The following is a 57,671-nucleotide window of genomic DNA, read 5'->3' on the forward strand; positions in this document are numbered from 1 at the left end:
TAGAGGTTGATGTTGATCTTTTTAAATTGGTAAGCAGCGAACTCGAAATCAATTCGGTTTCTCTAGAAAATGTAAAAGCTAATATTTCACGAAATAAAGATGGTGTTTTTAACTTCGATTACATCATTAAAGCGTTTGAATCTAAAGAACCAAAAGTTGAAGATCCAGATGCAAAACCTTTCAAAATTTCTGTAGTAAAAGTAAATCTGGATCAGGTAAAATTCAATTTTAAAGACGATTTCTCTAAAAATGACATTCGCGTTAATCTGACACATTTCGATACCAAATTCAAGAAATTTGACCTTGATCAAATGGATTTTAATATTCCGAATATTAATTTAAATGGCTTAAAAGTAGTTTTAGATCAAGATGTTGTGGAAAGAATTGCCGAAGTTTCGGTTAAGACTGTCGATACCATTTCAAAACGCCCAGATTTCAAACTTGCGCTGAATAAAATCACTTTAGCTAAAATTGATATTTTATACGACAACAAAGATTCAAAATTAAATTCGGGCATTCGTTTAGGAAATTTGAATTTGGCTGTAAAGGAAATTAACCTCAATAAGCAGCTTTTAGATTTTGAAACTTTTGAAGTGAAAAACCTTAGCGGAAATTTACGATTAGGTGCAAAAGACAAACAAATTCAAGCGCCGGATTTAGACTCAACTTCTATCAAACAAGCAGGCTGGAAAGTTAAGCTGAATGATGCCAATCTAGAAAATATAGCTTTTAAATTTGATGATATGCAGTCAAAACCTAAAACAAAAGGTTTAGATTACAGTCATTTAGATTTGAGTAAATTCAATTTTAAAGCAGAGAAATTATATTATGCAAATGATACGATTTCTGGAAACATAAAAACACTTACAGTAAACGAAAAAAGCGGTTTAGAAATCCAGGCTCTAAAAACAGATTTCTTTTACGGACCAAAAAATGCGTATTTGAATAATTTGTATTTGAAAACGCCTCAAACACTTGTGCAGGATAAAATTAAAGCAGCATACAAATCGCTGGAATCTCTTCAAAAAGATTTAGGAAATTTGGCTGTTGATGCTAATTTGAAACAATCAAAAATTGGTTTCAAAGACATTTTATTGTTTGTGCCAGATTTACAAAAAACAAATCCGTTTAAGAGCAATCCAAATGCAATTTTGTATGTGGACAGCCGAGTAAATGGAAAAGTAAAAGATCTGAATATTTCGAAATTCGAAATGAGCGGAATAGGTTCTACAAGAGTTTCCCTTTCGGGGAAAATCGCCGGACTGCCGGATGCGCAAAAAGCCTATTACGACTTGAATATTAAAAACATTTCGAGCACTGCAAAAGACATTAATATGTTTGTGCCGGCTGGGACAATTCCAAAAAATATCCAACTGCCTTCTCAACTAAATCTACAGGGAAAATTTAAAGGATCGGTTCAAAACTTTAAAACCAATCTGGCCTTAAAAAGCAGTTTCGGAAATGCAAAAGTTGATGCTTTATTTGATCAGCGTATTAAAAAAAGAGAAAAATACGATGCAACGGTTTATTTACTGGATTTTAATGTAGGCCGATTAATTAAAAACGATTCGATCGGAAAAATTACGCTTAAAGCGAAAGTAAAAGGAAATGGTTTAGACCCTAAAACGGCAAATGCGGTAATTGATGGTCTGGTGCAAAAAGCTGTTTTTAATCGCTATACGTACAAAGATTTAGCTTTAAAAGGAAATATCGAAAATGGTTCTTTCGCTGTAAAATCTGGAATGAAAGATCCAAATCTGAATTTTGATTTAACAGCTTCAGGTGATACCAAAGACAAGTATCCAAGTATAAAATTAAAGTTAAATCTAGATATAGCCGATTTAGAAAAACTGAATCTGCATGCCGGACCAATGAAGCTTCGCGGAAATGTGGATGCAGATATAGCAAACAGCAATCCTGATTTCTTAAACGGAAAAGTTTTTCTTTCGAACATTCAGATTTTGCAGGATGCCGAACCAATTGTTTTAGATTCGATCCGCGTTCTTGCTTTTGCAGATAAAGACAGTAATTCGATTAAAATTTCGTCACAATTCTTAAAAGCTGAGGTAGTAGGAAAATATAAGCTGACTACTTTATCTAATTCAATTCAAAAATCATTGTCTAAATATATTGACCTTCAAAATCCGAAAGTCAATGCAGAATCTGACGAACAGCGATTGGCGTTCAAATTAAAAGTAGACAATGATCCTGTGCTTTTTAAATTATTGCCAAAATTAACTGGATTAGAGCCTTTTACCATAAATGGAAATTATAAAAACCAAACAGATTCGTTAGCCATAAAAGGAACTATTCCGAGAATCGTGTATGCCGATAATACTATTTCAGACGGAAGAATCAATATTGAAGCCAAAGAAAATGCTTTAGAATATTTGGTTTCTGTGGCTACAATCGAAAGCGGTTCTCTTAAAATTCCGTTTACTAGTTTGTCTGGAAAAGTAGAAAACAATGTTTTGACGTATGCGCTGGAAGTGAAAGATGTTAAAGACAAACAGCAATATTATATTGCTGGAAATCTGAACCATGAAAATTCTAAAAACATCTTTAAAATTGATGCAGAAAACTTCGTTTTAAATTATGATAAATGGAATGTTGATCCTGAAAATGCAATTGAATTTGGAGATAAAAGACTTTATATCAATAAGTTTTATCTAGAAAATTCTGGTAATCAATTAAAAATTCAATCGCAGGGAACTCAAAATAACGCACCGCTTCAGGTTGATTTTGTGAACTTCAAAATTGAGACCATTATGAATATGGTTAAAAAAGATGAATTGTTGATGCAGGGTCTGATAAACGGAAATGCTTTGGTTGAAAACGTTATGACCAATCCGACATTTACATCAGATTTAAAAATTGATGATTTTACTTTTAAAGCAGAAAAAGTAGGTGATTTAGAAATAAAAGTGGATAATAAAACCGCTAATACGCTTGCCGCAAATGTTGCTTTAAGCGACGAAGGAAATGATGTAAAATTAACTGGAGATTATAAACTGGATGCAGGGAATTTTGACTTTGATGTTGCAATTAATAAGTTGAATATCAAAAGTGTTCAAGGTTTTAGTATGGGAAATATAACAGAAGGAAAAGGTTTTCTATCTGGAAATTTTAAATTGACAGGAAATACTTCTGCTCCAAAAATTAATGGCGAATTGAATTTTAATGATGCCGCTTTTAGAGTCACACAATTGAATTCGTACTTTAAAATTGGACAAGAAAAAATCACGTTTAATAATGAAACAATCTCATTTGATAAGTTCTCACTTTTTGATGAAAATGATAACGAATTGTATGTAAACGGAACAATTCAATCGGCTGATTTTGTGAAGTATAATTTTAATCTTCTGGTAGAAGCAAATGATTTTAGAGCCATAAACTCTAAAGCAGCAGATAATGATTTATTCTATGGTGATTTGTTTTTGGATACCAAATTGAATATCAAAGGAAATTTGGATAGTCCAGTTGTCGACGGAACAATCAAAATAAATAAAGAAACAAAATTTACGGTTGTATTGCCGCAGTCAGATCCTTCAATTGCAGATCGAGAAGGAATTGTAGAGTTTGTTGATGAAGACAATATGTATCTGAAACAAACTGTTGACATGCAGAATAAACTCGATCAATCGGAATTGAAAGGAATGGATGTAAACGTTGCCATTACGATTGATAAAGAAGCAGAATTGACTTTGCTGATCGATAAAGGAAATGGTGATTATCTAAAATTAAAAGGTGAAGCAGAATTAGTCGGAGGAATCGATCAATCGGGTAAAACAACTTTGACTGGTAAATATGAGTTTTCGGATGGAGCGTACGAAATGAATTTCAATGGTATCAGAAGAAAATTTGATATTCAGAAAGGAAGTTACATCACATGGAATGGTGAGCCGACATTAGCCAACTTAAATATAACAGCCATTTATAAAGTAGATGCAGCGCCGATTGATTTATTGGGTAACCAGTTAAAAAGTGAACCTCAAACGGTGCAAAATACATATAAACAGAAACTTCCTTTTCAGACTTTATTGAAAATGAACGGCGAGCTGATGAAACCAGAAATTTCTTTTGGAATTACACTTCCTGAAGGAAATTATAATGTTGCCTCAGATGTGGTTGAACTTACGCAGACAAGGTTAAAACAACTGGAACAAGACCCGGCAGAATTAAATAAACAGGTTTTTGCACTTTTATTATTAAATAGATTTGTTGGAGAAAATCCGTTTTCGAGCGAAAGCGGCGGTGCAAGTGCTGAATCTTTTGCCAGACAAAGTGTGAGTAAAATACTTTCGCAGCAGTTAAACAATCTTGCAGGCGAACTGATTACTGGGGTTGAAGTGAATTTTGACTTAGAATCTACAGAAGATTACACAACTGGAACGATGCAGAATAGAACCGACCTAAATGTTGAAGTTTCTAAAAGACTGCTGGATGATAGATTGAAAGTAACAGTTGGAAGCAGTTTTGGTGTTGAAGGCCAAGAACGTGCAAACGAAGAAAGTACAAATATTGCAGGTGACGTTGCTCTAGACTATCAATTAACAAAAGACGGACGATATATGGTTCGTGCCTATAGAAAAAACCAATATCAAGTTGCTGTTGAAGGTCAGGTTGTTGAAACAGGAGTTGCGTTTGTGATTACAATGAGTTACAACAAATTTAGAGAATTGTTTCATCGCAGTGAGCAGGAAAAAGAAATGATCCGCGAAGAAAAAATTCGAAAAGAAAAGCAAAAACAGAAAGAAAAGGAAGCAAAAGAAAAACCAGAAATACAAAATCAGGAAGAAAAACAAATTGAAGGAAATGAGCAGAAAACATAAACATATAACACATTTTTATATCAAGTGTATGACACTGTTTTCCTTGTTTTTTATTGTAGGATGCAGTAATACGAAATATCTTCCAGAAGGCGATTTGCTTTATGTCGGCGGTTCGGTTACCGTAAAAGATTCTCTCATGAAAAAGAAAGACCGTAAGGCGCTGGAAACCGAATTGAAAGATTTATTGCGTCCAAAACCGAACAAACAGATTTTGGGTTTACGCCCTAAATTATGGATTTATAACTTGGCAGGCGAACCTAAAAAACAAAAAGGAACCAGATATTGGCTGCGTAATAAAATGGGTGAAGCACCAGTTTTATTCAGCAAAGTTGATTTAGATTATAATGCATCGGTTTTGCGAAACTTTACGGAAAACAGAGGTTATTTTAAAAGCCGTGTAAGCGCCGATTCGACTGTTCGAAATAAAAGAGTAACTGCAGAATATACCGTTACTCCGAAGCAGCAATACATCATAAAAAGTGTTATTTTTCCTGATGATTCTTTAAGAATATCAAAGATTATAGCTAAGAGCCATCGTAGAAGTCTTCTTAAAGTTGGAAAGCCTTACGATTTGGATGTCATTAAAGCTGAGAGAGAACGTATTGATGCGAGATTAAAAGAAAATGGATATTTTTATTTTAATCCAGATTACATTTTGGCAAAAGTAGACAGTACCAAAGGAAATCATGAAGTGAAAATTAGACTTGTCATTAAAGATGATACGCCGGTAAAAGCGTTGACTTCTTACAAGATTGATAAAATATTTGTTTATCCAAATTATTCACTTACAAATGATAGTGCCGTTTACCGAAAAAGAAATATCACACAATACAAAGATTTTACAATAATAGACACTGCGGAAACTTTTAAACCAAGAGTTTATGATCGAACGATTTACTTTAAAAAAGGAGATTTATACAATAGAAAAGATCACAATTTAACTTTAAACCGATTTGTAAATCTTGGAACATTCAGTTTTGTGAAAAACGAATTTAAACCATCTGATTCGATTCCGAATGCTTTAAATTCCTATTATTATTTAACCTTGCTTCCTAAAAAATTTATTCGTGTTGAAGTTATTGGTAAAACCAATTCAGCAAGTTATACGGGGACAGAATTAAACCTAAACTGGAACAATCGAAACTTTTTCAGAGGAGCGGAATTATTTACAGCTTCAATTTTTGGAGGTGCTGATTTCCAGCTTGGCGGAGTAAATAAAGGAAGAAATATTTATAAACTCGGGGGAGAAGTTAGTTTGACTTGGCCGCGATTTATTACACCATTTAATATACAAGGAAACAGCGAATTTGTACCAAGAACGAAAGCAACTTTGCGTTACGAATATCAAAAAAGAACACAGTTGTATGCTTTGAATTCTTTTAATACTTCATTTGGTTATTTATGGAAAGAAAATATTCGTAAAGAACATCAGTTAAATGTAATTGACATTACTTACGTGAGTCCAAATCATGTTACACCAGAATATTTGGCTGATATTGAGCAGGATGAGGCATTAAGAAGAGTAATTGAAAAGCAGTTGATTTTTGGCCCAACGTACAACTATACTTATACGAACACCATGCAGAAACGCCGAAAAAACACCATCTATTTTAATGGTGAATTGGATTTGGCAGGAAACCTAACAGGTTTGATAACAGGTGCAAATATTAAAAAGAACGACACTATAAAAATATTTGATGTTCCGTTTAGCCAATATGTAAAAATCAAAACAGATTTCAGGCATTATCTAAAACTTGGTAAAGAAAGCGAATTAGCCAGCCGATTGATTGTTGGTGCTGGATTTGCTTATGGAAACTCCAATACACTTCCAACTTCAAAACAATTTGTAGTAGGAGGAACCAATAGTATTAGGGCTTTTAGAGCCAGAACGTTGGGGCCGGGGAGTTATGTGATTCCGCCGACTACGAATAATAATTATACACCAGATCAATCAGCAGATTTGAAATTGGAATTTAATACAGAATATCGAGCTAAATTGTTTAGTATTGTTCGAGGAGCAGTGTTCTTAGATGCTGGAAATATTTGGCTTTTAAATGCCGATCCAAATAAACCAGGAGCTGAAATTTCAAAAGATTTTATGAAAGAACTTGCGGTGGGCGCCGGAGTAGGTTTGCGTTTTGATTTGTCGTTTTTGATTTTAAGAACAGATTTAGCAATTCCGCTTCGTAATCCTGCGCTTCCAGATGGACAGCGCTGGGTGATTGATAAGATTGATTTTGGAGATAGTTCTTGGAGAAAAGACAACCTGATTTTGAATATTGCGATCGGATATCCGTTCTAATTTTTGCCGCTAGTTTCATGAATTTTCACAAATCTTAAGTTTACGTTTTTTATCAATTTCACAAATTAAAATTAAGAATATCAAATTTGACATTTCAAAAAATTAGTTTAATTAGTGAAATTCGTGACAGAGAATAGTAAAAAAAGAAGTAAATTAGTTCTAAATATTTTATTAGAATGCAAAACTTAATCAAGAGAATTATAGGTGTCTGTATCATCGTTTTATTAATTGTTCTGGCTTTTAAATATTGCCAGTTTAAGAAAGAAGACGATTCTGATATTCAGTATAATACTAATTTAATTCAGCAGCAGATTCTTAATGTCGGGAAATTAGTTGTCACCGAAGGACATTTTTCGGAAGTGATCACTTATAAAAACCAGCAAAAGTATTTAATGGATATGGTTTCTTTTGAGAAAAAGGCGCTCGTAGTGGTAAATGCAAATGTTACAGTTGCTTATGATCTGCATAAAATGAAATACGACATCGATGAAAAAAATAAAACGATTACCATTTTAAATATTCCAAAAGAAGAAATTACTATAAATCCAGATATTCAGTTTTATGATGTTGAACAAAGTAAACTGAATCCGTTTACGGGAGATGACTACAATAAAATCAATAAATCGGTAAAAGCCAATCTGGCTAAAAAAATCGAGAAATCAACTCTAAAAACAAACGCTCAAAACCGATTGATAAGTGAATTGTCAAAAATCTTAATCATGACAAATTCAATGGGCTGGAAGTTACAATACAACGGAAAAGTTATTGAATCTGAGACTGAGTTAAATCAAGATTTGAAGTTGTAGAGGAAAGGTACAAAGGTTCAGAGTAGCAAAGGTTCAAAGGTTTTTTCGTAATTTTGTCATTTCGATCGAAGGGAGAAATTACACTAGAAACTCCGTATAGTATCTTCAATCTTTGTCGAATATCGAGTGTGATTTCTCCACCTTCGAAATGACAAATAAGCTTAAAAAACTCAAAAAATAAAAAACTTTCGCGCCTTAGTGTCTTAGTGGTAAATCAGGCAAAGAGCTGTCAAAAATCAAATCCAATCCGCCAGAAATTAAATGTGAAATTTCAGGACGTTTAACTTTCAATTGATCTAAATAAACCAAGACTTCTTGTAAAAGCTGTTTTTCATCTGAATCCTTTAAAAGTTCAGCAATTTCAATTGATAACAACCAATCATTAGAATGATTGTTCTTCAATTTCTCAAAAACAGATTTTAATTCGGTTTTAGAATCGTTATTATTTCGGATGTTACGAACTGTTGCGTATAGAATTTCTAATTCATCACGCTCTTCAGTATGTTTTGCTTTAATTGTTTTAGTGGTGGGAACAATATTGATTAAATCAAAAGAATTCACATCGGCTGGACCAGAAAATGCAGATATAACTTTTTTACCAATTGCCATATCATAATTCCCCCAATCAGGCTGAAACAAAATCGTTTCGCCATTCGTAACCGTACAATTTCTAAAACTGATCAGAATAATTTCTCCATGAAGGTTTCGAGAACCTGTAATGATTTCACCTTCAACAATAATGTTACCTTCAAATTCTAGTTTTACAGTCTCGTTTTCTACAATGCTGTAAGCCTGCAAATCTTTCGGACTCATATCTTCAATCGCCAGATTAAAACCTTTCAATTTTCCAATCGGGCTTCCAAATCCATGCGGATGTGTTAAAGTTCCGTGGCCCACTAATTCTTTTTCACGGTAAGCCAAAGCCGTTTTTCCCGTTGTTTGAATGTAAACAGGTTTTCCTTCCTCTTCAATTACATCGGTAAAAACTCCAGAAATTTGTAACCCAGTACTCAATTCAATTGTTCCCAAAGCATTAGACTGAATCAATTTCTGAATTCCAGAGAGACCTCCAGTTCGTAATGCCATTTTATTAGCAAATTCTTCTAAGATTAAACTCAAATGAGAAAAAGTAGGTGTTACATAAAGTTGAGGCTGTAACTGCGTAATGTCAAAATTCTGATTCGCCGCTGAAATATCATAAGGAATCTTCTTCACATTATCAGTCATGCACCAAGCACTTTCGCCAATAGAAGAAAGTAATCCTGCACCGTAAATTTTAGGGTCTTCAACAGTTCCAATTAAACCGTATTCAACGGTCCACCAATGCAGGTTTCTAATTTGCGCCATTTCAGAAAGTTCTCCCATATCATTTTGCAAATCGGCAACAGCTTTTTCGGCTTCGTCGATTTTTTCCTGCGGTGTATCTTCAGCTTCTTTTAAGATAGAAAGCAGACGAATGGCTTCGTACATTTGATAATCTTTGTGAGAAGAAATGGCTTTGCATCCAATTTCGCCAAAACGTCTTAAATATTCAGCATATTCAGGATTGGCAATAATAGGAGCGTGGCCGGCACCTTCGTGAATGATGTCTGGTGCGGGGGTATATTCAATATGTTCTAATTGCCTGATATCCGAAGCAATAACCAAAACATTATAAGCTTGAAATTCCATAAAAGCATTAGGCGGAATAAATCCGTCAACCGCAACTGCAGCCCAGCCAATTTCGCTCAAAATACGGTTCATGCCATACATACTAGGAATAGAATCGATCTCAATTCCAGTTTTGCGTAAACCTTCCAAATACGAATGATGCGCAACTTTAGAAAGATAATCTACATTTTTGCGCATAACATATCTCCAAACCGCTTGATTGATAGGAGTGTAGTCGCTATAATCTTGAGGCTTAATAAATTGCTGTAAATGTTTAGGCAATCGCTCTAATAACGGATTAGTTTCAATATTTGGGTTCATTTCTCAAACGTTGTAGATTAGAATGTAAAATTACGAATTTAGACCGCTAATTTTTGCTGTTCTCCACAATATTTTTATTCGAAAGTGATTTTTATTGCGTTTTTATAGATTTGGGATTAATTTATTCAAATATATTGATGTAAGGAATCTAGTTTTTATTTGCCAATTAGTTTTTAAGATTTTTTAATGGAATTTCTTAATTCATTTTCTGCATTTCTAAAATATTCAATTTTATGACTGAACATAAAAGCCATATTGGTGGCGCGCATTTTTGCTTCTTCGGTAATTGGCCCTGCGAACTGTGTATCTATAGTTGAATTAAAAATGGCAATCCAGCGGTCGAAATGAGTTTGATCGACAGGCAGTTGCTTGTGCGGCGGAAAAGGCGTTCCAGAATAAGCGCGGACATCAAATAAAATAGTCTGCCAAAAATTATACATTTTCTGCAGATGAGGTTCCCAGCGGTCTTGCAGTTTATCATTGAAAATGGGACCAATAAGTTCGTCTTTTCTTACGTTGCCATAAAAACTGTCGACCATTTGTTTAATGTCTTCTATAGTGGAAATGTCTTTTAGAGCTGCCATTTTTTAATATTTAAAGTAGAATGCAAAAATACGTGATAAGTTCTTTTCTATTTACTGACATTTATCATTTTAAAATTATCCAATCAATTGCGTAAACAAATCTTGGTTGTCATTTAAATATTGAAATTCAAAACCATTTTCAGTCATTTTCAATTTGATTGGCATAATATCATTTTTGTTTTTCAATTCTAAACCAACAACAACAGAACCCACTTCGCGGCTGTTTTTCTTGGCAAATTGGAAATAAGTAATGTCATCATCAGGACCTAAAATATTATTGACAAATTCTTTTAAAGCTCCCGGACGCTGTGGAAACTGAATCATAAAATAATGCATCAAACCTTCGTAAAGCAGTGAGCGTTCTTTGATTTCTGCAGTCCTTTCTATGTCGTTATTACTGCCGCTTACTATGCAGACCACATTTTTGTCCTTAATTTTATCTTTATAAAAATCCAAAGCGGCAATTGTTAAAGCACCCGCAGGTTCCACAACCATTGCTTCCTCATTATACAGTCGTAAAATTGTAGTGCACACTTTTCCTTCGGGAACGAGAATAATATCTTCCAAATTATATCGGCAGATTTCAAAGGTTTTATCACCAACTTGTTTTACCGCCGCACCATCTACAAATTTATCGATCGTTTTTAAAGCTGTATTTTTATTTTCTTCAATTGAAGTTTTCATGGAAGGTGCTCCTTTTGGCTCAACACCGATTATTTTGGTATTCGGACTTAAATGTCTAAAAACTTCAGATAAACCAGAAGCCAGTCCGCCTCCGCCAATTGGAACAAAAACATAATCAATTGGTTCTTTAAAACTTTCTAAGATTTCTAAACCTACAGTTCCTTGACCGGCAATTACTTTTTCGTCATCAAAAGGATGAATAAATGTTTTATGATTTTTGATTGCATCTGCAGTTGCAGAAGCGTAAGCGTCATCAAAAGTATCTCCAGTCAGCACAATTTCAACAAAAGATTTTCCAAACAACTGGACTTGCTTTACTTTTTGTTTCGGCGTAGTTTTTGGCATGTAAATTTTGCCATTTATTTGAAGAAGATTACAAGAATAGGCAACGCCTTGCGCATGATTTCCAGCACTGGCACAAACAATGCCGTTCGCTTTTTCTTTTTCGTTTAACGAAGAAATCTTATTATATGCACCTCTTATTTTATACGACCGAACAATTTGTAAATCTTCTCTTTTTAATAAAACGGTAGCTTCAAATTCATCGGAAAGATTCAAATTTTGTGTCAAAGGAGTTGCAGCAACTACATCTTCGAGCTGCTTTTTTGCATTAAGGACTTCGTTAAATAAACTCATAATCGTTGTTTTTAATTTTTTTTGCCACAGATTTCAGTGATTTTCACAAATTCAAAAATCATTATAATCCTCTTAATCTGTGGCAAAAAAAGTATCTTAATATTTACTGTATTCGTTGCGAATTTTAATTATTCTTAAAATAAAAAACCTCCCAATTGGGAGGTTTCTATAATTATATTATGCAGACTTATATAACACCTCGCCATTATTGCTCAATTGCAATAATGCTGATAATAGAGATAATAATGTTAGTATAGTTTGTCATTTTTTTGTTGTCTAAGAAACAAATGTATTAATTATTTTGCGAAGTAGTCAAGAAATATTTTAAGTTTTATGAAATAAACTGAAAAATGTATTGAAAACTAACGCTAAAGATTATTTTTTAGCCGGAGGATATTGAGCTAAAATTTTGTTTACGAATTCGGCTATTTTTTGATCTTTCTTATCAATGTTTCTGGTTAAAGTTCCCTGACCTTCACCTTGCCAGATCATTTCTTTCTTTTTAGCATCTATTAGATCAATATAAAGAGTTCCTTCGGTAGAAGTCGAAACAGTAGTTTGGTTACCGCCGTACATCATCCACGGATTCCAGCCCCAGCCCCAGCCATAACCCCAGCCAGCACTAAATTGATTTACATTTACCTGTTCTCTCGATTTAGTAAAAATATTTACCAATAAATCAGGATTTTCGCTTTTGGTCAAACCTTTTGCCTGCATTTCTGCATCAATTGCATGTAAAATACGTCTTTTGTCCAAATCAGAAATTTCTACTTTATCAATTCCGGGCTTAAAGAAAGCATAAGTCTTGTAAGGCGCAAAATCGACAGTTTTGTCGTAATCAGAATATACAGTAACACTGCTGCAGGAAGAAAGTATCAACAGCAGCAAAATCGGAATTAACTTAAGTGTTTTCATATTATTAGAAATTTAATGTTCTTGTTTTGTAATTAGTTTATTATAAAATAACTTTGGTTTTCGGGCATGCTGAGCATTCAGTTTCATTAGCCTTCGACTTCGCTCAGGATGACACTTTGTTTTATGATAAAATCTTTTTTAAATATCTTTAACTAAAGAAGACTTTCATCTACCATATTAGGTAAAGTTACTTTTAATAAAGGCTCAATTTCCATTGCTCTTTTTATGGCAAAAACAGCACCTTCATTTCGAGCCCAGCTTCGTCTCGAAATTCCGTTGTTTACATCCCAGAAAAGCATTGACGCTAAACGCTTTGAAGCCTCTTTAGAACCATCAAGAACCATACCAAATCCGCCGTTTATAACCTCTCCCCAGCCAACTCCTCCGCCGTTATGTATGGAAACCCATGTTGCTCCTCTAAAACTGTCTCCAATTACGTTTTGGATTGCCATATCGGCTGTAAAACGAGATCCGTCGTAAATATTAGAAGTCTCTCTATAAGGTGAGTCAGTTCCAGAAACGTCATGATGATCGCGTCCTAAAACAACAGCGCCGATTTCACCTTTTGCAATCGCCTGATTGAAAGCTTCTGCAATTTTAACTCTTCCTTCTGCGTCAGCGTATAAAATTCGGGCTTGAGAACCTACAACCAGTTTGTTTTCTTGTGCGCCTTTAATCCATTTGATATTATCCTGCATTTGCTGCTGAATTTCATCTGGAGCAGTTTTAGACATTTCTTCCAAAACCTGACTGGCAATTAAATCTGTTTTTTGTAAATCTTCAGGTTTTCCAGAAGTACAAACCCAACGGAAAGGACCAAATCCGTAATCAAAACACATTGGTCCCATAATATCCTGAACGTAACTGGGATATTTAAAATCGATATTATTTTCGGCCATAACATCTGCACCGGCACGTGAAGCTTCTAATAAAAAGGCATTTCCATAATCAAAAAAGTAAGTTCCTTTTGCAGTATGTTTGTTAATAGCCTTTGCTTGTCTACGTAAAGACTCTTGTACTTTTTCTTTGAATAATTCCGGATTGTCGGCCATCATTTGATTGGCTTCTTCAAAAGAAATTCCAGCCGGATAATAACCTCCAGCCCAAGGATTATGCAGTGAAGTCTGGTCTGAACCTAAATCAATTTTGATATTTTCTTTATCAAAACATTCCCAAACATCAACCACATTGCCTAAATAAGCAATCGAAACGACTTCTTTATTGGCTTTCGCCGAATTGACCCTCGCAATCAATTCATCTGTAGAAGTTACAATTTCGTTAATCCATCCTTGTTCGTGACGAATTTTAGTAATCTTCGGATTTACTTCGGCGCAGACCGTAATACATCCGGCAATATTTCCAGCTTTTGGCTGTGCGCCAGACATGCCTCCAAGACCTGAAGTTACGAATAAATTTCCTTCTGGATTTAGTTTTATTTTTCTGAAACCATTCAGAACCGTAATTGTAGTGCCGTGTACAATTCCCTGCGGGCCAATGTACATATAACTTCCTGCGGTCATTTGTCCGTATTGCGAAACGCCAAGTGCATTCATTTTTTCCCAATCATCTGGTTTGGAGTAATTCGGGATCACCATTCCGTTGGTAACCACAACTCTTGGCGCTTCTTTATGGGAAGGAAATAATCCCATCGGATGTCCTGAATACATGGTCAAAGTCTGCTCGTCTGTCATTTCCGATAAATACTGCATCGTCAATAAATATTGCGCCCAGTTTTGGAAAACCGCACCGTTTCCTCCATATGTAATCAATTCGTGTGGATGCTGTGCTACAGCATAATCCAAATTATTTTGAATCATGTGCATAATGGCTTTTGCCTGCAATGATTTTCCTGGATATTCGTCAATTGGTCTTGCGTACATTTTGTAATCCGGACGCAGACGATACATATAGATACGTCCGTATTTTTCTAATTCTTCTGAAAATTCAGAAACTAATTCGGCGTGATCTTTAGGATCAAAATAACGCAATGCATTTTTTAAAGCCAGTTTTTTTTCTTCTGCCGAAAGAATTTCTTTTCGTTTTGGCGCGTGATTAATAGTTGAATCGTATTCTTTTTTTGGAGGTAATATATTTGGAATTCCTTGTTGTATTTGTTCTTTGAAAGTCATTTTTTTAGAGATGCTAAGTTGCTATCCCGAAGCCTCGGGACTAAGACGCTAAGATATTGCGGTTAGATTAACAACAGATTAATTTTTGTTTTTTTTTAATTATGCCGCCCCGCTGGGGCTTAAATGTGACTGACGGTTAATTGGTTCTATAAATATTTAGCTCCTCTGGAGCTGATAAATAAAGCCTTGGAAAGGCGAAATATTATAGAAAAACAGTAACCCCAATATAAAAGCTCCAGAGGAGCGAAATATTAGCCGACGAAATTGGAATTTATTTTAATTGCCTCATTTTCAAATTTTCACATTGTCACATTTTCTAATTAAAAAAACTAAGGATAACGAATATCCGACCTATGATAAGATTTGTGGATTTTAATCCTAAATTTTCTTGAGCGAATATCCATTTTATAATTTAGATTGTTGATTTTAGATTGTTGATTTTAGATTTTAGATTGGAATTTGGAATTTGGAATTTAAAAAAAATTGAATTTTAAATATAAACTTCCTCATTAACACAAAACGGCATTTTTTTATTTTCAGAAAGTGCTATTATGTTTTGTGCGGCACAAACAGCCATTCCGTTTCTGGCCTCGTAGGTTGCAGAACCAATATGGGGTAAAACACAGCAATTTGGCAGCTCTAATAACGGATTGTCTTGTTTCATAGGTTCTGGATTCGTAACGTCAAGTCCAGCTCCCCAGATTATATCATTGGTTAAGGCATGATACAAATCCTCTTCATTATGAAATTTTCCTCTTGCTGTATTAATGAAAATCGAATTAGGTTTCATTTTGGAGAAAGCATCTTTGTTGAAAAGTTCGTTGTTTTCTGAAGTATAATTAGCATGAACACTCAAAACATCACTTTGTGAAAGTAAAGTTTCAAAATTCACAAATTCCGCATCAAGTTCTTTTTCGGCATTTTCATTATGAGAACGATTGTGGTAAATAATTTTCATTCCGAAAGCGGCTTTACATTTCTGCGCCATTTCAAAACCAATTCTCCCTAAACCAAATATTCCCAATGTCTTACCATAAAGTTCCTGTCCTAAATTGGCCAATGCATCAAACGCTTCCCATTCTCCATTTATAATTCTTTTATGATGGAAAAATGACTTTCTGGCTGCACTCTGCATCAATAAAAAAGCGGTGTCAGATGTTGCTCTGCTCAGGACATCAGGCGTATTTCCAACAGGAATTTTTCTCTTATTTGCCGATTCTATATTAACAGAATCAAATCCGACAGAAAACAAAGCAATACCTTTTAAATTTGGGCACTGCTCAAAAAAATCTTCATCTAAATTACTGGAACCTACATTTAGAAGAGCATCATTTTCCTGACAGATTTTTATAAATTCCTCTCTTGATAATACATTCTCTGTTGGATTTATAGTTATGTTGATGCCTTTTTCCTTTAATAATGCAATGCCGGCTTCAGGTATATTTTTAGTTATAAAAACGTTCATTTTGTTTAGATTTTTTGATGTTAGATTTTTAGACTTCTTAGATTTTTTTGAAGTTGGCGATCACATCTATTTTTAATGAGGTTAGTTTAAATTTAAAATTCAGTTTGAATAATTATCTAATTATCAAATTGGCACATTTTCTAATTAGATTATTTCCTAATCCTGCCTGTTTTTTTGTCAAATCCATACGGACAGTGACGACAGCCGCTTTTGCAGCAATAACCTCTTTTTAAATGGTGTTTTTCAGTAAAGCATTTATAACCTTCGGGTGTATAATAAAAATCTTCACCTTCAATTAATTTATTTTCATTACTTTGCTCTTTCATAAAACTGCTTTCGGTCGTATTTTCATTTCTTAAAAATCAAAAATAAATATTTGATTATGATTTTAATGAAATCTAATAATTTTATATCTACAAATTTATAAATTTTACAGCCAATGTTTCTGATTGTTGCCAAATATTTAATTCCGAAAGGATATCGCGGAATGGCTGTATTTCCGTTTATTCTAATAAAATATGATTTTGATAAATCGAACGAAGTCTTTGTAAACCACGAAAAAATTCATTTGAGACAGCAGTTAGAACTTTTGGTAATTCCGTTTTTTGTCTGGTATGTTCTAGAATATTTAATTCGTTTAGTTCAATACCAAAACATGGATTTGGCATACCGAAATATTAGTTTTGAAAGAGAAGCTTACGCAAAAGAAACCGAGTTGGATTACTTGAAAAACCGATCTTTTTTTCAGTTTCTAAATTATATTACATTAAAATGAATCCAGTTTTCAATCAGCCTATTTTGATCAATTTTCCAAATGACATTTCTTTGACGATAAAGCGCGAAGATTTGATTCATCCTTTTGTTTCGGGGAATAAATTTCGAAAATTAAAATACAATTTACTTCAAGCGAAAGCTGAAAATAAAGAAACGTTATTGACTTTTGGCGGTGCATTTTCCAATCATATTGCAGCTGTGGCGTATGCGGGAAAGGAGCAGGGTTTTAAAACGATAGGCATTATTCGAGGCGATGAACTTTTGGATAAAATTGACGAAAACCCAACTTTAAAATTTGCTCAGGAAAACGGAATGGAATTTCAATTTGTTTCCAGAGAAGATTACCGTTTAAAAAACGAAAGTTCTTTTATCGAAAAGTTAAAAGAGAAATTTGGAGACTTTTATTTAGTTCCAGAAGGCGGCACAAACGAACTGGCTGTAAAAGGCTGTGAAGAGATTTTGACAGATGAAGATGCGGCTTTTAACTACGTTTGCTGTTCGGTTGGAACTGGCGGCACGATTTCTGGATTAATTAATAGTGCCTTGTCAAATCAGAAAATTTTAGGGTTTCCAGCGTTAAAAGGTGACTTTTTAACCGATGAAATTCGTATTTTTGCAAAAAAAGATAACTGGAATTTAATTTCTGACTATCATTTTGGAGGTTATGGCAAGATAAATTTAGAATTAATCGAATTTATAAATGCTTTTTTTGAAGAAAATAAAGTGCCTTTAGATCCAATTTATACAGGAAAGATGGTTTTTGGCGTTATAGATTTAATCAGCAAAAATTATTTTCCTGCACATTCAAAAATTTTACTCATTCACACTGGTGGATTGCAGGGAATTGAAGGAATGAATATAAAATTGAAGCAGAAAAAATTACCAATACTCAAAACCAATGATTAAAAAAATTGTATTACTTCTCGTAATATTAGCTTTAGCAAGCTGCTCTTCTAGTAAGCCTGCCATCGCGACGACTAAAAAAGCTGCAGCAGTTCAAACGAGGACGGCAGCGGCAAAAAGAACGACTCCTGTAAAACCAATCGGTAAAAATTATCCTTCTACAAATAATACAACTGAGGTGATTCAATCTACATCAAAAACAGTTGTAACCAGCGATTTAATTAATAATTATGTTTTGCAGTACAAAGAGATTGCGATGGGAAACATGAAAACTTATGGTATTCCAGCCAGTATTATTCTGGCGCAGGGAATCTTGGAATCTGGTGCAGGAAGAGGAGATTTGGCTGTAGATGCTAATAATCATTTTGGTATAAAATGTCATAATGATTGGTTAGGAGAAAGTGTTCGACACGACGATGATTCGGCTCAGGAATGTTTTAGAAAATATCCTCAGGCATCAGAATCCTATAGAGATCACGCTTTATTTTTGGTTGGAAAAAAACGATATGCCACTTTATTTACTTACGAGAAAGACGATTATAAATCTTGGGCAAAAGGTTTGAGAGCGGCAGGTTACGCAACAGACCCTAAATATCCTGACAAGCTGATTAGTTATATTGAACGTTACAATCTACATCAATATGATTGTCAAGTGACAGGAAGAAACTATGTGCCAATTAATACTTCGGCTCCAGCAAAAAAAACATCTTATGATGTCGCATCTGATCCAAAGATCAATATGAATACATATGATCCAAATTCATACGAAGTTCAAAAAGGTGATACTTTGTATTCCATTTCAAAGAAATTCAATTTATTGGTTGATGATTTGAAAAGGAAAAATAACCTGACTGATAATGCTATTTCAATTGGGCAGAGATTGAAGGTGAAGTAAGTTTTTAGTCTCAGTTTTCAGTCACAGTTTCAGTTTTGAAGTTAATTTAAAATCCAAAAATAAGTTTTCAGTTTTTAATCTAAATCTGAACTCTAAAATCTAAAATAAGAATGTTATATAAAAGAAGTAGTCAGCTTTTTGCTGAAGCAGAAAAAGTAATTCCAGGAGGAGTAAATTCACCAGTAAGAGCGTTTAAAGCTGTTGGCGGTACTCCGATTTTTGTAAAAAGTGCCAAAGGTGCTTATTTATATGATGAAGATGGAAATAAATTAATTGATTACATTAACTCTTGGGGGCCAATGGTTTTGGGTCATGCTTATCAGCCGGTTGTTGATGCCGTGATCGAAAAAGCAAAACTAGGAACTTCATTTGGAATGCCTACAGAATTGGAAACTGAAATTGCAGCTTTGGCCGTTTCTATGGTTCCGAATATTGATAAAATTAGATTCGTAAATTCAGGGACAGAAGCGTGTATGAGTGCGATTCGTCTGGCTCGCGGATTTACAAAAAGAGATAAGATAGTAAAATTTGCAGGCTGCTACCACGGTCATTCTGATTCATTTTTGATTCAGGCAGGAAGTGGTGCCGTAACTTTTGGATCTCCAAATAGTCCAGGAGTGACAGAAGGAACTGCAAAAGATACTTTGTTAGCAAAATACAATGATTTAGAAAATGTAAAAACTTTAGTTGAAGCTAATAAAGGAGAAATCGCAGCGATTATAATCGAAGCAGTTGCTGGAAATATGGGATGTATTCCACCAGCAAAAGGATTCTTAGAAGGTTTAAGAGAGTTGTGTACAGCAAACGGGATTCTTTTGATTTTTGATGAGGTAATGACGGGTTTCCGTTTGGCTCGTGGTGGTGTGCAGGAATTATATGGTATTGATGCTGATATTGTAACTTTCGGAAAAGTAATTGGTGGCGGACTTCCAGTTGGAGCTTTTGCTGCGCGCGAAGAAATCATGAATCATTTAGCGCCTCTTGGACCAGTTTATCAAGCAGGAACATTATCTGGAAATCCCTTAGCAATGGCAGCTGGATTAGCAATGTTAAAAGCTTTAGATAATGACAGAGAAATTTTTACTCGTTTAGAAGAAAAAACAGCTTACCTAGAAGCAGGAATTGACAGGGTTTTAAAAGCGAATAATGTTACTTTTACAATTAATAGAGTTGGTTCTATGATATCTGTTCATTTTGACGCAAATCCGGTTACCGATTTTCAAACGGCTGCAAAAGGAGATAATGAAACCTTTAAAAAATTCTTCCACGGATTATTGCAGGAAGGTATTTACATTGCGCCATCTGCTTATGAAACTTGGTTTATTACAGATGCGTTAACTTATGAAGATTTAGATTTTACAATTAATGCTATTGATAAAGTTTCGAAAACATTCTAATTTATCGAATAATTAATAATTAAGGCTCTCTTTACTAAAAGATGAGCCTTTTTTTATGCAGGAATTTTATTAGTTAATAAAAAGTTAATGTATGTGTGATTTGTTGTGATATTGTAAGTAAAAATTATTTTTGTTTGTCAATTAACCACTAAACCAACATTAAATGAAGAAATTTTTCATTTTATCTGCAATAGCTTTGCTATCGCTATTTCCTTCCAAATCATTTGCACAAAGTAAAAAGAAAAAAGATTCAAAAGAGGTTCCGGCAGCACCTCCAGAAAAGAAACCAGAATCTTCGATTAAAGATTACAATAAGGTAATTACAAAAGATGCCGTTTCAGATGAAGGGCTATTTACAGTCCATAAAGTCGATAAAAAATACTACTTCGAAATTCCGAATAAATATTTAAACAAAGACATGCTTTTAGTAAGCAGACTTGCAAAATTACCTTCCAATTTAGGAGGAGGTTATGTAAACGCAGGTTCCGAAACCAATGAGCAGTTAATTGTCTGGCAGCGTTTTCAAGACAAAATTTTAATCAAATCAAAATCTTATAATTCAGTTGCCAATGACACACTTCCAATTAGTCTTTCAGTAAAATCAAATAATTACGAACCAACGTTATATGCTTTTGATATTGCTGCATTTAGTAAAGATTCGGCAAATATAGTTATTGATGTTACTAAATTCTATAGCACAGATGTAAAAGCAATCAGCGGAATTTCAGCAGAAATGCGAGACATCTATAAAGTAAAAGGTTTAGATGATTCGAGAAGCTTCATTAATGCAATGAAAAGTTTTCCGATGAATATCGAAGTAATTCAGGATTTTACATACAATGCTTCGAAACCTTCGATGTTAGAAGAATCAGAATCTATAAGTATTCAAATGAATCAATCTATGATTTTGCTTCCAGAAATTCCAATGAAACCAAGGTTAGCAGATCCGCGTGTGGGCTGGTTTACTGTAAGTCAATACGATTACGGCAGTAACGAACTAAAATCTGATTTGAAAACTTATATCAGACGTTGGAGATTGGAGCCAAAAGATCCAGAAGCCTACAACAGAGGAGAATTGGTAGAGCCAATAAAACCAATTGTATACTATCTCGATCCTGCAACTCCTGAAAAATTAAAAAAATACATTAAACAAGGAATCGAAGAATGGCAGAAACCGTTTGAATCTGCGGGATTTAAAAACGCCATAATTGCCAAAGAAGCACCAACGAAAGAAGAAGATCCAGATTTTAGTCCAGAAGATATACGCTATTCTGTGATTCGCTATGTAGCCAGTACAACACGAAATGCAGTAGGGCCGAGTGTTTCAGATCCTAGAACAGGAGAAATTATAGAAAGTGATGTAATTTGGTACCACAATCATTTACGATCGTATAGAAATAGATATTTATTAGAGACTGGAGCAGCAAATCCGTCAGCGAGAACCTTGCAGACCAGTGACGAAGAAATGGGCGAAATGATGCGAATGGTAATTGCTCACGAAGTAGGACACGCACTGGGTTTTCCTCATAATATGGGTGCAAGCTGTGCTTATGATGTGGAGAGTTATCGAAATGGCGATTTTACTCAGCAAAACGGAATCTCAGCCAGTATAATGGATTATGCCCGTTTTAATTATATTGCGCAGCCAGGCGATAAAAATATACGTTTTGTACGTAAAATGGGTGCGTACGATCAATATGCGGTAAATTGGGGATACAGAGCGATCCCGAATGTGAAATCTCCACAAGACGAAGTACCAACTTTAGACAAATGGATTTTGGATAAAGCAGCAAATCCGATTTACAAATTTGGAAAACAAAGCAGTGCTTTTGATCCGAGTTCTCAAACAGAAGACATTGGAAATAATTCTATGAAAGCGAGTTCCTATGCGCTCAAAAATTTAGAATATGTTGCAGGTCATCTGAGCGAATGGACAAGTACTGCGACTAATGACTATGAAGATTTAAATGAATTATACAAAGAATTACTAGATTGCTGGGGTCGTTATGTAGGCCACGTTGTAACGAATGTAGGAGGAATTTATGAAAATACAAAGAAGCCAAATCAGGCTGGAAGCGTTTACGAAGTAGTTCCGAAAGCAAAGCAAATTGAGGCGATGAACTGGCTTCAAAAAAATGCTTTTGAATCTCCAACGTGGATTGTAAACACTAAGACTTTGCAGAATACCGAATTTGCCGGCTACACAGAAAAGTTTAGAAATGTACAAGTAAGGCAGCTTAATAATCTAATGACTTTAGGAAGAGTTGGAAGATTAATGGACAATGAAATTTTGAGCGGTGATAACTACAAAGCTTTAGATTTCTTTAAAGATATTCGAAGAGGAATTTGGAAAGAAGCCGCAGCTGCGTCAAATGTAACTGTTTATCGCAGGAACTTACAGCGTGCATACATTGATAGAATGGGATTTTTAATGACGGAAGAAATCAAACCAACAGATAGATCTACTATATATTATAATGTATCTCAATCTGATTTAAGAGCTTTGGTAAGAGGAGAATTAAGCGCATTGAGAAAATCGCTTGTTGCTGCAAAAGCAGGAGGAATTAATACGGAAACCAAATATCATTATGAAGATTGTATCAAAAGAATAGATTTGATTTTAAATCCGATTAAATAGGAAAACAAAAAAGAGGCTTAAATAAGCCTCTTTTTTTATGCACTAAATTAGATTTTTTCTTTTCTGTGATCTTTTACTTTTTCTCTCATTTTGTCTTTTTTCTCTTCTTGTAAAGTTTTCCATTTTGTGTATTGGTCAGCTTTTAAAATCGATTTCATTTTAGCGTCGTTTGCTGCAACTTCGTCTTCCATTTGTTTTTTGAAAGCAGCTTTTTCTTCGGCAGTTGGTTTAGTATTGCTGTCTTTTTTATCTTTTCTAGCTTCTCTAAATTTTTCAGCCTTAGCACTTCTTTCCGCTAACAGTTGTTTTACTTGTGCCTGCTGGCTTGCATCCAAACTTAATTCAGTTGTCAATTTTTGTAATTGCTTTTCATTACGCTGTTCTGGAGTCATTCTTTCTCTTGGCTCACGTGCTGGTTTTTGATCCATGTCTTGTGCAAAACTTGCTATTCCAACAAATAACATAGCTGCGATAAATAATTTTTTCATTTTAAGTTTTTTTAATTGTTTATAGAAATTAGACTTTTTTAGATTAATTAGGTTTAATCTGTTTTTTAGAATTATGTTTTAATTAACAGATTGGTATACAGATGATTTTTTGAAAAATAGGGCTAAAAGCAACTTTTGCCAAAGAATGAGTTTAAATAACATTATCATAACGCTAAAAAATTAATTGTAAGTATTTTAGTTTAAAATATTTTTTTAACTTTAAAGAATATATTGTTTTTGACAGCATTAAAAAAGCAATTTTTTTGGTTCCCATAATAGATTTTAATAACAATTTAATTCTATATTCTATGGCAGATCTTTCCCAGTCACATCGAATTCTTTTTCTAAACACATTAGCTTTTGCAATCTGTTTTGCATGCTGGACACTGAATGGCGTTCTAGTCACCTTTCTAGTTGATAAAGAAATATTTAACTGGAGTGTTGTCCAGATTGGATGGCTCTTAGGAATTCCAGTCTTAACCGGTTCAATTATGAGATTGCCAATGGGAATTTTAACTGATAAGTTTGGAGGCAAAATTGTCCATTCTGCTTTATTGATTTTAGCATCAATTCCATTGTTTCTTTTGCCATTTGCTACTTCTTTTACTGTTTTTGCCATTTTAAGTTTCTTATTCGGAATGGTCGGAACTAGTTTTGCTGTAGGCGTAGCTTCTACATCGGTTTGGTATCCTAAAGAATGGCAGGGAAGAGCTTTAGGGATTTTCGGAATGGGAACGGCAGGAGCTTCTATAACTCCTTTCCTGGCACCATCTTTATTAAGTAAATTTTCAGAAAGTGACCCAGTAAATGGATGGAAATGGCTTCCTGTCATTTATGGTTCTGGCTTATTACTAATGGGAATTGTATTTCTGATTTTTGCTAAAAACAAAAAAAGTGAAGCGCAGTCAAAAACTATAAAACAATTAGTACAGCCTTTAAAAAGTGTACGTGTCTGGCGATTCGGAACCTATTATTTTTTAGTGTTTGGTTCGTTTGTAACTTTCTCCCAATGGCTTCTGCCTAATTTTATGAATGTGTATCATACAACGCTGATTCTCGGCGGTATATTTACTTCATGTTTCAGTCTGCCGGCTGGTGTTGTGCGTGCTTTTGGAGGCTTTTTGTCGGATAAATTTGGAGCACGAAAGGTGATGTATTGGGTTTTGAGTTCTTCGGTAGTTTTAAGTTTTCTGCTTCTTTTTCCAAAAATGGACATCACCACCTCAGGGAGCGGATTACTGGCAGGCAAAGCCGGAACCGTTACAGCCGTTTCTCCAGGTAAAGTAGTAATTGATGATAAAGAATATGCTATAAGTCAAAAAGATGAAAATGCGGTACATTCTCAATATTTTCCTTCTAAAAAAACATGGCAGGAAGTTGTAGTCGCAGAAAATCAAAAAGTACAAAAGAAAGATTTAATAGCTGAAGGTATAACGCAAATTCATTTTGAAGCCAATATGTGGGTGTATTTGGTTCTGGTTATTTTAATCGGAATATCATGGGGAATTGGTTCTGCCGCTGTTTACAAACATATTCCAGATTATTTCCCTAATGAAGTTGGGGTAATCGGAGGTATGGTTGGATTATTAGGTGGATTGGGAGGCTTTTTTGGACCAATTATATTTGGTTATCTACTATCAATTACAGGATTCTGGACTAGTTCGTGGCTGTTCATTTTAGCATTATCACTCACTTGTCTGATTTGGATGCACCGTGTTATTGTTAAAATGACAAAAGAAAAACTGCCCGAAATGGCAAAAGATATTGATCGAAAATAAGAAGACATGAAAGAAAAAACATTTAATACAAAAGCCTTATTAATAGCATCAGCTGCTTCGGTTTTCATGATTGTATTGGTTTTCTATGGATCACGAAAACTGCAGAATTTTGATGCCGCTTTGGTAACTTATCTCTTCGGGACTTTATTTGCCTTTTTTGGAGTTGTATATCGATATACGGTTTGGCTCCAGCGTCCGCCGACTTGGATGTATTTTAAGCGCGGCATTCATTTTTTATTCACTGGAAAAGTCTTTTCGCACTTGTGGTTTTTAGGAAAAGAAACGGTTCAGAATATTGCTTTTCAAAAGTTTATTTATCCGAGGGGAAAATATAGATGGCTGGCTCATTTCTGTATTGCGATTGGATGTTTTTCTGCTTTTGCAATAACTTTTCCGCTTACATTTGGATGGATTCATTTTACATTGGCTCCAAACTCTATTTCAGTTTACGAAGCCCATTTTTTTGGCTTTAAAGTGATGGATTTTAAAATTGATTCCATAATGGCTTTTTTAACTTTTCATGCCTTAAACTGGTCTTCTTATCTTGTTATTATTGGTTCGCTTTATTATTTAAGACGTCGTTTAACCAATCCTGGACTAATTGCTACACAAACTTTTGAAGGAGATTTACTGCCGCTGATTTTATTAATTGCTATTTCGGCTACAGGTTTATGCCTGACATATTCATACCAATTTATGAAAGGATTTGCATATGATTTTCTGGCTGTAATTCACGCCGTAACGGTCATTATGTTTTTGATATGGATTCCGTTTGGAAAGTTCTTTCATATTATTCAGAGGCCGGCGCAGATTGGTGCGCATATTTATAAGAAAGAAGGAATGAAGAAAGGTATGGCAATTTGCAAAGAAACAGGTAAACCTTTTACAACACAACTTCATATTGACGATTTAAAAATAGTAACCAAACAGTTAGGATTTGATTTCAGTGATGATGAAGGAAATTCGCATCTAGATTTAAGTCCCGAAGGAAAAAGAGACCGTTTGGCAAAAGCGCATTTAAAAGCAAGACTTGAAGGCGGAAATTTATTTGGATGATTATAAATGTTTCAAGTTTCAGGTTTCACGATTGTGAAGAAACTTGAAACCTGAGACCTGAAACAAAAAATAACAAAAAAACACATGGCAAAACTACCTGTATCAACTGAAAAAATAATTGAAGATTTTGGTCCGCATCTTAATTATACTCCAAAAGAAGGATATTCCGGGCGTGATGAACCAGACAAAACTGTAAAAACACATTGCTGTTTCTGCGGTATGCAGTGCGGTATTCAATTATCTGTAAAAGACAATAAAGTAGTAGGTTTTGAACCTTGGATGGAATTTCCATTTAATGAAGGGCGTTTATGTCCAAAAGGTGTGCAGCGATACATGCAGAACAATCATCCAGATCGTTTATTGCATCCAATAAAAAGAGTTGAAGGCAAAGGCTTTGAGCAGACTTCCTGGGATGAGGCCATGGATAAAACTGTTTCTGAAATTAAAAGAATTCAGGAAAAATATGGGAAACATGCTTTTTCAATGCTTTCTGGAGTTTCCCTAACCAACGAAAAAAGTTATCTGGTTGGGAAATTTGCCAGAGTAGCCTTAAAAACAAGAAACTTAGATTATAACGGCCGACTTTGTATGGTAAGTGCAGGGGCGGGAAATAAAAAAGCATTTGGTTTAGACAGGGCATCCAATAATTATTCAGATTTAGAATATGCTGAGGTAATAATTGTGGCTGGAGCAAACATTAGTGAAACTTTTCCAACATTAACGCATTGGATCTGGAAAGCCAGAGATCGCGGAGCGAAATTAATTGTAGTAGATCCACGTGTAATTCCATTAGCGAGAACTGCCGATATTCATTTAGATGTAAGACCCGGAACAGATTCAGCTTTATATGGAGCCATGCTTAAATATTTGGTAGATCATGATTTGTTAGATCACGATTTTATTGATAATCATACTTCTGGATTTCAAGAAACGATTGATGCTGTAAAAGATTATACATTAGAATGGGCTGAAGATATTACAGGAATTTCAAAAGAAAAAATCAAAGAAGCGGCAGAATTATGGGGAAAAGCAAAAACAAGTTTCCTATTGCATGCGCGTGGAATAGAACATCATTCAAAAGGTGTTGATAATGTTTTGGGATGCATTAATTTAGTTTTAGCAACAGGAAGAATCGGAAGACCTTACTGTGGTTACGGAACAATTACCGGACAGGGAAACGGTCAGGGAGGAAGAGAGCACGGTCATAAATGCGACCAGCTGCCTGGAAATCGTGATATAGAAAATATGGAACATCGCCAATATATTGCTGATGTCTGGAAAATAAAAGAAGAGGATATGCCGCACAAAGGCATCACAGCATACGAAATTATTGAAGCCATCCACAGTGGCGAAATTAGAGGGCTTATCTCGATTTGTTTTAATCCGCTCGTTTCTCTGCCGAACAATAATTATGTACGTGAAGCTCTTGAAAAACTAGAATTTTATGTTGCAATAGATTTTTTCCTAAATGAAACAGCTCGTCATGCCGATATTGTTTTAGCAGGTTCATTGCAGGAAGAAGAAGAGGGTACAACAACATCTGCCGAGGGTCGAGTAATCCGAATCAGGCAGGCGGTTACGCCACCGGGTGATGCACGAACAGATACTTCAATATTGCTGGAATTAGCAAAAAGACTGGGTGAAGAGGAGCGATTTACATACGCAGACAGCGAATCTATTTTTAATGAACTGCGTATCGCTTCAAAAGGAGGAACTGCTGATTATAACGGAATAACCTATAAAAAAGTTGAAGATAAGATGGGAGTTTTCTGGCCGTGTCCGACAGAAGATCATCCTGGAACTCCAAGATTATGGGAAGACAAAAAATTTGCAACTCCAGATGGGAAAGCACATTTTAATCCAGCTCCTTATAGACTGCCCGGCGAAATTACAAATGATGAATATCCAGTTATTTTGACAACTGGGCGAGTAGTATCACAATATTTAAGTGGTACGCAAACAAGAAGAATTGGGAAATTAGTAGATCAATTTCCAGAACCATTGCTTGAGATTCATCCAGAAATGGCTCAAAAATATAATATTCACCAACGAGAATTAGTAAAAGTTTCTACACGAAGGGGAGAAGGAATTTTTCCCGCCAATATTGTTGAAACCATTCGAAAAGATACTGTTTTTATTCCGTACCACTGGCCGGGGAAAAAATCTGCTAATCAATTAACACCAGGCACGTTAGACCCAATTTCTAAAATTCCAGAGTTTAAAGTCTGTGCTTGTAAATTGGAACCTTTGAATGAAATCGAAGACTCATCAGAGAAATCTCAAGCGTATGCAAGTATTTAATCTATAAAACACCACATTATGAATTTAACCAATTACAACAAAAATGAAGAGTTTTTTGTAGACTTGCAAAGATGCATAGGATGTAAAGCTTGTGAAATGGCATGCTCTGAATGTGAAACAAATGGCCAGGAATCTATGATTCATGTTAATTATGTAGAACGCGCAGTTACAATTCAGACCACGGTTCAGGTTTGTATGCATTGTGAGGATCCAGTTTGTGCGAATGTCTGTCCAGCCGATGCCATCTCACAAGACGAATTTGGCGTGGTCCATACCGCAAATACAGAACGTTGTATAGGCTGTTCAAACTGTGTTATGGCTTGTCCGTTTGGAGTTCCAAAGAAAATGGAAGAGTACGATTTAATGATGAAATGCAATATGTGTTACGATAGAACTAGTGTTGGCAAAAAACCAATGTGTGCTACAGTTTGTCCAAGTGGAGCATTATTTTATGGAACCCGAGAGCAGATTGAAGAGATGCGTCCGAATAGTACGCCTGTAAATTCATTTCTTTTTGGAAAAGAAAGAGTAAATACAAAAGTGAATATTATGATGCCAAAAGGCAGTTCTGAATTACGAATATTCTAAATCTAAAATCCATGTCTAAAGAAGATAATTTAAAAGAAAACTGGAAGAAGGATTTTCCATATAAAAAGCAGGAATCGACACAGGTCAGCCGCAGAGATTTTGCCAAATTCCTCACGTTGGTTTCGGGCGGCTTAATGGTCGGCAGCGGATTAGTTGCTGCAAAAGCCTATCTACTGCCGAACGAAGGAGTTATAGGCGAACATTTTGTATGCGATGTAAAAGATATCCCAATTGGAGGAACGAAAGGTTTTGTGATAGAAGGAAGTACAATTCCATACATTTTAGTCCATTTAGAAAGTGGTATGTTTAGGGCTTATGAGCAAAAATGCACGCATCTTTCCTGTGCCGTTTATTATAAACCAGGAACAGGAATAATTCATTGTCCTTGTCACGATGGCTCTTTTGATGCGCTGACGGGTGATGTTATTGCTGGACCTCCGCCGCGAGCGCTGCCTCAATTAGAAGTTTTCTTAAAAGGAGAAAAGATTTTTGTAAGAGCACTTGAAAATAGAGAAAGTTAATTGTTTAAAATATAAATTATGAGTACATTTAGAAAAAGCCAAAACCAAGCCAATCCAAATAAGCTGAATGTAATTTTGTCAACTTTGATATGCGTTTTGATTTTAAATGTAAGTCTTCAAATTTGGCTGTTATATGCTGCTTTAAACAATGCATTAGACAATAATAAAGAAATTTTAATACCAGCATTTATAGGATCTTTAATTTTGTTTTTGATTGGTTTTGGATGGTTGTATTATTTACCAAAAGGAAATTTTAGAAATAATACATAACATAAACAAAATATAATTCTATATCGATGAGCGTAACTACCAATAACGAAAACAACAAAATAGCCTTTTTTTCCACACAGCCCTACGACAAAACTTTTTTCAATAAATACAATTCTGACTTTGGTTTTGAATTGGATTTTTTTGAAACACAGTTAAATCCGCAAACCGTCATTTTAATTGAAAATACTTCGATTGTCTGCGTTTTTGTAAATGATCTAGTCAACGAAGCGGTTATTAAACAATTAGCAGAAAAGAATGTAAAAATTATAGCTTTACGATGCGCAGGATTTAATAACGTTGATTTGGATGCTGCTAAAAAGTACAATATAAAAGTCTGCCGTGTCCCCGCTTATTCTCCGCAGGCAGTTGCAGAACACGCCATGGCAATGATTTTAACTTTAAACCGAAAAACACATAAAGCCTACAACAGAGTTAGAGAACAGAATTTCTCTCTAAACGGTTTGTTGGGATTTGATTTGTTTGGAAAGACAATCGGGATTATCGGAACAGGAAATATTGGTAAAGCTTTTGCAAAAATTGCCCTAGGTTTTGGCTGTAAAGTTCTAGCATATGATATTGTTAAAAATGAAGAAATGATTAAAGACGGTGTCTCTTTTGTAACTTTAGAAGAGATTTTTAAATCCAGCGATATCATTTCGCTTCATTGTCCGCTTAACGATCAAACGAAGCATGTTATTAATAAAGATTCAATTGCCTTGATGAAAGACAGTGTAATGATTATCAATACCAGCCGCGGTGGATTAATAGAAACGGCCTGCGTTATCGAAGGTTTAAAAGAAGGTAAAATAGGTTATTTAGGAATTGATGTTTACGAGCAGGAAGAAAAGCTGTTTTTCAGAGATTTATCTGCAGACATTATTCAGGATGATGCCATTCAGCGATTAATGAGTTTTCCGAATGTTTTGGTAACAGCGCATCAGGCATTTTTTACCAATGAAGCTTTGACGCAGATTGCATTGGTCACTTTTAATAATATAAAATCTTTGCTTAATAGTAATGATATCGAAAACAAAGCAGCTTTATTAGCATAAAAACTGCCAGGTTTATAAATGTAATGTTGAGAATTTAAAATAAGGAAATTATGAGAAATAAAATTTTAGCGGCAATTATGATTCTGGGAATGATTTCGTGCCAAGACAAAAATAAAACCGAAGATAAAAGTATTATCAAAACCATTGCCGAAGACACCTTATCAAAAACCGTTGCAGGAACTGCAGATGTAAGTGACGCTCCCGTAAAAGAAGATAAGGCAGTTGAATTAATTCGTAAACAGTTGAATGTTTTGTTAAAAGCAGATCTTCCTGCAATGACAAAAGACGACCGTTATTTTTATTACGAAGCTTTTGATTTGAATAATGATCAAAAACCGGAATATTTTGTAGGCTTTTCAAATCCGTATTTCTGCGGAAGCGGCGGTTGTTCAGGATATATTTTGAATAATGACGGAAACGTGATTAATCGTTTTACAGTAACCGATTTTCCAATTTATGCAGCGACTTCCTCAACCGATAAATTTTATGACCTGATCATGAAAAGCGGCGGAATAGCTCATCTTGTAAAAATGAAAAACGGGAAATATCCATCAAATCCTTCCGTTCAGGAAAAATTAAAAGGCGATATTCCAAAAGAAAGTACAGCGGTTCTGGATATTCAGGGAAAGAAATTGGAGAAGTATTCGTTTTAACCAGATTTTTTAAATACAAAACAACCCGACAAGTTTTTAAACCTGTCGGGTTTGTTTTGTATCCTAACTATTTTTTTAACATTTTAGAAAGTGTCTTTGGATTTTATCTATTGTCCCAGAATGCTACAACAATTAATTCTTTTGCAGTTATTTTATAAAAGATGTTGTAATGCCCTAATGTTGTGGTTCTGATATCTTGAAAACTGGTTTTAACGTAAACTTCAGGATTATTAATTAAAAATTTAATTCTTTGTGTAATTTCAGAAACTAACTTTCTTGAGTATGTTTTTGATTTGTTTCTTTTATTCCAATAATTTAATATTTTTCTTCTTTGATTAACAGCTGTACTAGTCCAAATTATTCTGACAACCATTCTAAATCTTCCTTGTCTAAATCTTGTTGAGAAATTACTCTGCCATATTTTATATCTTCTTCACTTTCTTTAAGCATATCTAATTCGTATTGTTCAAACTGATAAGTGTTAGATGTATCAGCATTTTTTAAAAGACTTCTAATTTTCTCAAGCAAATTTACATCTTCAATGTTTTTGAGTTTGTCAAAAATTTCTAATTTTATTTCTAAAGTACTCATAATAATGTTGTTTACGTTAATCAAAGTTATGTAAATAAAATGAAAAACCCGATAAGTTATAAGCCTATCGGGTTGTATTTATGATAAAATAAGACAAAAATTATCCCACCAATTCCACAAATTTAAACTCGCCGTCAACGACAACTTTAGTCAAACCATGTTTAGATAAATTTTTCATAGAAGCATCCCATTTTTTACCGCTTAAATTTGCAGTAATTTTTAATTGCTGAAGATCCATTTTACTTTCGTTTCCTTTCAATAAATCAACGATAAATTTTTCTTCATCAGATAATTCAATCTGAGCTTGTTTTTTCTCTGGACGCATTTGCGGGAACAATAAAACTTCTTGAATTGAAGCATTATTTGTCAAATACATAATCAAACGATCCATTCCAATTCCCATTCCAGAAGTTGGCGGCATACCATATTCAAGCGCTCTTAGGAAATCTTCGTCGATAATTCCGTTAGCTTCGTCATCACCTTTTGCAGCCAAGCGCATTTGATCTTCAAAACGCTCACGCTGATCAATTGGGTCGTTTAATTCAGAATAAGCATTTGCGATTTCTTTACCACAAACCATTAATTCAAAACGCTCAGTAAGATCTGGATTATCGCGGTGTTCTTTACAAAGCGGAGACATTTCTTTTGGATAATCTGTAATGAAAGTCGGCTGAATATAATTTCCTTCGCATTTCGCTCCAAAAATCTCATCAATTAATTTTCCTTTACCCATTGTTTCGTCAACCTCGATTCCCATTCCTCTTGCTGCTTCAAACAATTCTTGTTCTGTTTTTCCAGAGATATCAAAACCAGTAAAATGTTTGATAGAATCTGTCATTGTAACACGTGCATAAGGAGCTTTAAAGTTGATTGTATGTTCACCAAAAGTCACTTCGCTTGTACCATTTACAGCAATTGCGCAATGCTCCAATAAACCTTCAGCAAATTCCATCATCCAGTTGTAGTCTTTATACGCTACATATATTTCCATTGCCGTAAATTCAGGATTATGCGTTCTGTCCATACCTTCGTTACGGAAGTTTCTAGAGAACTCATAAACACCCTCAAAACCACCAACAATTAATCTTTTTAAATATAACTCATTCGCAATACGCATATAAAGCGGAATATCAAGCGAATTATGGTGCGTGATAAAAGGTCTTGCTGCAGCACCACCAGGAATTGACTGTAACACCGGCGTGTCAACCTCAAGATATCCAGCATCGTTAAAATAACCTCGCATTGCGCTGAATAACTTTGTTCGTTTGATGAAAGTTTCCTTAACATGCGGATTTACAGTTAAATCTACGTAACGCATTCTGTAACGCAATTCAGCATCGTTGAATGCATCGTGAACGTTTCCTTCCTCATCAACTTTTGGCAAAGGAAGCGGACGTAACGTTTTGCTCAAGAAAGTAAAACCGTCAACGCGAACGCATTGCGCGCCCACTTTTGTAGTAAACAATTCACCTTCGATACCAATAAAATCACCTAAATCGGTTAATTTTTTAAATACTTGGTTGTATAAAGTTTTATCGTCACCTTCACACAAAACATCGCGATTCACGTACAATTGAATACGTCCTTCGCTATCCTGCAATTCAGCAAAACAAGCTTTTCCTTGATCTCTCACGCTCATCAAACGACCCGCAACGATAACCTTCTTACCTTCTTCAAATGACTCCTTAATTTGCTTAGAAGTATGATTTACAGGAAAAAGATTAGCTGGATAAGGATTGATTCCCAGACTGCGTAAGTTTTGAAGTTTTTCTCTTCGGATGATTTCTTGTTCTGATAATGCCATTTTGTGCTCTTTTTTTAAGTGTGCAAAGATAAAGAAAAGAATGTAGATTTTAGAATGCAGGTTTTAGATTTTTTGCAGCAGCAATTTATTGGGTTTCAAGTACCTTTTGTCCCGCTATCCGTTTCAATCTTTTATGTCGAACCCCGACATAAAAGGATTTATACTTCTATCGGGGCTGGATTAGACCATTTTGTTTTTATCAGACTTTTATATTGTATGAAAATGACTAAAAAACTGATTATCTTAGAACTCAAAACTTACAACTTTCTCGAAAAAATGAAATACCTATCAAGTTTATTAATACTAGTTTTATTTACAAGCTGTCAAATTACCGAAACTATTATCATCAATTCAGACGGAAGCGGCACTATAAAAGTGGAGCAGCTTAGGGACGAAAACAGTTATATGCAATTGGCTGGTGAAGAATATTCAAAAGAAAATATTTTTGAAGATACCACTTATGTTTTCAAAGAATATATCGATGCATACAAAGAAAATTTTTCAAAATATACACTACAAGAGCAGGAGTTATTTCGAAAGTATGAGAATGTAAATGTACATCTTAAAAAAAGTTCCTTTGAAAAAGAATTTAAAAATGAATTATCACTTCATTTTAATAAGGTCTCAGAAATTCCAGATTTATACAAAACGGAAGATTATGCCTCGGATATTCAGCATAATTATGCTTTGACTGCAGAAAATCATTATTACAGAATTGGATATGACTTTGATGGTGAGGTTTTTAAAAGAACGATTACGATCATAAATACAGAAGAATTAGAAAAAGCAAAGCAAGAATCTGAGAAGTTTACAAAACGTTATGGTGCCTCAAATTTGATGCAGATCTATGTTTTAAAATATCATTTTCCGAAAAGTATAAAATCGGTTTCCAATCCAAAGGCAGTTATCAGCTCAGATAAAAAATCTCTCAGTTTAGAATTTAAAATTTCAGATTTTTATGGAAATCCTGAAATTTCAAATTTAGAAGTTGTTTTAGAATAAATTCGTCAAATAATTTTTAAAAGAAAGTATCTTCGTCCCACCTTAACTTAAACCTAAAAAAATATGAAAAAAATTCTACTTTGCTGCCTCATCTTATTTTGTATTTCAAGCTGTACACTTAAGGAAAAAGTGGTCATGAACGAAGACGGATCTGGAACTTTCTCTTATGGTTTTGATATGTCGCCAATGTTTAAATTGGGAATGAAAAAAAGTGATTCTACAAAAATCAACAAAGTAGTCGATACTTCTTTTACTTTTAAGGAAGTATTTGCCAAAATAAAAGACAGCATCTCTAAATTGCCGAATGCAGACAAAGAAACAATTGCAAAGCTGGAGCAAGAAAAAGAAAAACTTAAAATTTTGGAGAACTTTAAAGTAAGCATAAAAATTAACGAAGAAAAAGAGCAATTTGAGTACAATATGGCATTTGATTTTCCTAGCGGAACAGGTTATAAATCTATTGCAACACCCGCAGAAGGCTTAGAAGGGCTGGCTGCAACAGACAAGAAAAATTTAGAAGTTTTAAGCGCTGTACCTAAGCCAGAAGAAAAGTCAAGTACGACTATTTTTTATGATGGAAAAGTTTTCATTAAAACCGTGACTGCTAGTAAGGAAAGTAAAAAAGTAAAAAAGAAAAAAGAAGCTAAAAATGAAAAAAGCGATGATCCGTTCTCCAAAAAAATGGAAGAAATGATAAAAGAATGTAAATACATTGCCGAGTATCACTTTCCAAAAAAAATTAAAACCATTTCTCTTAAAAATGCAATTGTAACAGATGACAGAAAAAGTTTTACCGTCGAGGTTCCTTTAGAAAACATGCAGGAAACCAATGTGGATTTTGGTTTCAAAGTAGAATTTGAGCAATAATTGGAGATTTTCAATTAACCTTATTTTTAAAATAGTCTTCGTATCTTTGATAAAAAATTGTACTACGATGAAATTATACAAATTACTTAGTTTTTCTTTTTTAATAGCGACATTAACAAGCTGTACTTTTACTGAAAACATTTATGTCAACGATAACGGAACCGGAAAATTCTCTGTAGATATGGATGGTTCTGCCTTAATGGAAATGGCAGGAGATCAAATAGCTGGTCAAATGGGAGAAGATGCCAAAAAAGATATTGATTCAACTTTTACTTTCAAACAACTATTTGAACAGAAAAAAGATAGTATTGCAAAGCTGTCTCCTGAAACTCAAAATGAACTTAAGAAATTGGAGAATTTTGTAGTTACAACAAAAATGAGTTCGGAGAAAAAGCAATTTTTAATGACATTGGGAACCGACTTTAAAAATGTAAATGAATTGCAGGATATTCTGCAGACTCTTGGAACGTTTCAAAAATTAGAAGGCGGTGCCAATGCAAATCCGCTTGGCAGTGGTTTTGGAGATAATTACAGTAAATTAAGTTATACCTACGACGGAAAGAAATTTACAAGAAAAGCCATTATAGATCAGCAAAAATTAGCAGCAAAGCCAAAAGATTCCAATCCAGATATGACCAAAATGATGTTTGCATCGTCTAATTATATTGTAAAATATCATTTTCCAAAAAAGATTAAGAAAGTCTCTAATCCAAATGCATTATTTAGCGACGATCGAAAATCAATTACCATTCAATACTCTTTCACGGATTATATGGAGAATCCAGACAAACTGAACTTTGACGTTGAGTTTGAAAAATAATTAAAATGAACAAAAAAATCCAACTTCAGGATCTGGGACAAAAAGATTATAAATCGACTTGGGAATATCAGGAAGAAATTTTTAAAGATATTGTCGATTTAAAAATCAAAAACAGACGAGAAGAACTTGATCTGCCAACACCAAATTATTTATTGTTTGTAGAGCATCCGCATGTGTATACTTTAGGAAAAAGCGGTGATTTAGAAAACTTGTTGTTAAATGAAAAACAGCTCGAAGCAAAAGGAGCAACATTTTATAAAATCAATCGCGGCGGTGATATTACGTACCACGGACCAGGTCAAATCGTGGGTTATCCTATTTTGGACTTAGAAAACTTCTTTACAGATATACATAAATATCTGCGTCTGCTCGAAGAATCTATTATTCTGACTTTGGCCGAATATGGTTTGGAGTCGGGCAGAAGTGAGGGAGAAACTGGAGTCTGGTTAAGTGCTGGAACTCCATTTGCACGTAAAATCTGCGCAATGGGAGTGCGAGCATCACGCTGGGTAACCATGCACGGATTTGCATTAAATGTAAATGTCGATTTAGGTTACTTTGATAATATTATTCCATGTGGAATTAGAGGTAAAGGGGTTACATCCTTAAATGTTGAACTTGGCGTTGAAAAAGTTGACGAAGGCGAAGTAAAAGCAAAGATTTTAAAACATTTAAAGGATTTGTTCGAAGCCGAAATAGTTTAATCATAAAAGCAAAAAAGACTTATCAAATTCAAGATAAGTCTTTTTTTTATTGAAAGAAATCGAGTTCTAATTGTTCAGGAAGAAGTCTAAAACTCATTCTGTGGTATTTTGTTGTACCGAATTTTTTTATTGCCTCGCGGTGCTCTCTAGTTGGATATCCTTTGTTTTGTTTCCAGTTATACATGGGAAATTCTTCATGAATTTGATCCATGTATTCGTCACGATATGTTTTAGCTAAAATGGAAGCTGCTGCGATACTTAAATACTTTCCATCACCTTTAATAATACTTTGATTCGGAATAGATTTTAGCAATGTAATTTCGTCGTTAGAAAATTGTCTTCCAAAAGTATTTTTAAGGCCGAGTTTAGCATTCAAAGCTCGGTTTCCATCTACAATAATAAATTCTGGGACATGTTTTAATTTTAAGATACATTCCTGCATTCCTTTCATTGAAGCATTTAGAATATTTATCTCATCAATTTCATCTGGAAGCAAATGAGTTACAGCAAAACAGATTGCTTCTTTTTCTATAATTGGTCTTAAAAGTGCTCTTGTTTTTTCAGACAATTGTTTACTGTCATTCAAAAGTATATTCTCAAAATCTGCAGGAAGAATTATAGCTGCTGCAGTAACCGGTCCGGCTAGGCATCCTCTGCCAGCTTCATCTGTTCCAGTTTCTAAAACAAATCCTGAATAATTTTTTTCGAGCATTTTTATTTTTTTAAAACGCAAATATTATGATTTTTTGAAAATTGACCTAAAAGGAAGTCTTAAAAAATAGCAAAAATTTAATCGTTAGATGCGTTTAAACAAATATGAAAAAGTATCAAATTACATTTTTTAGGAACGCTCGGGAAAAAAAGAAAACAAAAGACAAAAAAATTACTAAAGAAAATCTCCTTCATTTACTTTTTAACAAGATAAGAATTGTAAAAAACGCGGTTAGTCGTTTAAGGTTTGAATTTGTTACAGTCATAAAGTGTTAATTATATGTTAAAAAAAATAAATTATCAAGAAACGGCTTTTTGGTTATTTTGTTGAAAATAACTAGGTGTAACGAGGAAATCGTTGAATTATTTGTTGCAAATGTTAGGTAAACACTAAATAAATATTAAAATTTGTTAAGAAACCGTTTGCTCTTTTAATAAAAAATTAAGATTTTTGCCAACTACTAATTCAAAATAAATAAAAATGAAATTAAAATTACAATGGATTTTTTTCTTTTTACTAACATTATCAATGCATTTGATGATGGCGCAAGAAAGAAACATTAAGGGAATTGTAACAGATGCGAGTGGTCCTGCTCCAGGAGTAAATGTAACTGTTCAGGGTTCAAAACAGGGCGTTCAAACTGATTTTGATGGAACATATTTAGTAAAAGCACAAACAGGAGACATACTTATTTTTTCTTTTATAGGAATGGAAGAAAAAAGGGTTACTGTTGGGACTTCAAATCAGATTGATGTAGCTATGATCTCAGCATCTAAGACTCTTGAGGAAGTAGTGATTGTAGCTTATGGTAGACAAAAAGCTAAGTCTATCGTAGGATCAGTTGCAATATTAGGTTCTGATGTTCTTCTAAAACAACAAGCAACAAACGTTATGACTGCATTACAAGGTAGTGTTGCAGGGGTAAATATTATTGCGGCTGGTGGTATGCCAGGTGAAAATCCAACGATTCGTATTAGAGGTGTGAATTCTATTAATGCTTCGGCAGAACCATTAATTGTTTTGGATGGAGCTCCTTACAGTGGAAATATTAACTCTATAAGTGCTGATCAAATAGAATCAATGACTGTTTTGAAAGATGCGTCTTCTACTGCATTGTATGGTTCAAGGGGAGCTAATGGTGTAATCTTAATTACTACGAAGAGAGGTAAATTTGATTCAGCTCCAAAAGTGAATTTTACAACAACTGTTGGTTTTGCTGATAATGCAGTGCCTTTGCATAAGCGTGTTAGTACTGATGATTATATGAAATTAAATTGGGAAGCAATTAGAAATTCAAACCAATATGTTAGTGGGCAAACTGCAGCAACAGCGGGTGTGAATGCGTCTAATAGTTTAATATCTTCTATAGGTTATAATCCATATGGTGTTGCTAATCCTGTTGATGCTAACGGTAATTTAGTTACGACTAATAAATTGTGGGATACTGATTGGGAAGGTCTAATGTTGAATAATGCTGCAGTAAGATCAGAACATACTTTATCTTTTTCTGGGGGTAGTTCAAGTACAAGATATAATTTTACTTCAAACTATTTGTCTCAAGAAGGAAATGTTGTTACATCAAAATTTGAAAGAATAAACTCTAGATTAACTGTTGATACTAAGATTAATAACTGGATGAAGGCTGGTGTTACAATGTTTTATTCTACATCAAAACAAAATTTCCCTTCACAAAGTGGTTCTAGTTTTCAAAGTTCTATTCAGTGGATTTATAATGTTCCGTCTATTTATCCAGTATATAGACATGATGCAAGTGGTAACTTAGTTTATGATGGAAATGGAAACAAAATCTACGATTATGGAGGAGGTGTAGTTGGACAAAGTGTAAACGCGACAAGACCAACTTTTAATAATGAAAATGCTTATGGTTCGCTATATATGTATAAAGTAGGATATGATAGAGATAGCTATACTGCTAATGGTTATTTAGAGTTCAATATCACAAAAGATTTAACTTTTAAAACTAACTTAGCTTATGATAAATACCTATATGATTCTTATAATTATGCAAGTAATGAAGTAGGTTATGCATCAAGTGTTGGAGGGCGTGTAACTCAGAACAGAAATATAACAACAGGAGTGAATTTTATTAATAGTTTAAACTATAAGAAAACTTTCGGGAAGCATGGTTTCAATGCAGATTTAATTCAGGAGGCATACCAGTTTAAATTAGATGCAATGGGAGCTCAAGGAGAAGGTTTTTTACCAGGTGTTTATGTTTTAGGGGGTAGTACAAATCCAACATCAGTTTCTGGATATATTTCAGAAGAGCGTATTTCTAGTTATTTAGGCCGTTTAGCATATAATTATGATGAGAGATATTTCATTGAAGGTTCTTTCAGAAGAGATGGTTCTTCTAGATTTAATAGTGATGTTAGATGGGGTAGCTTTTATGCTGTCGGAGGATCATGGTTGATTTCTGAGGAAAATTTCCTTAAAAATAATAAAGTAATTAGTGAATTAAAATTAAGAGGATCTTATGGTGAATTAGGTAACCGTAGTACTCTTAATAGTGATGGTACAGATAATTTTTTCCCATACCAACAATTATTTGACACAGGTTGGAATGAGGGAGATAATACTGGTGTTGTATTAGGAAGTGCAGTTGACCCATTCTTAACTTGGGAAAAAAACAAGACTACAGATATTGGATTAGATTTTGGTTTATTTAATAATAGAATTACAGCTACGGTGGATTATTATGATAAAAAATCAAAAGATTTGATATACAATAAGCCGTTACCAGGATCTACAGGTAATACAGGGGTAACAACAAATGTTGGAGGTCTGAGAAATTACGGATGGGAATTTGCTGTGAATACTAGAAATATCGAAACTAAAAATTTTGTTTGGAATACTAATATAAACGTATCTACAAATAAGAATGAAATAACAGAGTTGACTCAAACAAGCTTTATTAGCGGAACTAAACGTTGGGAAGTTGGTAAGTCAATGTATGATTTTTATATTCAAGAGTGGGCTGGTGTAGATCCAGCAACAGGTTACGGAATGTGGTATAAAGATGTTTTAGGTACTGATGGTAAACCAACAGGTGAGCGTGAAACAACAACGGTTTATGCTCAAGCAACTAGATACGATATTGGAAAATCATCATTACCTGATTTTGTGGGAGGTATGACGAATTATTTCAGATACAAAAATCTTGATTTGAATATTTTGTTCAATTTTAGCGTTGGTTCTTATGTATACGATAGTTCTTATGCAAGTTTGCAGGCAGGCTATAAGAGTGCGGGTAGAGCAGTTAGTGTAGATGCGTTAAATAGATGGCAAGCGCCTGGAGATGTTACAGATGTACCGTTATTATTAGCTTCGAATAATGATTTTAATTCACAATCAACTCGATTCTTGTTCAAAAATGATTATGTAAGATTAAAAGCATTGAATTTTGGTTATAATTTTCCAAGTAGTTTAATTGAAAAAGTTAATTTATCAAAATTACGTTTATATTTCCAAGGAGATAATTTATTGACTTTCCAATCTCATAAAGGGATTGATCCTGAGCAAAACTTTGCTGGTACTACTGATAGTAGATCATACAACTTAAGAGTTATGTCATTTGGTTTAAATGTAGAATTTTAATATAAAAAAAAGATGAAGAAAAATATTATATCAAAAGTAGTTATTGCTTTTATGGCAATAATGATGCTGGTGGGATGTAGTGAGGAGTTTTTAGACGAACCAAAACCTACACAGGGTGTTCCTGAGACTGTAATTTTTGCATCACGTGACGGAGTTGAAGCCTTTATTTCTGGTATTATGAGTAGATTCAGAGGACAATATACATCTACTGATGCTGCAGGATTGAATTCAATTTTCTTTGCTAGATCAGTAAAAGGAAATGATTTAATCCAAACTGATAACTGGTTTGGTTTTGATTATGCTAATGATAATAGAGAGCCTACATACAGAAGAACAACTTTTTCTTGGAACTATTCTTTCTATATGGTAAATCAAGCAAATTCATTGATTAATGGTGTAGAAAAAAGTACAGCTCTTACTGAGGCTGATAAGGTTGAATTAGCTGCCTATGGTTATGCATTAAGAGGTTTCTTTTATCATCAATTGGTTTTAGAGTTTTGTCCAACCTATGCAGCTGATACAAGTTTTCCTGCTCCGCCTATTTATACTGAATTGTCTCAAACAGGTAACCCAATGTCAACGGTAGGGGAAGTATATGATTTTATTGTTTCTGATTTGCAAAAAGCAGTAGCTGGATTAAAAGATACAAGATTAGGAAAAACTTATATTAATAAGCCTGTTGCGAATGCTATTTTGGCTCAGGTTTATCAAGCAATGGGAAATAAATGGCCAGAGGCTGAAGCTGCAGCTAAAGCGGCTTACGGTGGAAATCCAACAGCAGTTTTAAACGCCGCTCAATATAGTACAGGATTTGATAATGTTGACAATACAGAATGGTTATGGGGAAGTGCTAATCGTTCTGATCAAAGTAACTATTATTTTAATGCTCCGGCTTCGATGATGGATCACTTGACAACTTCATACTCTGCAACATATATTAATAATGATTTTGTAAATTTATTTTCTGCTACTGATGTTAGAAGAAGATTTCAAAGAAAGAGTGCTTCAATAACGAGTACAGCTGATTTCAGATATTGGATATCTACTAAATTTAAATTTACTTTTGAGGGTGATAATCCAATCATTAGAACTCCAGAAATGATATTGATCGAAGCTGAGGCTAAATATAGACAAGGTTTAACAGCTGATGCTCACACTTTATTATACGCTTTGCAAAAAAACAGAGATGTTAATGCTGTTAAGTCTACTAATACTGGAAATGATTTATTAAATGAAATTTTAGTTGAAAGAAGAAAAGAACTTTACGGAGAATGTGGTGTTGAATGGTTTGATGCTAAGCGTTTGAGAAGAGCTATTACTAGAACTGGTAATCATAGAATTGGTGCTGCTGGAAATTTAGCAGTAGATGATAAAAAATTCTTCTTGAAAATTCCTCAAGCTGAAATTGATGCTAATGAATTTATCGATGGTTCGGTAAACGACGGACGATAATTCTTTTAGTTAATTTAATAATAAAGCCGAGTTTGTTTTTCAAACTCGGCTTTATCTTTTTACATTTGCAGGATATATTTATCTAAATTATGAAGCATTTAGCAAGAAGTTTATTTTTATTCGGTTTTTGTTTATTTTCAACTTTATTATTTTCTCAAGTAAAACCAGCTCCTAAAAATAATTTAGATATGAATACGGAATATTCAAGTATAACGGATACCGTAAAAAAGAAGAAAGCTAAAATCGCCACAATAGATCAGTATAAAATTATTACGCTGGAGCACGATACTATTTATGCAGATACTTCACTGACGATTAAAAGTGCTTACAGACAAAATCATCTTAGAAAAGATCTTTTTGGGTATCAGGAATTTTCAAATATAGGACAGCCTTTAAATACTTTACAATATAGTTTAACCAATTTTTCTCCATATCCAGAAATAGGGTTTAACGGAAAACATTTTAATTACATCCAGGCAGATCAAATTCGCTATTATTCTGCAGCAACGCCTTTTACAGAATTGTTTTTTAATACAACCATTAATAAAGGACAAAATGTAGATTCTTTTATCACGTTAAACGTTTCAAAAAATCTAAACTTTTCGATTGCTTACAGAGGTTTAAGGTCTGAAGGCGATTACAATAACCAATTGGTCAGCGCTGGGAATTTTAGATTTACAACCAGTTACGCCACAACAAGCAGACGTTACGCTATTAATGCACATTATACCTTTCAAGATGTTTTAAATGAAGAAAACGGGGGAATAACAAATGACGCTAATTTTGAAAGCGATAATCAAGATTACAAAAACCGACAAAGATTACAGGTATATTTAACAGATGCGGAGTCTTTACTAAAAGGAAGAAGATTGTTTTTTGATCACGCTTTTCGAATAAATCCAACAAGCGGCAATAATAATTTGTATGTAACGCATCAATTTAATTATGAAAATAAAGGTTATGAATACAAACAGCCAACAGTACTTTCGACTGTAACTGATAGTGATAATAACAGTTTTCGTGTGGCGCGTTTTGGAGATTCTTATGCTGCAAGTGCTATTAATGATCAAACAAAATATGAAAGACTTTATAATAAAGCGGGACTTGCTTATGAGAATTCACTTTTAGGAAAGTTCAATTTTTTTATTGATGATTACAGGTCAAATTATAAATATGAAAGATTAATTATTGATAGCGATGGAAAAGCTGTTCCAGATAATTTGTTTTTACAATTTAATAATGTCGGCGGGCAGTATGAATACCAAAAGAATAAATGGAATGGTAGATTCTTATATTCTAGATCAATTACAAATCAGTCTCTTTCAGATTTAGATGCTAAGTTACGATACGATTTAAATGATAAAATTAAATTTGATTTTAGATATCGTAATATCAATAAACTGCCAAACAATAATTACAATTTGTACCAAAGCAGCTGGATAGAATACAACTGGTCAAATGATTTTAAAAATGAAAAAATCAATTCTCTTAGTGCAGAAATTCAGACACCTTGGTTAACAGGACAGGTTCAATATACAGTGTTGAAAGATCACTTATATTTTACAGATGATGCAACAGATGAACAGAAAGCAGGAAATATTCAAATCGTTAAACCATTTCAATACGGAAACGTTATTAATTATTTGGAAATAAAAGCAAGTAGAGAATTTAAATTTGGTCCTTTCGCGTTAGATAACACACTTTTATATCAAAAAGTAGATCAGTCAGATTTAATCTTAAATGTTCCAGATTTTGTAACCAGAAATACATTTTATTATTCAGGTTACTTTTTTAAGAAAGCACTATATCTTCAAACAGGACTTGTTTTTAATTATCTTACCAAGTATTATGGAGATGATTATAATCCAGTTATTGCTGAATTTTTTGTACAGCAGGATAAAAAAATTGGAGGTTTTGCAACATTCGATTTTTTCGTAAATGCTAGAATTCGCCAAACGAGATTTTATTTAAAAGCAGAACATTTTAATGCTGCTTTTTCGCAAAGTAATTATTACGCAGCGCCAAGCAATCCTTATCGTGATTTTGTACTGCGTTTTGGTTTAGTTTGGAATTTCTTCCAGTAAAAAACTTACTTTCATTTAGAACCACATATTAAACTTAAATAAAAATGGACTTTTCAAAGAATATTTTAGAAACAATTGGTAACACACCATTGGTAAAGCTCAACAAAATTGTTGCTGAAATTGATGCGTTAGTATTAGCAAAAGTCGAAACCTTTAATCCGGGTAATTCTGTAAAAGACAGAATGGCGGTAAAAATGATTGAAGATGCTGAAGCTGACGGCCGATTAAAACCTGGAGGAACTATTATTGAAGGAACTTCTGGAAATACAGGAATGGGACTTGCCCTTGTGGCAATTATAAAAGGATATAAATTAATCTGCGTAATCTCTGATAAACAGTCAAAAGAGAAGATGGATATTCTTCGTGCTGTTGGCGCAAAAGTTGTTGTTTGCCCGACAGATGTAGAGCCTACAGATCCTCGTTCGTATTACTCAGTTTCAAAGCGTCTGGCAGAAGAAACACCAAATTCATGGTACGTAAATCAATATGATAATTTGTCCAATTCATTGGCACATTACGAGCAGACTGGACCAGAAATCTGGAAACAAACTGATGGAAAAATTACACATTTTGTTGTTGGTGTTGGAACTGGAGGAACAATTTCAGGAGTTGGAAAGTATTTAAAAGAGAAAAATCCAAACATTAAAATCTGGGGAATTGATACTTACGGTTCTGTTTTTAAAAAATACCACGAAACAGGAATTTTTGATGAAAACGAAATCTATTCTTATATAACAGAAGGGATTGGAGAAGATATTTTACCTAAAAATGTCGACTTTTCTTTAATCGATGGTTTTACAAAAGTAACAGACAAAGATGCAGCTGTTTACACAAGAAAAATTGCGCTAGAAGAAGCGATCTTTGTTGGAAACTCAGCTGGAGCATGTATTAAGGGTTTATTACAGTTAAAAGATCAATTTAAGCCAGATGATGTTGTCGTAGTTCTATTTCACGATTCTGGAAGCCGTTACGTGGGTAAAATGTTTAATGACGATTGGATGCGTGAGCGTGGTTTCTTAGAAGAAAATATCACAAAAGCAGAAGATGTGATTAAAGATCATATTGACAAAGAATTAATTGTTGTTCGTACAGAAGAATTGGTTTCGCATGCAATTGAGCGTATGCGTAAATATAAAATCTCACAAATTCCAGTTGTAGACATAAATGGTTTTGTGGGTTCTGTTGATGAAACTGATTTATTTAGAAGTTATGTTGCAGATAAAAATGTAGCCGAAAAACCAATTAAAGATGTAATGGGAAAACCTTTCCCAATAGTAAAATTAGGAACACCAATCGAGGAAGTTTCTAAACTTTTCAGCAAAGAAAACGATGCTGTTTTAATTGATTTAGGAAACGGCCAGCATCACATTATTACAAAATATGATATTATTGGCTCTATAAAATAAGCCTTTACCAATAAAACTTATCCATAAATCTGATTGTCTTACAATTAGATTTGTGGATTTGTCTTTTTAAAAATATAAAATGAATTTTACAGCTATTGATTTTGAAACTGCAACTGGGTATCATCCATGTTCAGTTGGTATTGTTACGGTCCAAAACGGAATAATTGTGGACGAATTTGTAACATTGATAAAACCGCCGAATAACGAGTATAATCCTTTTACAACACGCGTTCATGGTATTTATCCAAAAGATACTATCAATGCAAAATCTTTTTATCAAGTCTATCCCGAAATTGAACGAAGATTAAAAAATAGAGTTGTAGTGGCACATAATGAAAGCTTCGACCGAAATGTTTTAATGAAATCAATGCTGCTTCATGGTTTAAACTATGAAGATTTAAATATCGGATTGAAGTGGGAGTGTACAGTCAAAATTTATAAAGCCAAAGGTTTAAAACCTACAAAACTAAGCGATTGCTGCCGCGAAATGAATATTCAGCTCAATCATCACGAAGCTTTATCTGATGCTAGGGCTTGTGCTAAATTATATTTACTTCGCTAAATTAAAATTATTTGTAAGAATAATATTAATTTTATTATTTTTAGATTTTGTAATATTTTAAAATCTAAAAATGAGAGAAGACTTTCTTCATTATCTCTGGAAATTCAAGAAGTTTGATCTTTTGAATTTGAAAACTGTTCAAGGCGAGGTAATTACCATTATAAAAACTGGAGATTATTTAGAACTTTCGGGACCTGATTTTTTTAATGCTCATATTAAAATTGGAAATCAAAAATGGGCGGGCAATGTAGAAATACATTTAAAATCTTCTGATTGGTATTTACACAATCACGAAAAAGATCCTTCATATACAAACGTAATTCTTCATGTGGTTTGGGAAAATGATACTCCTATTTTTAGGGAAGATAATACGGAAATACCCGTTTTAGTTCTTCAAGATTATGTTGCAAAGGAAGTAGTTGACAATTACCAGTCATTGCTTTCGCCTAAAACATGGATTTCTTGCGAGAAACAGATAAAAGACATTGATTATTTTGTTTTGAAGAGCTGGCAGGAAAGACTGTTTTTTGAGCGTTTAGAGCGTAAATCAAAGTTTATTCACGAATTACTGGAAGAAACAAATCAAGATTGGGAAGCAGTTTTATTTTGTCTATTAGCAAAGAATTTTGGTTTAAATACAAACGGAACTTCTTTTTTACAAATATCCAAAGCAATTCCGTTTTCAATTATAAGAAAGGAAAGTTTTGAAATAGAGAATTTAGAAGCATTGCTTTTTGGAACTGCAGGTTTGTTAGATTCGGACAAAGAAGATCTTTACTTTGAAGATCTAAAGTTTAGATATTATTACTTACTCCATAAATATCAATTAGAAAAAACAATTGTTTTCCCAGTGCAGTTTTTTAAGCTTCGTCCTGATAATTTCCCTACAATTCGACTTTCTCAATTGGCAGGTTTATATCATAAACATCAAAATTTATTTTCTAAAATTATTGAGTTGAAATCTCTAAAAAGCGTTTATGAATTATTCAATATTTCAGCAAGTCTATATTGGCAAAACCATTACCAATTTGATAAAGAAAGTCCAAGGAAAGCAAAAGTCCTATCAAAATCATTTTTAGATTTAATTGTCGTAAACACTATAATACCGCTTCAGTTTGCTTACTCATTTATGATGGGAGAAGAGATTTCAGAAAATTTGATTGATTTTATGAATGAAGTTGCTCCTGAAAAAAATGCAATAATAGACAAATTTACTTTGTTCGGAATAAAGGCTCAAACTGCATTTGAAAGTCAGACATTACTAGAGCTCAAAAACGAATACTGCAATAAGAAATCTTGCTTGAATTGCGCTTTGGGGATAGAACTTCTTAAAAATAATTCGAATTAGAAAATTAGAAAAGAGGTAATGAGATAATTTGTACTTTTGTAATTCTAAGCGAATGCTAAGAAATCTCAAAACTTTAGTCTAAAATCTAAAATAACAAATGTCAGCAATTTTAAAACTTAAATTCTTTTTCGAAAAATACGGTTTTCATGTTTCGTCAAGATTGGCAGATAAACTAGGAATGCGTGTTACAAGCGTAAGGCTGTTTTTTATCTATATATCTTTTGTTACTGCAGGATTAGGATTTGGAGTCTACCTAACGCTGGCTTTTTGGATCAGGTTAAAAGATTTAATTCGCTCAAAAAGAACATCAGTATTTGATTTATAAAAAAGCTCCAAATTTAATTTGGAGCTTTTTTTGTGATAGTATTTTATTCTTCAATTTCGTTGTTAAGTTTAGATCGTTTCTTACTGTATCCAAAATAAACTAGAATACCAATAGCAAGCCATCCTAACGATAATAGTTGAGCATCTAAGCTTAGATTAATAATTAGGTAAGTATTAATAGAAATTCCTAAAACCGCAATAACTGGTAAAGCAGGAACTTTAAATGTTCTATTCAATTCAGGTTGTTTAACTCTCAAGATCCAAACAGCGATACAAACCATTGTAAAGGCAAACAAAGTACCAAAACTTGTCATATCTGCTAATTTATTAATCGGTGTAAATGCAGCAACAGTTGCAATAATACCACCTAGAATCATTAAATTGGTTTTTGGTGTTCCAGAAAGAGGATTTACTCTAGAAAAAACAGCTGGAATTAAACCATCTTTAGACATTCCAAGGAAAATTCTAGATTGTCCCATAATCATTACCATCAATACAGAAACTAAACCGATTGTAGCAGCAACTGTAATGATAAAACCAGCCCATCCTTGTCCCGCAATATCAAAAGCGTAAGCAACTGGAGCTTTAATAGCTTCTGGATATTTTCCTAGTGGGTTAAAATCTTGGTAATTCATCATTCCTGTTAAAACTAAAGAAACAAGAATATATAAAGTTGTACAGATTAATAAAGAAGCAATGATTGCAAACGGAACATCTTTTTTAGGATTAATAGCTTCACCTGCTTGTGTAGAGACAGCATCAAAACCAACATAAGCAAAGAAAATCGCAGCAGCTCCAGAAACAATTCCTCCAATTCCATAGGCGTTGTGTGTAGTTTCTTTCTCAACAATTTGAGTAGCTTCAGGAATAAATGGATGCCAGTTAGCTGTATTAATAAAGAAAAGACCAGCGATAATTACAAAGATTACGGCAGAAACTTTAAGAATAACAATCGCGTTATTCGCTTTCGCAGCACTTTTTGTTCCTTTAATAAGTAATGAAATAACTAAAATAACGATCAAGAAAGCAGGCAGGTTCATTGAAAAACCTTCTCCTGTATAACTTGCAGGATCGGTTGTAAGCCAGTCAGGAAGTTTTATGTGAAACATTTTGAGTAATTTATTAAAGTACCCTGACCAGGAAACGGCAACTGTCATGGATCCCATTGCATATTCTAGAATAAGCCCCCATCCAATTATCCAGGCAAAAATTTCTCCGATTGTACCATAAGCATAAGCGTAAGCCGATCCTTCAACAGGTAATATCGATGCAAATTCAGAATAGCAAAGAGCCGCAAAAACGCAGGCAATACCCGCAATGATAAACGAAACAGCTAAAGCAGGACCTGCATGATAATAAGCTCCAGTACCAGTAAGTACAAAAATACCTCCACCGATAATGGCACCAACTCCAATCGCAGTAAGACTCCATTTTCCAAGAACTCTCTTTAAATTACTCTTTTTTATATCGGCCTCAAAGGCAGATATTGGTTTAACTCTCCAAATTGACATACTATTATATTGGTTTATTTGTTATTAAGCTCCAAATGTATTGTTTTTTGTAAAAAATAAAAACATTTATCATGTTTTAAGTTATAAATAATTCATTTTTTTTATAGGACTCTCAAGAAAATTTCTGCAAGTGTTGATATTCATTAAATTAATTGCTCATTTGTACAAGATTTGATAATTCTTTTAAAAACTATTTTCTTACTAATTTTCTTTTTAAATTTGAAAGATTTTTCTTTCTTTATTTATCAATGCAAATTAGAACCTCTTTTATCAGTATGAATTTTATACATTTTAAGCATATTTTTCATTTTACAAAATACCAGCGAACTGGTTTGGTAATTCTTTTTTGTATTATGATATTATTGCAGTCGATTTACTTCTTTTCTGATTTTAATATCTCTGAAAATCAAAGCTTAGCAAAAAACGGGTGGCTAGCTCTACAGTCAGAAATTGATAATGAAAAATCGGTTCAGAAAAACAACAAACCAGTTAGTTATCTATTTAATCCAAATTTTATTTCCGACTATAAAGGTTATAAACTTGGTATGTCGGTCGAAGAAATTGATCGTTTAATTGCATTTCGAAAAGAAAATAAATACGTGAATTCAGCAGAAGAATTTCAAAAAGTTACCGGAATTTCAGATTCATTATTAAATAAAATTTCTCCTTTATTTAAGTTTCCAGATTGGGTTCAGAATAAAACACATTTCAAAACAGAAAAAATAGAATATGCTCAAAAGAGCTTTTCAAAGAAAGTGGAAAAATTTGAGATACTAGATATTAATCATGCAACCCAAGAAGATTTAATAAAAATTTATGGAATAGGAGAAGGCCTGTCGTCTAGAATATTAAAACAGAAAGAAGTCTTGGGATGTTTTGTGTCAATGGATCAAATGAACGAAATTTGGGGGCTTTCTCCAGAAGTTATAAGTGAATTAAATAAGCATTTTAAAGTCATAATTCCCTCGACGTTAAAAAAAATAGATATAAATAATGCGTCTTTAAAGGAATTATCTCAGTTTCCATATTTCAAATATGCACTCGCAAAACAGATCGTTACCTATCGAAGTATGAATGGAGATTTTGCTAATATTGAGGATTTAGCAAAAATTAAAGATTTTCCTGTTGAAAAAGCAAAAATAATTAGTTTATATTTGGAGTACTAAAAGAAAGTAACGAATGAACTTTGATTATAACGACACGCAGTTGATGATAGCTCAGTCTATAAAAGATTTTGCTGAAAAAAATATTAGGCCTTATATAATGGAGTGGGATGAATCGCAGATTTTCCCAATCCCATTATTCAAGCAACTTGGAGAAATGGGTTTTATGGGGGTTTTGGTTCCGGAAGAATATGGAGGTTCAGGTTTAGGATATCATGAATATGTTACTATAATTGAAGAGATTTCAAAAGTAGATCCTTCGATAGGATTGTCAGTTGCGGCGCATAATTCTTTATGTACCAATCATATTTTAACTTTTGGGAACGACGAACAAAAGAAAAAATGGCTTCCAAAATTAGCAACAGCTGAATATATAGGAGCGTGGGGGTTGACAGAACATAATACAGGTTCTGATGCAGGAGGAATGAATACGACCGCTGTAAAAGATGGCGATCATTGGATAGTAAATGGTGCAAAAAACTTTATAACACACGCAATTTCTGGTGATATTGCAGTTGTTGTTGTACGAACTGGTGAAAAAGGAGATTCAAAAGGAATGACTGCTTTTGTTTTTGAAAAAGGAATGCCAGGTTTTTCATCAGGCAGAAAAGAAAATAAATTGGGAATGAGGGCAAGCGAAACGGCGGAGTTAGTTTTTGACAATTGTCGTGTGCCGGATGAAAATAGATTAGGAGAAGTAGGGCAGGGCTTTGTTCAGGCGATGAAAATTTTAGATGGCGGCAGGATTTCCATCGGAGCTTTATCTTTAGGAATAGCAAAAGGAGCTTACGAGGCTGCATTAAAATATTCAAAAGAAAGGCATCAATTCGGTCAGCCTATAAGTAATTTTCAAGGAATTTCTTTTAAATTGGCAGACATGGCAACTGAGATTGAAGCCTCTGAGTTATTACTGCATAAAGCGGCTTTCTTGAAACAACAGCATAAGCCAGTAACTACGTTGGGAGCAATGGCAAAAATGTATGCGTCTGAAGCCTGCGTTAAAGTAGCCAACGATGCTGTTCAAATTCATGGGGGATATGGTTATACAAAAGATTTTCCAGTAGAAAAGTTCTATAGAGATTCGAAACTATGTACTATTGGTGAAGGAACAACTGAAATTCAAAAGTTAGTTATTTCAAGGAATTTATTGAAAGAGTAAAGAGGTAATAGGCTTATTTTCCTTTTTCTTTAATCTTTTTTCTCTTCTGAAAAATATTCATAATTTATAACTCATAATTCATAATTAATATTTACATTTGCAGCCTTAACGAGAGGAGGTGTCTATATTATGTTAATTATACCAATTAAAGACGGAGAAAATATCGATAGAGCATTAAAGCGCTATAAAAGAAAATTTGATAAAACAGGAACTGTTCGTCAATTAAGAGCGCGTACTGCTTTTATTAAGCCATCTGTTGTGAAAAGAGCTCAAATTCAAAAAGCTGCTTACATTCAAGGTTTGAAAGATAGTTTAGAAAGTTAATATTAGCTTTTCAGAAATAATTACCGTTAGTAGTCAAAATGTTTTAATTTTGATGCTAACGGTTTTTTTATGCGTAATTTTTAGATTTAATTTGGATGAAAACAAATAAAGATGCTTTTAGAGATTATCTTTTGCTGGAGAAAAAATATTCTCCTCATACAGTTGGGGCGTATCTAAATGATATTTTGTCTTTTGAATCTTTTGTTTCTGAATCTTTTGATCAGGATAATATTGATGCTGTAAATTATAGTCATGTAAGAAGCTGGATTGTTTTTTTGGTAGATCAAGATGTTTCGAATGTTACGGTTAATAGAAAAATGGCTTCCTTAAAAGCATTTTATAAATTTCTTTTAAAATCAAAACAAATTGAGGTGAATCCAATGCTGAAGCATAAATCCTTGAAAACGCCAAAAGTTGTTCAGGTGCCTTTTTCGGAAAAAGAATTAAAAGATTTGCTGGTTGAAATAGAAGTTCCAGTTGGTTTTGAGGAAGTTCGTGACAAGCTTGTTATTGAGATGTTTTATGTTACGGGAATGCGTCGTGCGGAATTAATACATTTAATGATTAAAAATGTAGATCGATCTGCAGGTGTCATAAAAGTTTTAGGGAAAAGAAACAAAGAGCGTATTATTCCTATTTTGCCGATTATACAAAATCAGATTGATTCATATCTAAAGGAGCGGGATGATTTAGAGAATATAATTGATTCGGACTATTTTTTTATTTCGAAAAAAGGGTTAAAATTGAGTGAATCTTTTGTTTATCGATTAATAAATTCATACTTTAGTAGGGTCTCAGAAAAGGTGAAGAAAAGTCCGCATGTGCTTCGTCATACTTTTGCAACTCACTTATTGAATAATGGGGCAGATTTGAATTCAGTTAAAGAATTATTAGGGCATTCTAGTTTGGCGTCTACTCAAGTTTATACTCATAATAGTTTGGCGGAGCTTAAAAAAGTATATAAGGGTGCGCATCCTAGAAATAAGTGATAATTCTAAATGTTAAATCCTAAAATTTGTATTATGAAGGTAGATGTTCATGCAGTTAACTTTACTGTCGACAGAAAATTGGTCGATTTTATTCAGGAAAGAATGGATAAGTTAGAAAAATACTACGATCGAGTGGTTTCTTCAGATGTTTTTTTAAAAGTTGAAAGAACAAGTGATAAAGAAAACAAGGTGGTAGAGATAAAGATTAATGTTCCTGGTGATGATTTTTTGGTAAAAAAACAGTGTAAAACATTTGAGGAGGCGGTCGAGCTTTCTGCAGAATCTTTAGAACGTTTGCTTGTGAAAAGGAAAGAAAAAATAAGAGCACATATTTAATTGAAATTTTTTTTAAAAAATGTTTTGATTAAAAGATAAAATACCTACATTTGCAGTCCGTTAGAAATAGCGGACTTTTTTAATGCATTCGCCGATGTAGCTCAGCTGGCTAGAGCAGCTGATTTGTAATCAGCAGGTCGTGGGTTCGAGTCCCTCTATCGGCTCAAAAAAAGTTTCAAATGCGATTTGAAATTGGTTCTTAAAATAATGGAATTAAAAAATTAGGGGAGATACTCAAGCGGCCAACGAGGGCAGACTGTAAATCTGCTGTGTGAACTTCGCAGGTTCGAATCCTGCTCTCCCCACAAAAAAAAAGAAGGTAAGATTTTGGGTTTTAGGTTTTTGAAATCTGAAATCTAGATTCAGATCTAAAATCAGAACTCTCTGCCGGTGTAGCTCAGGGGTAGAGTGCTTCCTTGGTAAGGAAGAGGTCTCGGGTTCAAATCCCGACATTGGCTCAAGTAAGTAGGAAATTGAAAATTAATATATAACTAAGATTAAAAATTAAGTAAAATGGCAAAGGAGAATTTTAATCGTTCCAAACCGCACTTAAACATAGGTACAATTGGACACGTGGATCACGGAAAAACTACATTAACTGCTGCAATTACAAAAGTATTGTCAGATGCTGGTTACTGTCAAGCAAAATCGTTTGATCAAATCGATAACGCTCCAGAGGAGAAAGAAAGAGGTATTACTATTAATACATCACACGTAGAGTATGAAACAGCTAACCGTCACTACGCTCACGTTGACTGTCCAGGTCACGCGGATTACGTAAAGAACATGGTTACTGGAGCAGCTCAAATGGACGGAGCTATCTTAGTAGTTGCTGCTACAGATGGTCCAATGCCACAAACTCGTGAGCACATCCTTTTAGGTCGTCAGGTTGGTATTCCAAGAATCGTTGTTTTCATGAACAAAGTGGATATGGTTGATGATGCTGAGTTGTTAGAGCTTGTTGAGATGGAAATTAGAGATTTATTATCTTTCTACGAATATGATGGAGATAATGGTCCAGTTATTCAAGGTTCTGCTTTAGGTGGATTGAATAATGATGCTGCATGGGTTCCTAAAATTTTAGAATTAATGGATGCTGTTGATGCTTGGATCGAAGAGCCAGTACGTGACGTAGCTAAACCATTCTTGATGCCAGTAGAGGACGTATTTACAATTACAGGTCGTGGAACTGTTGCTACAGGTCGTATCGAAACTGGTATTGCTAATACAGGAGATCCTGTTGAAATCATTGGTATGGGAGCTGAAAAATTAACTTCTACTATTACAGGAGTTGAGATGTTCCGTAAAATCCTTGATAGAGGAGAAGCAGGAGATAACGTAGGTTTATTGTTAAGAGGTATTGATAAAGCTGATATCAAAAGAGGTATGGTTATTATTAAGCCAGGTTCAGTAAAACCACACGCTAAATTCAAAGCTGAGGTTTATATCTTGAAAAAAGAAGAAGGTGGACGTCACACTCCATTCCACAATAACTACCGTCCACAGTTCTACGTACGTACAACTGACGTAACAGGAGTTATTTCTTTACCAGCAGGTGTAGAGATGGTAATGCCAGGTGATAACTTGACAATTGAGGTTGCTTTATTAAGTCCAATCGCAATGAACGTAGGTTTACGTTTTGCTATCCGTGAAGGTGGTAGAACAGTAGGTGCTGGTCAGGTTACTGAAATTTTAGAATAATTTCTATAAATATTAAAAAGCCAGTTGACTTTCTTAATGAAGTCACTGGCTTTTAATTACGGGCGTAGTTCAAGGGTAGAATAGCGGTCTCCAAAACCGTTGATGGGGGTTCGAATCCCTCCGCCCGTGCAATAAAAAAATATATCAAATGACAAAAGTTACTAATTATTTATCAGAGGCTTTCGAAGAGTTAAAGTCAAATGTTACTTGGCCAGCTTGGGCTGAAGTTCAAAAATTGACAATTGTTGTGGCTGTATTTTCTATCTTATTCGCTTTGGCGACATGGGGAGTAGATGAATTTTTTGCAAAAGCTTTGGCTGGATTTTTTAACTGGTTAAAAGGATAATTTTTTTGTGATGGCAGATAATAATGTGAAAAAATGGTATGTGGTTAGAGCTGTAAGCGGACAAGAAAATAAAGTCAAAGCTTATATCGAAACTGAAATTGCCAGATTAGGTATGGGTGATTATGTTTCCCAGGTTTTAGTGCCTACAGAAAAAGTAGTTACTGTAAAAGAGGGAAAGAAAATGTCCAAGGATAAAGTTTATTTTCCTGGATATGTTATGATCGAAGCCAACTTGGTTGGTGAGATACCTCATATTATTAAGTCAATTACTAGTGTTATTGGTTTTTTAGGAGAAACGAAGGGTGGGGAACCTGTTCCTTTGAGGCTTTCTGAGGTTAACCGTATGTTAGGTAAGGTAGATGAATTGGCGGTAAATACGGATACAAGATCAATACCATTTAGTGTTGGTGAGACTGTTAAGGTTATTGATGGTCCTTTTAACGGATTTAATGGTTCTGTTGAAAAAATCAATGAAGAGAAGCGTAAACTTGAGGTTATGGTAAAGATTTTCGGAAGAAAAACTCCATTGGAATTAAGCTTTATGCAAGTAGAAAAAGTATAATTTTTTGTTACACTATAATAACCATTGTAATCGCTTCCATTGATTACAGTGTTAAATTTTTTAAAAATGGCTAAAGAAATTAGTAAGGTAGTTAAACTACAAGTTAAGGGAGGTGCTGCGAACCCGTCGCCACCGGTTGGACCTGCTTTAGGAGCTGCTGGGGTTAATATCATGGAGTTTTGTAAGCAGTTTAATGCTAGAACTCAAGATAAACCTGGCAAAATTTGTCCAGTGCAAATCACTGTGTACAAAGACAAATCATTTGATTTTGTTGTTAAGACTCCTCCAGCGGCGGTTCAGTTAATGGAAGCTGCAAAGCTAAAATCTGGTTCTGGTGAGCCTAATCGTAAAAAAGTAGCTAGCGTTACTTGGGAACAAATTAGAACTATTGCTGAAGACAAAATGCCGGACTTAAACGCTTTCACTGTGGAAGCTGCAATGAGTATGGTTGCTGGAACAGCTAGATCTATGGGTATAACTGTATCAGGAGACGCTCCTTTTTAATTAAGAAAAAGACATGGCAAAATTAACAAAAAAGCAAAAAGAGGCTGCTTCAAAAATTGAAAAGAACAAATTATACTCTCTTAAAGATGCTGCTGCATTAATAAAAGTAGTTGCTTCTGCAAAATTTGATGAGTCTGTTGATAT

Annotated in this window: 50 protein-coding genes and 4 tRNA genes (2 of these 54 running past the window's edge); 41 read left to right on the plus strand and 13 right to left on the minus strand. The window is 33.9% G+C overall.

What is annotated here, in order from left to right; all coding sequences use genetic code 11:
* The 3 genes from HYN86_RS09035 to HYN86_RS09045 form a co-directional block, all read left to right on the plus strand.
* Positions 1-4,832 carry the 3' portion of a translocation/assembly module TamB domain-containing protein gene (locus tag HYN86_RS09035; protein WP_113677732.1) on the plus strand. It extends 277 nt beyond the left edge of the window, so only the last 4,832 of its 5,109 coding nucleotides appear in the window; the start codon falls outside the window, past its left edge; the stop codon is at positions 4,830-4,832.
* On the plus strand, positions 4,816-7,134 hold the full coding sequence (tamL, locus tag HYN86_RS09040; protein WP_113677733.1) for a translocation and assembly module lipoprotein TamL: 2,319 nt from the start codon (positions 4,816-4,818) through the stop codon (positions 7,132-7,134). Before HYN86_RS09035 ends, tamL begins: the two co-directional genes overlap by 17 nt.
* A 176-nt stretch (positions 7,135-7,310) precedes the next feature.
* Positions 7,311-7,940, plus strand: a complete 630-nt coding sequence (locus HYN86_RS09045; protein WP_113677734.1) for a DUF4230 domain-containing protein — start codon at positions 7,311-7,313, stop codon at positions 7,938-7,940.
* A gap of 195 nt (positions 7,941-8,135) precedes the next feature.
* On the opposite strand, the gene HYN86_RS09050 is transcribed toward HYN86_RS09045, so the two are convergent.
* From HYN86_RS09050 to HYN86_RS20970, 7 genes are all read right to left on the minus strand, one after another.
* On the minus strand, positions 8,136-9,911 hold the full coding sequence (locus HYN86_RS09050; protein ID WP_113677735.1) for an aromatic amino acid hydroxylase: 1,776 nt from the start codon (positions 9,909-9,911) through the stop codon (positions 8,136-8,138).
* Positions 9,912-10,084: 173 nt separating this feature from the next.
* Positions 10,085-10,495, minus strand: a complete 411-nt coding sequence (locus HYN86_RS09055) for a group III truncated hemoglobin (protein WP_113677736.1) — start codon at positions 10,493-10,495, stop codon at positions 10,085-10,087.
* 75 nt (positions 10,496-10,570) lie between these two features.
* Complete coding sequence (ilvA, locus tag HYN86_RS09060; protein WP_113677737.1) at positions 10,571-11,815, minus strand: threonine ammonia-lyase IlvA; 1,245 nt, start codon at positions 11,813-11,815, stop codon at positions 10,571-10,573.
* 375 nt (positions 11,816-12,190) lie between these two features.
* Positions 12,191-12,730 (minus strand): DUF4136 domain-containing protein, encoded by a 540-nt coding sequence (locus tag HYN86_RS09065; RefSeq protein ID WP_113677738.1) that lies wholly within the window; start codon positions 12,728-12,730, stop codon positions 12,191-12,193.
* 152 nt (positions 12,731-12,882) lie between these two features.
* Positions 12,883-14,859 carry a urocanate hydratase gene (locus tag HYN86_RS09070; RefSeq protein ID WP_113677739.1) on the minus strand — a complete coding sequence of 659 codons (1,977 nt, stop codon included), beginning with the start codon at positions 14,857-14,859 and terminating at the stop codon, positions 12,883-12,885.
* A gap of 490 nt (positions 14,860-15,349) precedes the next feature.
* Positions 15,350-16,324, minus strand: a complete 975-nt coding sequence (locus HYN86_RS09075; RefSeq protein WP_113677740.1) for a 2-hydroxyacid dehydrogenase — start codon at positions 16,322-16,324, stop codon at positions 15,350-15,352.
* 149 nt (positions 16,325-16,473) lie between these two features.
* The gene (locus HYN86_RS20970) at positions 16,474-16,650 is read right to left on the minus strand and encodes a DUF5522 domain-containing protein (RefSeq protein ID WP_162789336.1); all 177 of its coding nucleotides are present in this window, start codon (positions 16,648-16,650) and stop codon (positions 16,474-16,476) included.
* A gap of 113 nt (positions 16,651-16,763) precedes the next feature.
* Between HYN86_RS20970 and HYN86_RS09080 the strand changes: the two genes are divergently transcribed.
* The 5 genes from HYN86_RS09080 (at position 16,764) to HYN86_RS09100 (ending at position 22,931) form a co-directional block, all read left to right on the plus strand.
* Positions 16,764-17,099, plus strand: coding sequence for a hypothetical protein (locus HYN86_RS09080; RefSeq protein WP_113677741.1), 336 nt, complete (start codon positions 16,764-16,766; stop codon positions 17,097-17,099).
* On the plus strand, positions 17,096-18,004 hold the full coding sequence (locus tag HYN86_RS09085; RefSeq protein ID WP_113677742.1) for a 1-aminocyclopropane-1-carboxylate deaminase/D-cysteine desulfhydrase: 909 nt from the start codon (positions 17,096-17,098) through the stop codon (positions 18,002-18,004). Before HYN86_RS09080 ends, HYN86_RS09085 begins: the two co-directional genes overlap by 4 nt.
* A complete protein-coding gene (locus tag HYN86_RS09090) occupies positions 17,997-18,896 on the plus strand; it encodes a glucosaminidase domain-containing protein (protein WP_113677743.1) in 900 nt (299 codons plus the stop codon). The genes HYN86_RS09085 and HYN86_RS09090 overlap by 8 nt, the downstream gene beginning before the upstream one ends.
* Positions 18,897-19,006: 110 nt before the next feature.
* The gene (gene hemL / locus HYN86_RS09095) at positions 19,007-20,293 is read left to right on the plus strand and encodes a glutamate-1-semialdehyde 2,1-aminomutase (protein ID WP_113677744.1); all 1,287 of its coding nucleotides are present in this window, start codon (positions 19,007-19,009) and stop codon (positions 20,291-20,293) included.
* A gap of 163 nt (positions 20,294-20,456) precedes the next feature.
* Entirely contained in the window at positions 20,457-22,931 is a 2,475-nt protein-coding gene (locus tag HYN86_RS09100; RefSeq protein WP_113677745.1) for a zinc-dependent metalloprotease, read from the plus strand.
* A 47-nt stretch (positions 22,932-22,978) separates the two neighbouring features.
* Here the strand turns inward: HYN86_RS09100 and HYN86_RS09105 are convergent, their stop codons facing one another.
* Positions 22,979-23,419, minus strand: a complete 441-nt coding sequence (locus tag HYN86_RS09105) for a hypothetical protein (RefSeq protein ID WP_113677746.1) — start codon at positions 23,417-23,419, stop codon at positions 22,979-22,981.
* 308 nt (positions 23,420-23,727) lie between these two features.
* On the opposite strand from HYN86_RS09105, the gene HYN86_RS09110 reads away from it, so the two are divergent.
* From HYN86_RS09110 to HYN86_RS09145, 8 genes are all read left to right on the plus strand, one after another.
* Entirely contained in the window at positions 23,728-25,197 is a 1,470-nt protein-coding gene (locus tag HYN86_RS09110; protein WP_113677747.1) for an MFS transporter, read from the plus strand.
* Between the two features lie 6 nt (positions 25,198-25,203).
* Positions 25,204-26,253: an MFS transporter gene (locus HYN86_RS09115; RefSeq protein ID WP_113677748.1), complete on the plus strand. Its 1,050-nt coding sequence runs from the start codon at positions 25,204-25,206 to the stop codon at positions 26,251-26,253.
* A gap of 84 nt (positions 26,254-26,337) precedes the next feature.
* Positions 26,338-28,554: a molybdopterin oxidoreductase family protein gene (locus HYN86_RS09120; RefSeq protein WP_113677749.1), complete on the plus strand. Its 2,217-nt coding sequence runs from the start codon at positions 26,338-26,340 to the stop codon at positions 28,552-28,554.
* Between the two features lie 18 nt (positions 28,555-28,572).
* Entirely contained in the window at positions 28,573-29,142 is a 570-nt protein-coding gene (locus tag HYN86_RS09125) for a 4Fe-4S dicluster domain-containing protein (RefSeq protein ID WP_113677750.1), read from the plus strand.
* A gap of 11 nt (positions 29,143-29,153) precedes the next feature.
* The gene (locus tag HYN86_RS09130; protein ID WP_113677751.1) at positions 29,154-29,663 is read left to right on the plus strand and encodes a QcrA and Rieske domain-containing protein; all 510 of its coding nucleotides are present in this window, start codon (positions 29,154-29,156) and stop codon (positions 29,661-29,663) included.
* An 18-nt stretch (positions 29,664-29,681) separates the two neighbouring features.
* On the plus strand, positions 29,682-29,933 hold the full coding sequence (locus HYN86_RS09135; RefSeq protein WP_113677752.1) for a DUF6755 family protein: 252 nt from the start codon (positions 29,682-29,684) through the stop codon (positions 29,931-29,933).
* A gap of 26 nt (positions 29,934-29,959) precedes the next feature.
* Complete coding sequence (locus HYN86_RS09140) at positions 29,960-30,985, plus strand: 2-hydroxyacid dehydrogenase (RefSeq protein WP_113677753.1); 1,026 nt, start codon at positions 29,960-29,962, stop codon at positions 30,983-30,985.
* Positions 30,986-31,035: 50 nt separating this feature from the next.
* Positions 31,036-31,638, plus strand: a complete 603-nt coding sequence (locus HYN86_RS09145) for a hypothetical protein (protein WP_113677754.1) — start codon at positions 31,036-31,038, stop codon at positions 31,636-31,638.
* Between the two features lie 103 nt (positions 31,639-31,741).
* Here the strand turns inward: HYN86_RS09145 and HYN86_RS09150 are convergent, their stop codons facing one another.
* The 3 genes from HYN86_RS09150 to lysS form a co-directional block, all read right to left on the minus strand.
* Complete coding sequence (locus tag HYN86_RS09150) at positions 31,742-32,011, minus strand: type II toxin-antitoxin system RelE/ParE family toxin (RefSeq protein ID WP_113677755.1); 270 nt, start codon at positions 32,009-32,011, stop codon at positions 31,742-31,744.
* A complete protein-coding gene (locus HYN86_RS09155; RefSeq protein ID WP_113677756.1) occupies positions 31,996-32,229 on the minus strand; it encodes a hypothetical protein in 234 nt (77 codons plus the stop codon). Before HYN86_RS09155 ends, HYN86_RS09150 begins: the two co-directional genes overlap by 16 nt.
* A 100-nt stretch (positions 32,230-32,329) precedes the next feature.
* Positions 32,330-34,033 carry a lysine--tRNA ligase gene (gene lysS / locus HYN86_RS09160; protein WP_113677757.1) on the minus strand — a complete coding sequence of 568 codons (1,704 nt, stop codon included), beginning with the start codon at positions 34,031-34,033 and terminating at the stop codon, positions 32,330-32,332.
* Between the two features lie 276 nt (positions 34,034-34,309).
* Between lysS and HYN86_RS09165 the strand changes: the two genes are divergently transcribed.
* The 4 genes from HYN86_RS09165 (at position 34,310) to lipB (ending at position 37,426) form a co-directional block, all read left to right on the plus strand.
* Positions 34,310-35,035, plus strand: coding sequence for a hypothetical protein (locus tag HYN86_RS09165; RefSeq protein WP_113679897.1), 726 nt, complete (start codon positions 34,310-34,312; stop codon positions 35,033-35,035).
* Between the two features lie 63 nt (positions 35,036-35,098).
* Positions 35,099-35,902 carry a hypothetical protein gene (locus HYN86_RS20975; RefSeq protein ID WP_162789338.1) on the plus strand — a complete coding sequence of 268 codons (804 nt, stop codon included), beginning with the start codon at positions 35,099-35,101 and terminating at the stop codon, positions 35,900-35,902.
* Positions 35,903-35,969: 67 nt separating this feature from the next.
* The gene (locus HYN86_RS09175) at positions 35,970-36,722 is read left to right on the plus strand and encodes a hypothetical protein (protein WP_113677759.1); all 753 of its coding nucleotides are present in this window, start codon (positions 35,970-35,972) and stop codon (positions 36,720-36,722) included.
* Positions 36,723-36,727: 5 nt separating this feature from the next.
* The gene (lipB, locus tag HYN86_RS09180; protein ID WP_113677760.1) at positions 36,728-37,426 is read left to right on the plus strand and encodes a lipoyl(octanoyl) transferase LipB; all 699 of its coding nucleotides are present in this window, start codon (positions 36,728-36,730) and stop codon (positions 37,424-37,426) included.
* Positions 37,427-37,472: 46 nt separating this feature from the next.
* Here lipB and HYN86_RS09185 read toward each other — a convergent pair whose 3' ends face one another.
* Positions 37,473-38,138 (minus strand): ribonuclease HII, encoded by a 666-nt coding sequence (locus tag HYN86_RS09185; RefSeq protein ID WP_113677761.1) that lies wholly within the window; start codon positions 38,136-38,138, stop codon positions 37,473-37,475.
* A gap of 540 nt (positions 38,139-38,678) precedes the next feature.
* On the opposite strand from HYN86_RS09185, the gene HYN86_RS09190 reads away from it, so the two are divergent.
* From HYN86_RS09190 to HYN86_RS09220, 7 genes are all read left to right on the plus strand, one after another.
* A complete protein-coding gene (locus tag HYN86_RS09190) occupies positions 38,679-41,756 on the plus strand; it encodes a SusC/RagA family TonB-linked outer membrane protein (protein ID WP_162789340.1) in 3,078 nt (1,025 codons plus the stop codon).
* Between the two features lie 12 nt (positions 41,757-41,768).
* Positions 41,769-43,208, plus strand: coding sequence for a RagB/SusD family nutrient uptake outer membrane protein (locus HYN86_RS09195; RefSeq protein ID WP_113677763.1), 1,440 nt, complete (start codon positions 41,769-41,771; stop codon positions 43,206-43,208).
* Between the two features lie 89 nt (positions 43,209-43,297).
* On the plus strand, positions 43,298-45,292 hold the full coding sequence (locus HYN86_RS09200; protein WP_113677764.1) for a putative porin: 1,995 nt from the start codon (positions 43,298-43,300) through the stop codon (positions 45,290-45,292).
* A gap of 44 nt (positions 45,293-45,336) precedes the next feature.
* Positions 45,337-46,698 carry a pyridoxal-phosphate dependent enzyme gene (locus tag HYN86_RS09205; RefSeq protein ID WP_113677765.1) on the plus strand — a complete coding sequence of 454 codons (1,362 nt, stop codon included), beginning with the start codon at positions 45,337-45,339 and terminating at the stop codon, positions 46,696-46,698.
* Between the two features lie 79 nt (positions 46,699-46,777).
* On the plus strand, positions 46,778-47,260 hold the full coding sequence (locus HYN86_RS09210) for a 3'-5' exonuclease (RefSeq protein WP_113677766.1): 483 nt from the start codon (positions 46,778-46,780) through the stop codon (positions 47,258-47,260).
* Between the two features lie 70 nt (positions 47,261-47,330).
* Entirely contained in the window at positions 47,331-48,608 is a 1,278-nt protein-coding gene (locus tag HYN86_RS09215) for a DUF2851 family protein (protein WP_113677767.1), read from the plus strand.
* Positions 48,609-48,705: 97 nt separating this feature from the next.
* On the plus strand, positions 48,706-48,933 hold the full coding sequence (locus HYN86_RS09220; protein ID WP_008466940.1) for a PspC family transcriptional regulator: 228 nt from the start codon (positions 48,706-48,708) through the stop codon (positions 48,931-48,933).
* Positions 48,934-48,976: 43 nt separating this feature from the next.
* Here the strand turns inward: HYN86_RS09220 and HYN86_RS09225 are convergent, their stop codons facing one another.
* Complete coding sequence (locus tag HYN86_RS09225) at positions 48,977-50,443, minus strand: APC family permease (RefSeq protein WP_113677768.1); 1,467 nt, start codon at positions 50,441-50,443, stop codon at positions 48,977-48,979.
* Positions 50,444-50,718: 275 nt separating this feature from the next.
* Here HYN86_RS09225 and HYN86_RS09230 point away from each other — a divergent pair, with 275 nt between their 5' ends.
* The 14 genes from HYN86_RS09230 to rplA form a co-directional block, all read left to right on the plus strand.
* Positions 50,719-51,609 carry a helix-hairpin-helix domain-containing protein gene (locus HYN86_RS09230; protein ID WP_230406447.1) on the plus strand — a complete coding sequence of 297 codons (891 nt, stop codon included), beginning with the start codon at positions 50,719-50,721 and terminating at the stop codon, positions 51,607-51,609.
* Positions 51,610-51,622: 13 nt separating this feature from the next.
* On the plus strand, positions 51,623-52,765 hold the full coding sequence (locus HYN86_RS09235) for an acyl-CoA dehydrogenase family protein (RefSeq protein WP_113677770.1): 1,143 nt from the start codon (positions 51,623-51,625) through the stop codon (positions 52,763-52,765).
* 129 nt (positions 52,766-52,894) lie between these two features.
* Positions 52,895-53,089 carry a 30S ribosomal protein S21 gene (gene rpsU, locus HYN86_RS09240; RefSeq protein ID WP_095954821.1) on the plus strand — a complete coding sequence of 65 codons (195 nt, stop codon included), beginning with the start codon at positions 52,895-52,897 and terminating at the stop codon, positions 53,087-53,089.
* Positions 53,090-53,184: 95 nt separating this feature from the next.
* Positions 53,185-54,078 carry a tyrosine-type recombinase/integrase gene (locus HYN86_RS09245; RefSeq protein ID WP_113677771.1) on the plus strand — a complete coding sequence of 298 codons (894 nt, stop codon included), beginning with the start codon at positions 53,185-53,187 and terminating at the stop codon, positions 54,076-54,078.
* A 33-nt stretch (positions 54,079-54,111) separates the two neighbouring features.
* Positions 54,112-54,414 carry a ribosome hibernation-promoting factor, HPF/YfiA family gene (gene hpf, locus HYN86_RS09250; RefSeq protein WP_057117059.1) on the plus strand — a complete coding sequence of 101 codons (303 nt, stop codon included), beginning with the start codon at positions 54,112-54,114 and terminating at the stop codon, positions 54,412-54,414.
* 90 nt (positions 54,415-54,504) lie between these two features.
* Positions 54,505-54,578, plus strand: a tRNA-Thr gene (locus tag HYN86_RS09255).
* A gap of 60 nt (positions 54,579-54,638) precedes the next feature.
* Positions 54,639-54,719, plus strand: a tRNA-Tyr gene (locus tag HYN86_RS09260).
* Positions 54,720-54,800: 81 nt separating this feature from the next.
* Positions 54,801-54,872: transfer RNA gene (locus tag HYN86_RS09265), tRNA-Thr, on the plus strand.
* Between the two features lie 55 nt (positions 54,873-54,927).
* Complete coding sequence (tuf, locus tag HYN86_RS09270) at positions 54,928-56,115, plus strand: elongation factor Tu (protein ID WP_057117058.1); 1,188 nt, start codon at positions 54,928-54,930, stop codon at positions 56,113-56,115.
* A 58-nt stretch (positions 56,116-56,173) separates the two neighbouring features.
* Positions 56,174-56,244: transfer RNA gene (locus tag HYN86_RS09275), tRNA-Trp, on the plus strand.
* Positions 56,245-56,263: 19 nt separating this feature from the next.
* Positions 56,264-56,461, plus strand: coding sequence for a preprotein translocase subunit SecE (secE, locus tag HYN86_RS09280; RefSeq protein ID WP_008466927.1), 198 nt, complete (start codon positions 56,264-56,266; stop codon positions 56,459-56,461).
* 10 nt (positions 56,462-56,471) lie between these two features.
* The gene (gene nusG, locus HYN86_RS09285; protein ID WP_057117057.1) at positions 56,472-57,023 is read left to right on the plus strand and encodes a transcription termination/antitermination protein NusG; all 552 of its coding nucleotides are present in this window, start codon (positions 56,472-56,474) and stop codon (positions 57,021-57,023) included.
* 66 nt (positions 57,024-57,089) lie between these two features.
* Positions 57,090-57,527, plus strand: a complete 438-nt coding sequence (rplK, locus tag HYN86_RS09290; protein ID WP_057117056.1) for a 50S ribosomal protein L11 — start codon at positions 57,090-57,092, stop codon at positions 57,525-57,527.
* 13 nt (positions 57,528-57,540) lie between these two features.
* On the plus strand, positions 57,541-57,671 hold the 5' end (the start) of the coding sequence (gene rplA, locus HYN86_RS09295) for a 50S ribosomal protein L1 (RefSeq protein ID WP_057117055.1). Its footprint extends 559 nt past the window's final position; 131 of the gene's 690 nt are visible here — the first part of the coding sequence; its start codon is at positions 57,541-57,543; its stop codon lies off the right edge, out of view.

The organism is Flavobacterium fluviale, from assembly GCF_003312915.1.
Lineage (GTDB): Bacteria > Bacteroidota > Bacteroidia > Flavobacteriales > Flavobacteriaceae > Flavobacterium > Flavobacterium fluviale.

Coding starts and splice junctions, on each gene's coding strand:
- HYN86_RS20975 (WP_162789338.1), top strand. CDS start 35,099: ATGAAAAAAATTCTACTTTGCTGCCTCATCTTATTTTGTATTTCAAGC.
- lysS (WP_113677757.1), bottom strand. CDS start 34,033: ATGGCATTATCAGAACAAGAAATCATCCGAAGAGAAAAACTTCAAAAC.
- HYN86_RS09085 (WP_113677742.1), top strand. CDS start 17,096: ATGAATCCAGTTTTCAATCAGCCTATTTTGATCAATTTTCCAAATGAC.
- HYN86_RS09090 (WP_113677743.1), top strand. CDS start 17,997: ATGATTAAAAAAATTGTATTACTTCTCGTAATATTAGCTTTAGCAAGC.
- rplK (WP_057117056.1), top strand. CDS start 57,090: ATGGCTAAAGAAATTAGTAAGGTAGTTAAACTACAAGTTAAGGGAGGT.
- tamL (WP_113677733.1), top strand. CDS start 4,816: ATGAGCAGAAAACATAAACATATAACACATTTTTATATCAAGTGTATG.
- HYN86_RS09045 (WP_113677734.1), top strand. CDS start 7,311: ATGCAAAACTTAATCAAGAGAATTATAGGTGTCTGTATCATCGTTTTA.
- HYN86_RS09135 (WP_113677752.1), top strand. CDS start 29,682: ATGAGTACATTTAGAAAAAGCCAAAACCAAGCCAATCCAAATAAGCTG.
- tuf (WP_057117058.1), top strand. CDS start 54,928: ATGGCAAAGGAGAATTTTAATCGTTCCAAACCGCACTTAAACATAGGT.
- HYN86_RS09105 (WP_113677746.1), bottom strand. CDS start 23,419: ATGAAAAAATTATTTATCGCAGCTATGTTATTTGTTGGAATAGCAAGT.
- hemL (WP_113677744.1), top strand. CDS start 19,007: ATGTTATATAAAAGAAGTAGTCAGCTTTTTGCTGAAGCAGAAAAAGTA.
- HYN86_RS09125 (WP_113677750.1), top strand. CDS start 28,573: ATGAATTTAACCAATTACAACAAAAATGAAGAGTTTTTTGTAGACTTG.
- lipB (WP_113677760.1), top strand. CDS start 36,728: ATGAACAAAAAAATCCAACTTCAGGATCTGGGACAAAAAGATTATAAA.
- HYN86_RS09150 (WP_113677755.1), bottom strand. CDS start 32,011: ATGGTTGTCAGAATAATTTGGACTAGTACAGCTGTTAATCAAAGAAGA.
- HYN86_RS09080 (WP_113677741.1), top strand. CDS start 16,764: ATGTTTCTGATTGTTGCCAAATATTTAATTCCGAAAGGATATCGCGGA.
- secE (WP_008466927.1), top strand. CDS start 56,264: ATGACAAAAGTTACTAATTATTTATCAGAGGCTTTCGAAGAGTTAAAG.
- HYN86_RS09195 (WP_113677763.1), top strand. CDS start 41,769: ATGAAGAAAAATATTATATCAAAAGTAGTTATTGCTTTTATGGCAATA.
- HYN86_RS09055 (WP_113677736.1), bottom strand. CDS start 10,495: ATGGCAGCTCTAAAAGACATTTCCACTATAGAAGACATTAAACAAATG.
- HYN86_RS09175 (WP_113677759.1), top strand. CDS start 35,970: ATGAAATTATACAAATTACTTAGTTTTTCTTTTTTAATAGCGACATTA.
- HYN86_RS09235 (WP_113677770.1), top strand. CDS start 51,623: ATGAACTTTGATTATAACGACACGCAGTTGATGATAGCTCAGTCTATA.
- HYN86_RS09155 (WP_113677756.1), bottom strand. CDS start 32,229: ATGAGTACTTTAGAAATAAAATTAGAAATTTTTGACAAACTCAAAAAC.
- HYN86_RS09215 (WP_113677767.1), top strand. CDS start 47,331: ATGAGAGAAGACTTTCTTCATTATCTCTGGAAATTCAAGAAGTTTGAT.
- HYN86_RS09245 (WP_113677771.1), top strand. CDS start 53,185: ATGAAAACAAATAAAGATGCTTTTAGAGATTATCTTTTGCTGGAGAAA.
- HYN86_RS09225 (WP_113677768.1), bottom strand. CDS start 50,443: ATGTCAATTTGGAGAGTTAAACCAATATCTGCCTTTGAGGCCGATATA.
- HYN86_RS09200 (WP_113677764.1), top strand. CDS start 43,298: ATGAAGCATTTAGCAAGAAGTTTATTTTTATTCGGTTTTTGTTTATTT.
- HYN86_RS09065 (WP_113677738.1), bottom strand. CDS start 12,730: ATGAAAACACTTAAGTTAATTCCGATTTTGCTGCTGTTGATACTTTCT.
- HYN86_RS09130 (WP_113677751.1), top strand. CDS start 29,154: ATGTCTAAAGAAGATAATTTAAAAGAAAACTGGAAGAAGGATTTTCCA.
- HYN86_RS09220 (WP_008466940.1), top strand. CDS start 48,706: ATGTCAGCAATTTTAAAACTTAAATTCTTTTTCGAAAAATACGGTTTT.
- ilvA (WP_113677737.1), bottom strand. CDS start 11,815: ATGAGTTTATTTAACGAAGTCCTTAATGCAAAAAAGCAGCTCGAAGAT.
- HYN86_RS09165 (WP_113679897.1), top strand. CDS start 34,310: ATGAAATACCTATCAAGTTTATTAATACTAGTTTTATTTACAAGCTGT.
- HYN86_RS09140 (WP_113677753.1), top strand. CDS start 29,960: ATGAGCGTAACTACCAATAACGAAAACAACAAAATAGCCTTTTTTTCC.
- HYN86_RS09070 (WP_113677739.1), bottom strand. CDS start 14,859: ATGACTTTCAAAGAACAAATACAACAAGGAATTCCAAATATATTACCT.
- rpsU (WP_095954821.1), top strand. CDS start 52,895: ATGTTAATTATACCAATTAAAGACGGAGAAAATATCGATAGAGCATTA.
- HYN86_RS09205 (WP_113677765.1), top strand. CDS start 45,337: ATGGACTTTTCAAAGAATATTTTAGAAACAATTGGTAACACACCATTG.
- HYN86_RS09100 (WP_113677745.1), top strand. CDS start 20,457: ATGAAGAAATTTTTCATTTTATCTGCAATAGCTTTGCTATCGCTATTT.
- nusG (WP_057117057.1), top strand. CDS start 56,472: ATGGCAGATAATAATGTGAAAAAATGGTATGTGGTTAGAGCTGTAAGC.
- HYN86_RS09145 (WP_113677754.1), top strand. CDS start 31,036: ATGAGAAATAAAATTTTAGCGGCAATTATGATTCTGGGAATGATTTCG.
- HYN86_RS09210 (WP_113677766.1), top strand. CDS start 46,778: ATGAATTTTACAGCTATTGATTTTGAAACTGCAACTGGGTATCATCCA.
- HYN86_RS09115 (WP_113677748.1), top strand. CDS start 25,204: ATGAAAGAAAAAACATTTAATACAAAAGCCTTATTAATAGCATCAGCT.
- HYN86_RS09050 (WP_113677735.1), bottom strand. CDS start 9,911: ATGAACCCAAATATTGAAACTAATCCGTTATTAGAGCGATTGCCTAAA.
- HYN86_RS09120 (WP_113677749.1), top strand. CDS start 26,338: ATGGCAAAACTACCTGTATCAACTGAAAAAATAATTGAAGATTTTGGT.
- HYN86_RS09185 (WP_113677761.1), bottom strand. CDS start 38,138: ATGCTCGAAAAAAATTATTCAGGATTTGTTTTAGAAACTGGAACAGAT.
- HYN86_RS20970 (WP_162789336.1), bottom strand. CDS start 16,650: ATGAAAGAGCAAAGTAATGAAAATAAATTAATTGAAGGTGAAGATTTT.
- HYN86_RS09110 (WP_113677747.1), top strand. CDS start 23,728: ATGGCAGATCTTTCCCAGTCACATCGAATTCTTTTTCTAAACACATTA.
- HYN86_RS09190 (WP_162789340.1), top strand. CDS start 38,679: ATGGCGCAAGAAAGAAACATTAAGGGAATTGTAACAGATGCGAGTGGT.
- HYN86_RS09230 (WP_230406447.1), top strand. CDS start 50,719: ATGAATTTTATACATTTTAAGCATATTTTTCATTTTACAAAATACCAG.
- HYN86_RS09075 (WP_113677740.1), bottom strand. CDS start 16,324: ATGAACGTTTTTATAACTAAAAATATACCTGAAGCCGGCATTGCATTA.
- hpf (WP_057117059.1), top strand. CDS start 54,112: ATGAAGGTAGATGTTCATGCAGTTAACTTTACTGTCGACAGAAAATTG.